Annotated in this window: 51 protein-coding genes and 1 pseudogene (1 of these 52 cut by a window edge); 23 read left to right on the forward strand and 29 right to left on the reverse strand. The window is 72.1% G+C overall.

Features of this window, described 5'->3' with window-relative positions:
- Positions 1–272: 272 nt before the first annotated feature.
- The 10 genes from ACZ7GJ_RS18720 to ACZ7GJ_RS18765 all read left to right on the forward strand — a co-directional run bounded on the left by ACZ7GJ_RS18720 (position 273) and on the right by ACZ7GJ_RS18765 (position 10,964).
- Complete coding sequence (locus ACZ7GJ_RS18720; protein WP_470752995.1) at positions 273–491, forward strand: DUF6243 family protein; 219 nt, start codon at positions 273–275, stop codon at positions 489–491.
- Positions 492–1,076: 585 nt separating this feature from the next.
- Positions 1,077–1,340: a hypothetical protein gene (locus ACZ7GJ_RS18725; protein ID WP_470752996.1), complete on the forward strand. Its 264-nt coding sequence runs from the start codon at positions 1,077–1,079 to the stop codon at positions 1,338–1,340.
- Between the two features lie 183 nt (positions 1,341–1,523).
- Entirely contained in the window at positions 1,524–2,786 is a 1,263-nt protein-coding gene (locus tag ACZ7GJ_RS18730) for an ATP-grasp domain-containing protein (protein ID WP_470753000.1), read from the forward strand.
- Positions 2,787–2,801: 15 nt separating this feature from the next.
- A complete protein-coding gene (locus ACZ7GJ_RS18735) occupies positions 2,802–4,031 on the forward strand; it encodes a lysine N(6)-hydroxylase/L-ornithine N(5)-oxygenase family protein (protein ID WP_470753002.1) in 1,230 nt (409 codons plus the stop codon).
- The gene (locus ACZ7GJ_RS18740; protein ID WP_470753003.1) at positions 4,028–4,405 is read left to right on the forward strand and encodes a cupin domain-containing protein; all 378 of its coding nucleotides are present in this window, start codon (positions 4,028–4,030) and stop codon (positions 4,403–4,405) included. The genes ACZ7GJ_RS18735 and ACZ7GJ_RS18740 overlap by 4 nt, the downstream gene beginning before the upstream one ends.
- Positions 4,398–5,501 carry an NAD(P)/FAD-dependent oxidoreductase gene (locus ACZ7GJ_RS18745; protein ID WP_470753005.1) on the forward strand — a complete coding sequence of 368 codons (1,104 nt, stop codon included), beginning with the start codon at positions 4,398–4,400 and terminating at the stop codon, positions 5,499–5,501. The genes ACZ7GJ_RS18740 and ACZ7GJ_RS18745 overlap by 8 nt, the downstream gene beginning before the upstream one ends.
- Entirely contained in the window at positions 5,498–7,129 is a 1,632-nt protein-coding gene (locus ACZ7GJ_RS18750) for a class I tRNA ligase family protein (RefSeq protein ID WP_470753006.1), read from the forward strand. The genes ACZ7GJ_RS18745 and ACZ7GJ_RS18750 overlap by 4 nt, the downstream gene beginning before the upstream one ends.
- Complete coding sequence (locus ACZ7GJ_RS18755; RefSeq protein ID WP_470753008.1) at positions 7,126–8,400, forward strand: ATP-grasp domain-containing protein; 1,275 nt, start codon at positions 7,126–7,128, stop codon at positions 8,398–8,400. The genes ACZ7GJ_RS18750 and ACZ7GJ_RS18755 overlap by 4 nt, the downstream gene beginning before the upstream one ends.
- The gene (locus ACZ7GJ_RS18760; protein ID WP_470753010.1) at positions 8,393–9,688 is read left to right on the forward strand and encodes an MFS transporter; all 1,296 of its coding nucleotides are present in this window, start codon (positions 8,393–8,395) and stop codon (positions 9,686–9,688) included. The genes ACZ7GJ_RS18755 and ACZ7GJ_RS18760 overlap by 8 nt, the downstream gene beginning before the upstream one ends.
- 76 nt (positions 9,689–9,764) lie before the next feature.
- Positions 9,765–10,964 carry a threonine aldolase family protein gene (locus tag ACZ7GJ_RS18765; protein ID WP_470753012.1) on the forward strand — a complete coding sequence of 400 codons (1,200 nt, stop codon included), beginning with the start codon at positions 9,765–9,767 and terminating at the stop codon, positions 10,962–10,964.
- A 70-nt stretch (positions 10,965–11,034) separates the two neighbouring features.
- Here ACZ7GJ_RS18765 and ACZ7GJ_RS18770 read toward each other — a convergent pair whose 3' ends face one another.
- Positions 11,035–11,556, reverse strand: coding sequence for a peptidylprolyl isomerase (locus ACZ7GJ_RS18770; RefSeq protein WP_470753013.1), 522 nt, complete (start codon positions 11,554–11,556; stop codon positions 11,035–11,037).
- Positions 11,557–12,029: 473 nt separating this feature from the next.
- Here ACZ7GJ_RS18770 and ACZ7GJ_RS18775 point away from each other — a divergent pair, with 473 nt between their 5' ends.
- A complete protein-coding gene (locus ACZ7GJ_RS18775) occupies positions 12,030–12,380 on the forward strand; it encodes a hypothetical protein (RefSeq protein ID WP_470753015.1) in 351 nt (116 codons plus the stop codon).
- A 60-nt stretch (positions 12,381–12,440) separates the two neighbouring features.
- On the opposite strand, the gene ACZ7GJ_RS18780 is transcribed toward ACZ7GJ_RS18775, so the two are convergent.
- The 11 genes from ACZ7GJ_RS18780 to ACZ7GJ_RS18830 all read right to left on the reverse strand — a co-directional run bounded on the left by ACZ7GJ_RS18780 (position 12,441) and on the right by ACZ7GJ_RS18830 (position 25,952).
- The gene (locus ACZ7GJ_RS18780) at positions 12,441–14,249 is read right to left on the reverse strand and encodes an ATP-binding cassette domain-containing protein (protein ID WP_470753017.1); all 1,809 of its coding nucleotides are present in this window, start codon (positions 14,247–14,249) and stop codon (positions 12,441–12,443) included.
- On the reverse strand, positions 14,228–16,009 hold the full coding sequence (locus tag ACZ7GJ_RS18785) for an ABC transporter ATP-binding protein (protein ID WP_470753020.1): 1,782 nt from the start codon (positions 16,007–16,009) through the stop codon (positions 14,228–14,230). The genes ACZ7GJ_RS18780 and ACZ7GJ_RS18785 overlap by 22 nt, the downstream gene beginning before the upstream one ends.
- 104 nt (positions 16,010–16,113) lie before the next feature.
- Positions 16,114–16,239 (reverse strand): ALQxL family class IV lanthipeptide, encoded by a 126-nt coding sequence (locus ACZ7GJ_RS18790; protein ID WP_470753022.1) that lies wholly within the window; start codon positions 16,237–16,239, stop codon positions 16,114–16,116.
- 79 nt (positions 16,240–16,318) lie between these two features.
- Positions 16,319–16,438, reverse strand: a complete 120-nt coding sequence (locus ACZ7GJ_RS18795; RefSeq protein ID WP_470753023.1) for an ALQxL family class IV lanthipeptide — start codon at positions 16,436–16,438, stop codon at positions 16,319–16,321.
- A 22-nt stretch (positions 16,439–16,460) separates the two neighbouring features.
- A complete protein-coding gene (locus tag ACZ7GJ_RS18800) occupies positions 16,461–16,607 on the reverse strand; it encodes an ALQxL family class IV lanthipeptide (protein ID WP_470753024.1) in 147 nt (48 codons plus the stop codon).
- 69 nt (positions 16,608–16,676) lie between these two features.
- Positions 16,677–16,790 (reverse strand): ALQxL family class IV lanthipeptide, encoded by a 114-nt coding sequence (locus ACZ7GJ_RS18805; protein WP_470753025.1) that lies wholly within the window; start codon positions 16,788–16,790, stop codon positions 16,677–16,679.
- Positions 16,791–16,837: 47 nt separating this feature from the next.
- Positions 16,838–16,954 (reverse strand): ALQxL family class IV lanthipeptide, encoded by a 117-nt coding sequence (locus tag ACZ7GJ_RS18810; RefSeq protein WP_470753027.1) that lies wholly within the window; start codon positions 16,952–16,954, stop codon positions 16,838–16,840.
- Positions 16,954–18,798, reverse strand: coding sequence for an alpha/beta hydrolase family protein (locus ACZ7GJ_RS18815; RefSeq protein ID WP_470753028.1), 1,845 nt, complete (start codon positions 18,796–18,798; stop codon positions 16,954–16,956). The genes ACZ7GJ_RS18810 and ACZ7GJ_RS18815 overlap by 1 nt, the downstream gene beginning before the upstream one ends.
- Complete coding sequence (lanL, locus tag ACZ7GJ_RS18820; RefSeq protein WP_470753029.1) at positions 18,795–21,629, reverse strand: class IV lanthionine synthetase LanL; 2,835 nt, start codon at positions 21,627–21,629, stop codon at positions 18,795–18,797. Before lanL ends, ACZ7GJ_RS18815 begins: the two co-directional genes overlap by 4 nt.
- A gap of 366 nt (positions 21,630–21,995) precedes the next feature.
- Positions 21,996–25,172, reverse strand: a complete 3,177-nt coding sequence (locus tag ACZ7GJ_RS18825; RefSeq protein WP_470753030.1) for an AAA family ATPase — start codon at positions 25,170–25,172, stop codon at positions 21,996–21,998.
- A gap of 459 nt (positions 25,173–25,631) precedes the next feature.
- A complete protein-coding gene (locus ACZ7GJ_RS18830; RefSeq protein ID WP_470753031.1) occupies positions 25,632–25,952 on the reverse strand; it encodes a DUF6087 family protein in 321 nt (106 codons plus the stop codon).
- Positions 25,953–26,163: 211 nt separating this feature from the next.
- Between ACZ7GJ_RS18830 and ACZ7GJ_RS18835 the strand changes: the two genes are divergently transcribed.
- Positions 26,164–27,168, forward strand: a complete 1,005-nt coding sequence (locus ACZ7GJ_RS18835) for a hypothetical protein (protein WP_470753033.1) — start codon at positions 26,164–26,166, stop codon at positions 27,166–27,168.
- A gap of 266 nt (positions 27,169–27,434) precedes the next feature.
- Positions 27,435–28,262 carry an SDR family oxidoreductase gene (locus ACZ7GJ_RS18840; RefSeq protein WP_470753034.1) on the forward strand — a complete coding sequence of 276 codons (828 nt, stop codon included), beginning with the start codon at positions 27,435–27,437 and terminating at the stop codon, positions 28,260–28,262.
- A gap of 148 nt (positions 28,263–28,410) precedes the next feature.
- Here ACZ7GJ_RS18840 and ACZ7GJ_RS18845 read toward each other — a convergent pair.
- Positions 28,411–28,572, reverse strand: a pseudogene (locus ACZ7GJ_RS18845) (pirin family protein); the annotation flags it as partial.
- Positions 28,573–28,906: 334 nt separating this feature from the next.
- Positions 28,907–29,626: a TetR/AcrR family transcriptional regulator gene (locus ACZ7GJ_RS18850; protein ID WP_470753036.1), complete on the reverse strand. Its 720-nt coding sequence runs from the start codon at positions 29,624–29,626 to the stop codon at positions 28,907–28,909.
- Positions 29,627–29,740: 114 nt separating this feature from the next.
- Here ACZ7GJ_RS18850 and ACZ7GJ_RS18855 point away from each other — a divergent pair, with 114 nt between their 5' ends.
- A complete protein-coding gene (locus tag ACZ7GJ_RS18855) occupies positions 29,741–30,442 on the forward strand; it encodes an NAD(P)-dependent oxidoreductase (RefSeq protein ID WP_319194394.1) in 702 nt (233 codons plus the stop codon).
- Positions 30,443–30,557: 115 nt separating this feature from the next.
- On the opposite strand, the gene ACZ7GJ_RS18860 is transcribed toward ACZ7GJ_RS18855, so the two are convergent.
- The 7 genes from ACZ7GJ_RS18860 to ACZ7GJ_RS18890 all read right to left on the reverse strand — a co-directional run bounded on the left by ACZ7GJ_RS18860 (position 30,558) and on the right by ACZ7GJ_RS18890 (position 38,053).
- On the reverse strand, positions 30,558–31,154 hold the full coding sequence (locus tag ACZ7GJ_RS18860) for a dihydrofolate reductase family protein (protein ID WP_470753039.1): 597 nt from the start codon (positions 31,152–31,154) through the stop codon (positions 30,558–30,560).
- A gap of 286 nt (positions 31,155–31,440) precedes the next feature.
- A complete protein-coding gene (locus ACZ7GJ_RS18865) occupies positions 31,441–31,650 on the reverse strand; it encodes a DUF4287 domain-containing protein (RefSeq protein WP_453599523.1) in 210 nt (69 codons plus the stop codon).
- Positions 31,651–31,714: 64 nt separating this feature from the next.
- The gene (locus ACZ7GJ_RS18870; protein ID WP_470753040.1) at positions 31,715–32,386 is read right to left on the reverse strand and encodes a DUF998 domain-containing protein; all 672 of its coding nucleotides are present in this window, start codon (positions 32,384–32,386) and stop codon (positions 31,715–31,717) included.
- Between the two features lie 153 nt (positions 32,387–32,539).
- Positions 32,540–34,816: a S9 family peptidase gene (locus tag ACZ7GJ_RS18875; protein WP_470753041.1), complete on the reverse strand. Its 2,277-nt coding sequence runs from the start codon at positions 34,814–34,816 to the stop codon at positions 32,540–32,542.
- 371 nt (positions 34,817–35,187) lie between these two features.
- Complete coding sequence (locus tag ACZ7GJ_RS18880; protein ID WP_470753042.1) at positions 35,188–35,859, reverse strand: DUF4097 family beta strand repeat-containing protein; 672 nt, start codon at positions 35,857–35,859, stop codon at positions 35,188–35,190.
- Positions 35,860–36,089: 230 nt separating this feature from the next.
- Complete coding sequence (locus tag ACZ7GJ_RS18885; RefSeq protein ID WP_470753044.1) at positions 36,090–37,688, reverse strand: MFS transporter; 1,599 nt, start codon at positions 37,686–37,688, stop codon at positions 36,090–36,092.
- Positions 37,652–38,053, reverse strand: a complete 402-nt coding sequence (locus tag ACZ7GJ_RS18890) for a VOC family protein (protein ID WP_470753045.1) — start codon at positions 38,051–38,053, stop codon at positions 37,652–37,654. Before ACZ7GJ_RS18890 ends, ACZ7GJ_RS18885 begins: the two co-directional genes overlap by 37 nt.
- 98 nt (positions 38,054–38,151) lie before the next feature.
- Here ACZ7GJ_RS18890 and ACZ7GJ_RS18895 point away from each other — a divergent pair, with 98 nt between their 5' ends.
- A complete protein-coding gene (locus tag ACZ7GJ_RS18895; RefSeq protein WP_470753046.1) occupies positions 38,152–39,042 on the forward strand; it encodes a LysR family transcriptional regulator in 891 nt (296 codons plus the stop codon).
- Between the two features lie 84 nt (positions 39,043–39,126).
- Complete coding sequence (locus ACZ7GJ_RS18900) at positions 39,127–40,020, forward strand: LysR family transcriptional regulator (protein WP_470753047.1); 894 nt, start codon at positions 39,127–39,129, stop codon at positions 40,018–40,020.
- 185 nt (positions 40,021–40,205) lie between these two features.
- Here ACZ7GJ_RS18900 and ACZ7GJ_RS18905 read toward each other — a convergent pair whose 3' ends face one another.
- Both ACZ7GJ_RS18905 and ACZ7GJ_RS18910 read right to left on the reverse strand, forming a co-directional pair.
- Positions 40,206–40,616, reverse strand: a complete 411-nt coding sequence (locus ACZ7GJ_RS18905) for a VOC family protein (protein ID WP_470753048.1) — start codon at positions 40,614–40,616, stop codon at positions 40,206–40,208.
- A gap of 367 nt (positions 40,617–40,983) precedes the next feature.
- Entirely contained in the window at positions 40,984–41,949 is a 966-nt protein-coding gene (locus ACZ7GJ_RS18910) for a pirin family protein (RefSeq protein WP_470753049.1), read from the reverse strand.
- A 129-nt stretch (positions 41,950–42,078) separates the two neighbouring features.
- Here ACZ7GJ_RS18910 and ACZ7GJ_RS18915 point away from each other — a divergent pair, with 129 nt between their 5' ends.
- The 6 genes from ACZ7GJ_RS18915 (at position 42,079) to ACZ7GJ_RS18940 (ending at position 46,372) form a co-directional block, all read left to right on the forward strand.
- Positions 42,079–42,429 (forward strand): tetratricopeptide repeat protein, encoded by a 351-nt coding sequence (locus ACZ7GJ_RS18915; RefSeq protein ID WP_470753051.1) that lies wholly within the window; start codon positions 42,079–42,081, stop codon positions 42,427–42,429.
- A 105-nt stretch (positions 42,430–42,534) separates the two neighbouring features.
- Positions 42,535–43,731, forward strand: a complete 1,197-nt coding sequence (locus tag ACZ7GJ_RS18920) for a methyltransferase (RefSeq protein ID WP_470753126.1) — start codon at positions 42,535–42,537, stop codon at positions 43,729–43,731.
- 28 nt (positions 43,732–43,759) lie between these two features.
- Positions 43,760–44,503, forward strand: a complete 744-nt coding sequence (locus ACZ7GJ_RS18925; protein WP_470753052.1) for a MerR family transcriptional regulator — start codon at positions 43,760–43,762, stop codon at positions 44,501–44,503.
- Between the two features lie 203 nt (positions 44,504–44,706).
- Complete coding sequence (locus tag ACZ7GJ_RS18930) at positions 44,707–45,264, forward strand: DUF6230 family protein (RefSeq protein ID WP_470753127.1); 558 nt, start codon at positions 44,707–44,709, stop codon at positions 45,262–45,264.
- Positions 45,255–45,725 (forward strand): DUF6114 domain-containing protein, encoded by a 471-nt coding sequence (locus ACZ7GJ_RS18935; protein WP_470753055.1) that lies wholly within the window; start codon positions 45,255–45,257, stop codon positions 45,723–45,725. The genes ACZ7GJ_RS18930 and ACZ7GJ_RS18935 overlap by 10 nt, the downstream gene beginning before the upstream one ends.
- Positions 45,722–46,372 (forward strand): hypothetical protein, encoded by a 651-nt coding sequence (locus tag ACZ7GJ_RS18940; protein WP_470753056.1) that lies wholly within the window; start codon positions 45,722–45,724, stop codon positions 46,370–46,372. The genes ACZ7GJ_RS18935 and ACZ7GJ_RS18940 overlap by 4 nt, the downstream gene beginning before the upstream one ends.
- A gap of 75 nt (positions 46,373–46,447) precedes the next feature.
- Here ACZ7GJ_RS18940 and ACZ7GJ_RS18945 read toward each other — a convergent pair whose 3' ends face one another.
- Positions 46,448–49,204 carry a penicillin acylase family protein gene (locus ACZ7GJ_RS18945; RefSeq protein ID WP_470753057.1) on the reverse strand — a complete coding sequence of 919 codons (2,757 nt, stop codon included), beginning with the start codon at positions 49,202–49,204 and terminating at the stop codon, positions 46,448–46,450.
- Between the two features lie 143 nt (positions 49,205–49,347).
- Here ACZ7GJ_RS18945 and ACZ7GJ_RS18950 point away from each other — a divergent pair, with 143 nt between their 5' ends.
- Entirely contained in the window at positions 49,348–49,695 is a 348-nt protein-coding gene (locus ACZ7GJ_RS18950) for a DUF2087 domain-containing protein (protein WP_470753058.1), read from the forward strand.
- Here ACZ7GJ_RS18950 and ACZ7GJ_RS18955 read toward each other — a convergent pair.
- From ACZ7GJ_RS18955 to ACZ7GJ_RS18975, 5 genes are all read right to left on the reverse strand, one after another.
- Positions 49,668–50,432, reverse strand: a complete 765-nt coding sequence (locus tag ACZ7GJ_RS18955) for a phosphodiesterase (protein WP_470753059.1) — start codon at positions 50,430–50,432, stop codon at positions 49,668–49,670. The genes ACZ7GJ_RS18950 and ACZ7GJ_RS18955 overlap by 28 nt on opposite strands.
- Before the next feature lie 53 nt (positions 50,433–50,485).
- On the reverse strand, positions 50,486–51,712 hold the full coding sequence (locus ACZ7GJ_RS18960) for a hypothetical protein (RefSeq protein ID WP_470753060.1): 1,227 nt from the start codon (positions 51,710–51,712) through the stop codon (positions 50,486–50,488).
- Positions 51,713–51,772: 60 nt separating this feature from the next.
- Entirely contained in the window at positions 51,773–53,236 is a 1,464-nt protein-coding gene (locus ACZ7GJ_RS18965; RefSeq protein ID WP_470753061.1) for an MFS transporter, read from the reverse strand.
- A gap of 254 nt (positions 53,237–53,490) precedes the next feature.
- Positions 53,491–55,554 carry a SpoIIE family protein phosphatase gene (locus ACZ7GJ_RS18970; RefSeq protein ID WP_470753063.1) on the reverse strand — a complete coding sequence of 688 codons (2,064 nt, stop codon included), beginning with the start codon at positions 55,552–55,554 and terminating at the stop codon, positions 53,491–53,493.
- Between the two features lie 530 nt (positions 55,555–56,084).
- Positions 56,085–56,583, reverse strand: partial view of a dihydrolipoyl dehydrogenase family protein gene (locus ACZ7GJ_RS18975; RefSeq protein WP_470753064.1) — the final stretch only. 929 nt of this gene lie beyond the right edge of the window; 499 of the gene's 1,428 nt are visible here — the last part of the coding sequence; its start codon lies off the right edge, out of view; it ends in the stop codon at positions 56,085–56,087.

Raw genomic sequence — 56,583 nt, forward strand, 5'->3', positions numbered from 1 at the left:
CACTCCGTGGTCTACGTGGGTTCGGTGCTGATGTGCCCCCCCCCCCCCTCCCCCCCCCCCCCCCCCCCCCCCCCCCCCCCCCCCCCCCCCCCCCCGGCCCGATGGGGTTGGCGTGCAGGGCCGAGGGAACCAGGTACCGTCTTTGTCATGTTCTTCCTGAGGCCGATCTACGAGTGAGGGCGTGATGGGCCCCTGCGGACGTCCTTCGACGTCGCCGCCCGTCCCCCACCGTTGAATCCGTAGATCACTTCACATCACCACCGGGAGAACCCGTGACCGACAGCAAGAACATCAACAACCCCGTGGGCCAGGGCGGCGGCCAGCGCAAGAAGCTGTCCCGCGCCGAACGGCAGAACAACGGTCCGCACCGCAACCTCGACCGCCGGGGTGCCGCCGACCAGAAGGCGGAGCTGGTGCGCAAGATGCGCGAGAAGACGCGCGCGGCCAAGGGCAGCACCGGCCAGACCGGCGAAGACACGGAACAGAGCTGACGCACCGGCCCCGCACTACGCCGGACAGGTGGCTGACCGGTTCGGACACCGGGCGAGCTGCTGCCGAGCCGGTAGAACTGGCGCCATGACAGCGCACGGCATCGCCGATTCCGCACCGCGGCGCCCGGTTCCCCTCGCGCAGGCTGACGAGCCCGCCATCGGGCCCGAACCCGCCGTCCGCGACCTCCGTGTAGATGCGGCGGAGCACGTCGGGCAGGCGCCGACCCACCTTGCGCTCGACGGCCTCGACCTCGGCCGTGGTGACGGGCGGGAACAGCAGCTCGCGTGGGGCGTCCGCGTAGTAGGCGGCGACCTCCTCGGTCGAGGATTCGAGCTGGACCGTCCCGTCGCTGCCCGTCGACCGCAGATCCGGGTTGGGCCGCTCGAACCAGTCGGCTCCGTAGCGCTGCGAGATCCAGGCGCTCGGCACCGTCGCCGTATCGAAGCGCCGACCCGGATCCCAGGCCCGGGTCCGCAGCTTCTCCATCAACGCGTCGTCGTCCGCCGACTCTCCGGTGATCCCAGGATGCTGGAGCGGTGAAGGGGACTCGGGCGGGGCGGCGGTCATGACCCGGGAGCATAACCGTGGGCGAGGCCGCCGCCGTCTGCAACGCCCGGACCGTCCGCACACAGGAGTGGTCGGCCATGGCCGACGGCCACGGCTCCCCCGCGCCGAGCGTGTGGTCCACCGACTTCCGGCAGACCTTCGAAGACCTGCAGGGCAAGCCGGCCTTCGGCATGCCGATCGCCGCCGACAACGAACGCTCCGCCACCACGCCGCCGCACTCCCCTGCGACGGCAAGGGCAACCGCCGTACCGCGTGACCCGGAGGGCCTCAGGCGGGCGTGACCACGAGAGCCGAACAGGCGCTGACCGGGCTCTCGTTCCGGAAAATATGCCGCGCGGGTTTGCTCTGGCAGACATTTCTCGCGTTGATCCATTGACCGGGGCCGAGGCGCCCGGATAGAAAGATCGCGACCAGGATCGCGATCACGAGTCCGGTCCGAACAGCTCTGCCCGGGGGATTTCGCTTTGCCGCACACAGAAGCACTTCGTCCTGCCCGCGTCCTCGTAGTCGAACCCGCCTCCTCCGGGGGCGCCACCCTGATCGGCGTCGCGGCCGAGATGGGGCTGCGGGTCGTCGTCGCCAGCGCCGACTCCGGCGACCGCCGGCTCTCCGACGCTGTGCGCGCGGCGGCCGACTCGGTGCTGACGGTGGAGACCAACGACCAGGCCGCCCTCGAAGCTGCCGTGCGCGAACTGCACCGGGCCGAGCCGTTCGAGGCGGTGCTGCCGGGCTCCGACATCTATGTGACGGCGACCGCGCGCGTAGCCGCGGCGCTGGACCTGCCCGGCCTGCCCGTGGCGACCGTCGACCGGGTCCGGGACAAGAGCGTGATGCGGGCCGCCGTGGCGGAGGCCGGGCTGCGCACCCCGCGCTTCGCCCAGGCGACCACCGACGCCGAACTGCGCGCCGCGGCCGAACGAGTCGGCTTCCCCTGCGTGCTGAAGCCGGTCGCCTGCTCCGGCAGCATCCACGTCAGCCGCGCCGACGACCTCGACCAGCTCACCGCCGCGTTCCAGCGGCTCGTGACGGACCCGGAGCCCGACATGGGCAAGCTGCACGAGCACCGGGTGCTCGTCGAAGAGTACGTCCAGGGGCCCGAGTTCAGCGCCGACGGCTACGTCCTGGAGGGCGGCGAGGTCATCGTCGTCGCCCTCAGCCGCACGCTGCTCGGCCCCGAGCCCGACTTCGTGGAGCTGGGCCACCTCACCCCGGCCCTCGTCGACGACGCCACGCTGAAGAGCGTCGAGGCGTACGTCGGGGACATCGTCCGTGCCGTCGGCATCACCAGCGGCCCCTTCCACTGTGAACTGCGCCTGGCGGCCGGCGGTCCGGTGCTCATCGAGATCGGCGCCCGGCTGCCGGGTGACCGGATCGTGGAGCTGCTGCGGCTCGTGACCGGCGTCAGCCTGCCCAGGGTGGCCGTCGCCACCGCGCTGGGCGTCGACCTGGAGGCGGCCGGCGCCTTCGCGCAGCCGCAGGCCGAGAGCGCCGGCATCCGCTTCTTCTCCGCCGCGGGCCGCTCCTCGTACCGGGAGCTCACCGGGTGGCCGCAGCTGGAGGCACTGCCGGAAGTCACCGAAACCGCGGTGTACTTCGCGCCGGGCGAGACCATCCCGGGCGTAGAGGACTGCCGCTCGCGCCTCGGCCACGCCCTGTTCACCGCCGACTCGCCGCAGGGCGCCCTCGACCGCTGGCAGGCGCTCGGCGACCTCGTCGTCCCGGCCTGACCGGCGGATCCCACCATGAACGCGCACATACTCGACTACGCGGCCGTCGGCATCGGCCCCGCGAACATGAGCCTCGCCGCGCTCGCGCATCCGGTCGAAGGGCTGCGCGGCGCCCACCTGGAACGCCGTGAGAGCTTCTCCTGGCACCCCGGACTGCTGCTGCCCGAGGCCACCCTCCAGGTCTCGCTGCTCAAGGACCTGGTGACGCTGGTCGATCCGACCAGTCCCTTCTCGTTCCTGTCGTTCCTCGCGAGTGAGGGCCGGCTCTACCGGTTCCTGGCCGCGGACTTCCCGGCCGTCCTGCGCGCCGAGTTCAACCAGTACCTCCAGTGGGTCGCCGGGCGGCTGCCGAGCCTGACGTTCGGGGCGGACGTACACAGCGTGGACTTCCACGACGGCGTCTTCCACCTCCGTACCGGCGAGCGGGAATTGACGGCACGTCACCTCGTCCTCGGCACCGGGCTCACCCCGTCCGTCCCCGAGCCGTTCCGCCCCTTCCTCGGCCCCACCGTCTTCCACTCCGGGGAGTTCCTGCTGCGGGCCCCCGAGGTGACCGGACGGCGGGTCGTCGTGATCGGCGGCGGCCAGAGCGGCGCGGAGATCGTGCGCCACCTGGCGGTCGGCGCGGCCCCCGAGAGCATCACCTGGGTCAGCCGGCGCTCGTCGTTCCTTCCGATGGACGACTCGCCGTTCGCCAACGACCTCTACACGCCCGAGTACGTACGCCGCTTCCACGCGCTGCCCGCCGACCACAAGGCCCGGCTCCTGGAGCGGCAGAAGTACACCAGCGACGGCATCGACCTCCAAGTCCTGCAGGACATCTACCGGTTGAGCTACCGCGACGATTTCATCGAGAACAACCCCGGCAGGCTGCGCTTCCTTGCGGACTGCGCGGTCACGGCGATCGACGGCGGCCCCGACGAATGGAAGCTCGTCGTCGAGTCCTCTGGCCCGGACGCACCCGACGTACTCGCCGCCGACATCGTGATCCTGAGCACCGGATACGCCTACGCACTGCCGGAGTTCATGGCTCCGCTGGACGCACGGCTGCGGCGGGACGGCGGGATGCTCGTCGTCGGCGACGACTTCTCGGTCGCATGGGACGGGCCCGCGGAGAACCGGATCTACCTCCAGAACGGCGCCCGGCACTCCTGGGGCGTCGCCGATCCCAATCTCAGCCTGCTCGCCTGGCGCAGCGCGGTCATCCTCAACAGCATGCTGGGTGAGACGAGGTATCGGGTATGACGAGTCATCAGGTCCCGCAGTTCCAGGCCGAGGCGGTCGGCGCCCTGGTCCCCTTCGGTCCGACCGAGGTGGAATCCGACGGAGTGACCGTCGCCGAGGCGGACTTCGCCCGTTCGGTCTTCCCCCGCGTGCCGTTCAAGGCGGCCCGCTTCATCGTGCCGCCGGGCGGGAGCAGCTCGCCCGACCAGCACGCCGTCCAGGAGATCTGGGTGGTCCACGCCGGATCCGGCACCCTGGAGGTGGACGGCGAACGGTCGCTCGTCGGGCCCGGCTCCGTGGTGGGCTTCGCCTCGCAGGCCGTCCACGAGATCTTCGCCGACCAGGGTGAGGAACTGGTCATCTACTCCTTCTGGTGGTCGGCGCCCGATGAGTGAGCGCACCGCCGGGACCGGTGAGGCGCCCCATTACGACCTCGCGGTCGTCGGCGCGGGCGCGATCGGCGCCCTCGCCGCGTACTACGCCGTGAGCCGGGACCCGGGCCGCCGCGTCGCCGTGATCACGCACGCCGGACGGGGGACGGGCGCGACCCGTCTCTCGGCCGGGTTCGACACTCCCACGGGGCACAACCCGGCCCAGCGCGCCCTGGCCGCCCGCAGCACCGCGCTCTTCGCCGAGCTCACCGCCGGACTCGGCGACGCCGGACGCGCGCCGGTCGACGTCCGCTGGCTGGTGGCGCGTGAGAACACGGCGGCGCTCGACGCGACCATGGCCGACGGCGGCCGCACCCGCCCGGTCAGCGGGGAGCAACGGGCCCTGCTCGACCGGACGTTCCCCGGGCTCGCCCACAGCAGCGACGAAGTCCTGCTGGCCACCGCCCCCATGACGGCAGGTCAGCCCCAATGGCTCACCGACCGGCTCCTCGACGAGGTCCTCGGGCGCCCGGAGAACACCCTCCTGGAGGGCTTCCGGGTCACCGAAGTACGCCGTACGGGTGGGCGCGTCGAACTGGTCGCCGCCGATGGCAGCCGGATCACCGCCGCCAAGGCGGTCCTCGCGCCCGGCCCCTGGGCCCTCGACGGCCCGACGGCGGCAGCCGCCCGCGAGCGCGGGGCCCGGGTCAAGAAGGTGGTGGCGTTCCACATCATGACGCCGCCCCCGCCGGGCGCCCCGGCACTCGTCATGGAGGACGCCGACGCCTTCCTGCTGCCCCACCGGCCCGGCGGCCACTGGATCTTCAGCATCACCTCGCCCGACTGGGACCGCGGCCCCGAAGAACCGCTCGCCATCGACGCCCGCGACCGGGAACTCGCCCGGGCCCTGCTCGCCCGGCACGTACCGGGATTCCTCCCGTACCTGCTCGGCGGCCGGGTCTTCAGTGACTGCTTCACCCCCGGCCATCTGCCGGTCGTGGACACGGTCGGCGGCGACGACGTGGTCATGGCCATCGGCGGCTCCGGCTCCGGCTACCGACTCGCCCCGGCCATCGCCGAGGACGCACTGAACCTGCTCGACGGGAGAACGCAAAGATGAGCCTGCTGACCGGGGACACGCACATCCCCCGGCACTACCTCCTGGTGCCGCCCGAGGCCACGCCCAACGGCCCCCTGCACCTCGGCCACATCGGCGGCCCCTTCCTGTGGTCGGACATGATCGCGCGGCACCTGCGGGTCCGCGGCGACCTGCCGCTGGTGATCACCGGCAGCGATGTGTACGAGTCGTACGTGACGCTCAGGGCGCACGCCGAGGACTCCACGCCCGGCGAGGTCGCCGCCCGCTACGGGCAGCGCATCCAGGACGACTTGGCCGCGCTGCGCATCGGCATCGACGCGTTCATCGTCCCCGATCAGCAGCCCTGGCGGGAGCAGTTCGAGCAGGAGGTCGCCGCCTCGATCGAGCGGCTGACGGCCCGGGGCGCGGTGCTGACGCGCACCGAGCGCGTACCCCACTGCGCGGAGTCGGACCGCTGGGTGGTGGGCGGCTGGCTCCAGGGCCGCTGCCCCGAGTGCGGTGCGGGCATAGCCAGTTACTTCTGCGAGGAGTGCAGTGCGCACTTCCTGCCCGAGTCGGTCGTCGAGCCGCGCCCCCTGCTCGACGAGGGGCCGCTGACCTGGCGGGAGATCTCCAGCCTCTTCCTGCGGCTGCCGGACCGCGATCTCCTCGACACCACGCTCGTGGACCTGGGCATCGCCGACCGCTACCGGGCGACCGTGACGCGCTTCCTGGAGCGCGACGGCCTGACCGTACGGCTGAGTGCCCCGCAGACGTGGGGACTTCCGCTGCCCGCGGCCGAGCCGGACGTACCGCGCGCCCTCTTCCCGTACGCCGGGATCTTCATGTTCGCCCGCCTCGCCGGCGCCGTCCACGGCAGGCTCTCCGGCACCGGCGTGAACGCCTTCGACCCGGACTCCGGGGTCACCACCATCACCACCCTGGGGATCGACAACGTGATCCCCACCCTGGTCTCGATCGTCGGCACCAGCCTGCTGCACGGCGACATGAAGCCGTACGACCGGTGCCTGATCAACCACTTCTACCAACTGGCCGGGCGGAAGTTCTCCACCAGCGCCCGGCACGCCATCTGGGCGGCGGACATCGCCGCGTCGCCCGCCATCGGCGTGGACACCGTCCGGTACTACCTCGCCGGGGCCGACCTGGAGTCCGGGGCCGCGAGCTTCGAGACGGCGGACTTCCTTCGGACCGCGAACGCCACGCTCGCCGACGGCCTCGGCAAGCGGATCGACGCCGCCTGGGGCCGGCTGCCCGAGGGGCCGCCGCAGGCGCCCGCCCCGGCCGCCGCCGACCTCCTGGAATCCCTGCTCGCCGAGCAGTCCGCGGCGCTCGACGGCGTCCGTGTCTCGACGCGGCGCGCGGTCGCGGCGCTCGACCGCTGGTGCGCCGACGACGCGGTCGCCCACGCGGCCGAGGACGGCGCCTACTGGTGGCTCAAGGGCCTGTCCCTGCTGGCTTTCCCGGTGATGCCGGACCTCGCCGAGCTCGTCTGGCAGGGCCTCGGCGGCGCCGGAGAGCCTCGCGCGGCGGCCTTCCTCGCCAGGACCCCGGCCCACCGGGACCGGCCCGCGCCCGGCTTCGGCCGGGTGAGCGCCGCCGATCTGGACGCCTGCCTGCCAGACACCCTGCGACCGGGAGCGGACACGTGACCGACCGGACCCCACCGACCACACCGCTGTACGTCGTCCTCAACCGCTCCGGCGACGAGTTCGGCGAATACCACCGCTTCCTCGACGGCCACCCCTGCCGGATGGTGTACCTCACCACGCCCGGCGGGCTGCCCGCGCTCGACCAGGACGGGGCGACCGAGGTCCATGTGCGCGACAGCCTCGCCCACGACGACCTGCTGCCCCTCGTACGGGAGATCGCGGACCGGCACGGCACGCCCGAGGCCGTCTTCGGCCAGTCCGAGTACGACATCCTGACGGCCGCCCGGCTCTCGGCCGCACTCGGCGTCCCCGGCGGCTACGGTCTCGACCTCGTCGAGCGGTTCAAGGACAAGCCCGCCATGAAGAGCGCGGTGGGCGCGGCCGGACTGCGGGTTCCCCGGTTCCGGCACCTGGACGACGCGCCCTCGGCGGAGGCGGTCGTCGCCGCCCTCGGCGGTCTGCCCCTGGTCCTCAAGCCGCGCGCCGCAGCGGGCTCCCAGGGCGTCACGATCGTCCAGAGCACCGACGAACTGCGCGATGCGCTCAAGGGCGTTGACGCCAAGGCGTACGAGTGCGAGGAGTACGTCGACGGGGACATCTTCCACGTCGACGGCGTCCGCCGCTCCGGCAGGCTCCACTTCGTCACCGCTTCCCAGTACGTCCACACCTGCCTGGACTACGCGCACGGCCGCCCGCTCGGCTCGGTCCTGCTCGACCCGGGCCCCGAGCGCGACGAGCTCACCACGTTCGCCGACCGCTGTCTGCGGGCGCTCGGGCTGCGGGACGGCGCGTTCCACCTGGAGGCGATCCGGCGTCCGGGGGGCGAGCTGGTGTTCCTGGAGGTCGGGCTGCGGCCGGGCGGCGCGCAGGTGCCGTTCCTGCACGTCGACCTCTACGGCATCGACCTGTTCGCCGAGGCCTTCCGGGCGGCCCTGGGCCTGCCCCCGCTGTGGCAGCCGTCCGAACCGGTCGAGCCCCGGGCCGGCGGCTGGCTCATCTACCCCGCTCCGCGCGAGCTGCCCGGACGGGTCGTCGCGCGCACCTCGCCCCGGTCGGCCGTCCCCGAGGTCTACCACGAGGAACTGCCCGCGATCGGCCAGGTCATGACCGGGCCCGGCAGTTACGACGAGGGCTGCGGGATCTTCCGGCTCCGGGGGCGGAGCGCCGCCGGGGTGCGCGCCGCCGTACACACCGCGATGGAGGTGTACGGGCTGCGGACCGAGCGGGCCGACGGGACCGAGCGGGCCGAGGGAGCTGACCCGCGTGGCTGAGGCCCGCCGGTACGGCGACGTGCTGCGCGCCTGGTTCCGGGAGACCCTTCCGGCCGCCGGGAACGCGCGCAGACTCGGCGTCCTCACGCTCATCCAGTCCCTGGGGCTCGGGGTGTTCCTCACCGCCAGCGCCGTGTTCTTCACCCGGACCGTCGGCATCCCCGCCCAGCGCGTGGGCCTGGCCCTGTCGGTCGCCGGGCTCTGCGGTCTGCTCTGCACCGTGCCCATCGGCCGACTCGCGGACCGGCTCGGCGCGGGCCGGGTGCTCACCGTCAACTTCCTGCTCGCGGCCGTCGGCTTCACCGCGTACTGCCTGGTGGACGGCTTCGCCGCGTTCCTCGCGGTCGCCTGCGCCATCGCGGTCCTGGAGACCTCGGCGGGCGCGCTCCAGGCGTCGCTCACCGACGCGCTGGTGGGCGAGGCGGAACGGGTCAGGGTGAGCGCGCAGATGCGCAGCCTGTTCAACCTGGGCTTCCTCGGCGGCGCCGCGCTGGCCGGAGCCGCCATCGCGGCCGGCACCTCGACCGCCCTGTACGCCACGGTCCTCGCCAACGCCGCCCTCCAGTTGGTCTCCGTCGCCGTGCTGCTCGGGATGCGGCTGCCCGCGGGCGCCGGGCCCCGGGACACCGCCGCCGAGGCGCCCGCGGCGCCGGGCGGGGTGCTGCGCAGCGGCGCGCTGCGGGACGTGCGCTACGTGGCGGTCGCACTGGTGTGCGGCGCTCTGGAGCTGTACCACCCGCTGCTGACGGTCGGGCTGCCGCTGTGGATCGTCACCGCCACCGACGCGCCCGCGCTGCTGGTGTCGGGGCTGCTGATCCTGGACACCGTCCTGGTGCTGTTGTTCCAGGTCACGGTCAGCAAGGGCGCGCGTACCCCGGCGGGAGCGGCACGTATGCTGCGCTGGGCGGGGTGGGCGCTGGGGGCGTCCTGCCTGGTCTTCGCGGTGAGCGGGGGGCACGGCGCGCTCCTGGACAGCGCGGCCCTGCTGGGCGGCACGCTGGTGCTCGTCCTCGGCGAGCTGTACCAGGCGTCGGCGAGCTGGGGCCTGGCCTTCGGGCTCGCCCCCGCGGGCCGGCAGGGCGAGTACCAGGCGGTGTTCTCCCTGGGGCGCGGGCTCCAGCAGTTCGCCGGGCCGTGGCTGATGACCTCCCTGGTCGTCGGCGCGGCGGCGACCGGCTGGCTGGTCCTCGCGGCGCTCTTCGCCCTGCTCGGGCTCGCCGCGCCGCCGATGGTGCGCGGCCTGGAGAAGGCCCGCGCGCGAACGGAGCCGGCGTCGGCCCCGGCCTGACCGGACCGGCCGGCGCCCGCCCGGAACACATCTGTCACACCCTTACGACCGCAACAAGTGAGCGAGCACCAGCACCATGACCGTACAGCGACGACACGACCCGGACGAGCGCGGCTTCGCCAGCGACAACTACGCGGGGGCGCACCCCGAGATCCTTGCGGCGATCGCCCTGGCCAACGGCGGCCACCAGGTCAGCTACGGCGCCGACGTCTACACCGAGCGCCTCCAGGAAGTGGTGCGCGGCCACTTCGGCCCCACCGCGCAGGCGTACCCGGTCTTCAACGGCACCGGCGCCAACGTGGTCGCGCTCCAGACCATGCTCGACCGCTGGGAGGCCGTGGTCTGCGCCGAGTCGGCCCACGTCAACGTCGACGAGGGCGGGGCGCCCGAGAAGGTCGCCGGCATCAAGCTCCTGACGGTGCCCACCTGGGACGGCAAGCTCACCCCTGAGCTGATCGACCGTCAGGCATGGGGGTTCGAGGACGAGCACCGGGCCCGGCCCAAGGTCGTCTCGATCGCCCAGTCCACCGAGCTCGGCACCTGCTACACGCCGGACGAGATCCGTGCGATCTGCGACCACGCGCACGACCTCGGCATGCTCGTCTACCTGGACGGCGCCCGGCTCGCCAACGCGGCGGCCACCCTCGGCGTGTCCCTGCGCGAGATGACCACCGACGTCGGCGTGGACGTCCTCTCGCTCGGCGGCACCAAGAACGGGCTGCTCTTCGGCGAGGCGGTGATCGTGCTCAACGAGGACGCGGTGCGCGGCATGGCCCACCTGCGCAAGACGAGCATGCAGCTGGGCTCCAAGATGCGCTTCATGTCGGTGCAGTTCGAGGCGCTGCTCGGCAGCGACCTCTGGCTGCGCTCGGCGGCCCGCTCCAACGCGATGACCCAGCGGCTGTACGAGGCGGTGCGCGAACTTCCGGGCCTGGAGATCCCCCGCCCGGTGCAGGCCAACCAGATATTCGCCGTCCTGCCGCCGGCCGTCACCGAACGTCTCCAGAAGCGCTTCCGCTTCTACACCTGGGACGAGCAGGCCGGCGAGGTCCGCTGGATGACCTCCTTCGACACCACCGAGGACGACGTGGACGCGTTCGCGGCGGCGATCGCGGAGGAACTGGCGGCGGAGCGAGGCGAAGGCCCGGCGGGCGCACTGACCACGACCGAGCGCGAGGAACTGGTGCAACTGCGCCGCAGGGTCCGCGAGATGGAAGAAGCGATCGAAGCCCTGGGCAAGACGCCCACCTCCGCCACGAACCGCAAGCCGAAGTAGCCGGCGCCGAAAGCCTGGGGCCGGGCGATCGCCCGACCCCAGGCTCGGTGCCGCGCCACGTCGTGGTGCGTCAATGCCGGCAGGGCCGGACGCGCAGCAGCTCGGTCCGCAGCAGCGGTGTGCCGTCGACGGGTGCCGGGTCCTCCGCGGTCGGCTCGATGCCTCCGGCGGCGGTTTTGTCGAGTGTCGTCAGGCCGTCGGCGCCGACCGTGCCGAACACCGTGTAGTTCGGTCGCAGCGCGGAGTCGCCGTAAACGACGAAGAACTGTGAACCGTTCGTGTTCGGACCGGCGTTGGCCATCGCCAGCAGGCCCCGCCCGTAGAGGCGGCGCGCGCCGGTCGGGTCGGTCGGTGCCGGCGGCAGGTCCACCGGCAGTTCGTCCTTGTACTTGTACCCGGGCCCGCCCTCACCGGTACCGGTCGGGTCGCCGCACTGCAGGACCTTCAGCGTCGGATACGCCGTCAGACGGTGGCACACCGTACGGTCGTAGAACCCGTGCCGTGCCAGGTGCAGGAAACTCTGGACCGTGCACGGCGCCTTGGCCCGGTCCAAGCGCAGCGGGAGCGGGCCCTGGCTGGTCGCAACAGCCATGTCGACCGTGCCACGGCTGGGGGTGCGCCGCGGGTCGGGCGGCAGCGGAACGGGGCGCGCCGGCGGCTCGTCCGGGGTCTGTGTGTACTGGCAAGGACCGTGCGTGGTCCGCGGCGGACCGCCGTCGGAAGCGCTGGCCACACTCCCCCCGGACACGACTAACGCCACGGCCGCGAATCCACTGATCAGTGCTCGTTTCACCTTGCACGCCCTCCCGATGATCTCCAGGTCTTGGAGCGGTCGCAGTCTAGGGCGCGGTGTGGTCGGCGGGAATGGGGCCCGACTTCGGCACTCCAAGGGCCGGTTGGGGGGCGGGGCGGCAGGCTGCGCGCTGAGGACGCGCTCCGGGCCGCGGGCCGCTGGGCCAGGGCTTGGATCTGGACGCGGTCGGTTGCCTCGATGTCGACGCCGATCGGAGTGCGGGCCAGGCGGGCCGGTAGCACGTCGGAGCGGGGTCAGCCCTCGCCAACTCCATGCGCCAGATCGGCGCATCCATCGGCGTCGCCGTCCTCGGCTCCACCCTCGACACCCGCTACCGCAACGGCGTGGACCCCGACGTTCCCGCCCAACTCCCGGCAGCCGCCCATGACGCGGTCCGCGACAACATCGCGGGAGCGGCCAAGGTCGCCCAGCAACTGCCCGCCCCCCAGGGCGGAACCCTCCTCGAATCCGCACAAGAAGCGTTCGTCTCCGGCATGTCGGCCGTCAGTCTCACCTGCGCCGCCCTCGCCTCCCCTACCACCGTCCTGGTCCTCGCCTTCCTCCCGGCCAGGGAAAAGCAGATGAGCCCCGTCCCTGCCGCCAACTCCAGGTCAGCTGTCTAACCGGCCTGGAGCAAGAACAGCGCGCGGCGCCCGACAACCCGGTCGCCGCGCGCACGCCACCTAGCAGGTGGAAGGTTGAGAGGAGCTCGCCTTTCCCCTCCAGTGGCCGACGAGGTCGGCGTAGTGCGGGCTGTGCGTGAGGAGGTCGGCATGGGTGCCCAGGGCCGTTCGGTCGCCGTCGAGCAGGAGGACCCTGCGGGCCCGGGTGGCGGAGACGAGCCTGTGGGCTATGACGATGAGGGTGCCGGGGCGTTCGGCGAAGGCGGCCTCCGCGCGTTCTTCGGCGACCGGGTCGAGGTGGCAGGTGGCCTCGTCGAGGATCACCACCGGGGCGGTGCCGGCGTGGACCCGGGCCAGGGCGAACAACTGCCGTTCGCCACTGGACAGTTCGGTCGCCGGGGAGCGGAGCCTGGTGTCGAGCCCGCCGAGCCGGTCGATCACCCCGGTAAGGCCGACCGCGTCGGCGGAGCGTTGCAGCCGGGACGGGGCGGCATCGGGTGCGAGGTAGGCCAGGTTGGCGGCGACGGTACCGGGGAAGACGTACGCCTCCTGCGGTACGAGGGCGAACAGCCGGCAGCGCAGCGCCTCGTCGAGGTCCGTCACCGGGCGGCCCCCCAGGGAGACGGTACCGGCGGTCGGAGGGGCGATCCCGGCGAGCAGCGCCGCGAGGGTGGACTTGCCGATGCCGCTCGCACCGACGACGGCGAGGTAGTCGCCGAAGGGGATGTCGAGGGTGAGGCTCCGCAGGACGGGCTCGGCGTGCGGGCCGTACGCGAAGTCGAGTTCCCGGACGGTGATGTCCGCGGTGGCGGTCCGGGCCGGAGCAGGTGCCGGCGCGGACGGCACGGACGGCGCGGACGGCGGCTCCGCGACGGCGGCCGCCTCGGCCAGGCGGTGGAGGACCACGCCCAACCGGCTCCAGTAGCCGGCCACCGCGCCGGCCAGCATCTGCAGGGCCGGCAGGAGGTAGGCCGCCACGTAGGTGGCCGCGCCGACCACGGCGCCGGGGCTGGCCGATCCGCGCGCGACCAGGCCGGGACCGGCCAACAGCAGGAGCAGCAGAGGCAGTTGTCCGCCGAGGAGCACGACGGGTACCCGCAGTGCGGCCGCCAGTCCCACGGCGACCTGCGCCCGGGCCGCCGCGGCCGCCTCGTGTTCCACGATCTCGGCGACGTGCCGCTCGGCCGCCAGCGCGGTGATGTCGCGGGACGCGCCGAGCGCCGCCCCGGCCCGGGCGGCGACCGCCTCCTCGGCGAGGACGAGCAGGCGGCGGCGAGCCGTCAGCCGGCGCATAGACCAGAGGAACACGGCCAGCGCCGGTACCAGCGGCGCCAGCACGAGCCCGGCGAGCAGCGGGTCGAGGGCGGCCAGCCCGATCACGGCGGCGAGCAGCGACACCGCCAGCGGCCTGGCGGTGCGCAGCAGCGTCCCGGTCAGGTCGCGGACGCTGTCCACCTGGCCGTTGAGTTGGGCGACGGCCGCGGAGCCGCCGCCGCGCCCGGTGGCGGCGGCCCGTTGCAGCACACCGTGCACCACGCGGCGCACCAGGGTGTCCCGCAGATGCTCGACCACGTCGGCCAGGGGGGCGAACAGGGCGCGCTCGGCGGTGGCCCGGGCGAGGTACAGCCCGGCCAGCAGGGTGATCCAGGCCAAGCCGATGCGTGGTCGGCCGGCCAGGAACCCCTGGTCGAGGGCGGCCGCCGTCACCCAGCCGGATGCCAGGGCGGGTGCGGCCTCCAGGACCGACCAGCCCGCGATCCGCCGCACCGGGCGGCCGCCGCCTCGCAGGCCGTCGGCGAACAGCCGCGCGGCGGGGGCGCTGAGGCCGAGGCGGGGCCTCTCGCCCGTCACCGGTGTGCGGTGCGGCACCGTTCCTCCTCCTTCTCCACAGCCGCGCCACAGGGGTGTTCCGGCTCGGCGGTCGGCGCGTCCGGCCGGCCGAAGACCGCCCGGTAGTCAGGGTCGGCCCAGAGGCGGGCGTGTGGGCCGAAGGCGCGGATCCGGCCGCCGTCCAGCCACGCGACGAGGTCGCAACGGGCTGCGGTGGCGGCGCGGTGGGCGACCACGAGCCTGGTGCGGCCGCCCAGCAGGTCGGTGACGGAACGGCTGACCTCGGCTTCGGTCACGGTGTCCAGGCCCGAGGTCGCGTCGTCCATGACGTGCACCAGGGCCGGGCGCAGCAGGGCCCGGGCGAGGCCGAGGCGTTGGCGTTCGCCGCCGGACATCGGGGCTTCGTCGAGCGGGGTGTCGTAGCCCGCCGGCAGCCGTCGTACGAACCGGTCGGCCTGCGCGGCGCGGGCGGCGCGGACGACGTCCGCGCGGGTGAGCCCCGGCCGGCCGAACGAGATCGCCTCGTGGACCGTGCGCCCGTACAGCTCGGGCCGCTCGAAGGCGTGGACCACGAGGGTGCGCAGCCGATCCAGGGGCAGGTCGCGTACGGGGACGCCGCCGATCTCGATCTCGCCCTCGTCGGGGTCGGTGAGCCGTCCTAGCAGGCCGGCCAGCACGCTCTTGCCCGCGCCGGTACGTCCGACCAGCGCGACGGCGGCGCCGGCGGGTAGGTCCAGGTCGAGCCGGTCCAGCACGGGTTGGCCGTCGCGGCGGACGGTGACCCCGCGCAGCCGTACGGCGCCGTCGCGCGGGGTGGCGCTCCCCGTGCCGCCGGCGGGCGGTTCGTGGCGCAGCACGTCGGTGAGGCGGAGCGCGCCGGCCCGGGCCTCGGCGATCCCGAGCAGTGCGTCGATCTGGTCGACCATGCCGGAGGCCAGGAACAGGTACCCGGAGACGGCCAGCAGGCCCGCCGCACTCAGCCGGCCGTCCGCCACCGCGAGACCGGCGACGGCCAGGACCAGCACGTCGGTCAGGGGCAGCAGCAGTCCGAGCCGCCACACGACGTCCCGCTGGGTGCGCCACATCGCCCGCCCGGCGGCGGACAGTTCGGGCAGCGGCTCCAGGACGCGGTCGGTCTCGGCGGCGACGGTGCCCGCGGCCCGGATGGTGCGGGCGCCGGCGAGGGCGGCCACCAGGCCGTCCGCGATCCGGGACTGGGCCTTGAGGTAGTCCTCCTGGGCCCGGCCCGCCTCGCTCATGAAGCGCCGGGCGATCAGGACGGTCAACGGCATGGCGAGGGTGAAGGTCAGCCCGGCCTGCCAGTTCGTCCACCAGAGGGCGGCCAGAGCCGCCATCGCGCCCAGCAGCGCCAGGGCGCTCTCGGCAGCCCGGGCGGGCAGGCCGGCCGCCATCGGCGCGGACTGCACCACGTGGGTGACCGACTCGCCGACGGCGTGCGGGGACCGGGGCCCGAGCGCGAGGAGATGACGGACCGTCAGCATGCGCAGTCGGCGGGTGCCGGTGGCCTGGACGGCGGCGGCCATCGGTCCGACGGCGGCTTCGCAGAGCGCGCCGACGGCCAGGACCGCCGCCAGCAGGGCGGCCGGGCCGCGGACGTCGCTGCCGTCGAGCACCGCGCCGACCGCGCCGGCGAGGAGCGCCGGCAGGGCGACGGAGACCGCGATCCCGACCGCGGAGGCGGCGGTCAGGAAGGCGAGCCGCAGCCGTACGGGGGCCAGGGCGGCGAGGACCGGCCCACGGGCCCGGGACGGGCCGGGAGCGTCGGGGGTGATCTCCAAGACGGTTGTCCTCTCGGGAGGTTGACGCGACGAGGAAGGCCCGGCCGGGTCGGCGCCCACGGTGTTCGTGTACGCCGATCCGGGCCGGGCCCTCCCACCGGCGGCTACGCGACGCTCGTGCCGGTCCATTCGCAGGTGCTCGGGCAGGAGGTGCGGCAGGTGACGCCGCAGGGGCCCGCCTGCGCCTCCTCCGCCGGGAGCTGCTGCAGGGAGTCCAGGTCAAGTTCCATGGAGGTGTTCCTCTCTGGGATTCGGTGGTGCCGGTCCCGCCCCGCGGGCGGGACCGGGCGGATCACGGTCGGGTCGCGCTTAGTCGCGGCCGGTGACCTTGCAGGTGCGCGGGCAGGTGCCGCGGCAGGTGTAGCCGCAGATGCCGGCCTGCACCTCTTCGGCGGGGAGCTGCTGCAGGGCGTCCAGGTCGAGTTCCATGACGGTGTTCCTCTCCAAAGGTTCAGAAGACCAGCGGTCCGGGCTGGCCGATCTCGATGCCGGTGGACAGGCAGGTAGCCGTGCAGCTGGTCGAGCAGGAGAACTTGCACATGCTGGTCTGCTCCTCCTCGGCGGGGAGCTGCTGCAGGGCGTTCAGGTCGAGCTCCATGGGTGATCACCTCCTTTCAGGGGTTCGGTGGGTACCGCGGGGGGCGGGGTCCGGCTCACCGGACCGCCGTCAGCTGGGATCCGGCGAGGTGTTCGGGCACGTGATGCGGCAGGTCTTGCCGCAGGGGCCTGCCTGCTCCTCCTCGATGGGAAGCTGCTGCAGGGCGTCCAAGTCGAGCTCCATGGGTGATCACCTCCTTTCGGGGCGGGTTCCGGCTCACGGGACCGTCGTCATCCGGTCTCCGTGATGGTCCGGAGGTTCGAGGTGCAGCAGGTCGCGCGGCACGGGCCGCTGGCCTGCTCCTCCTCGACGGGCAACTGCTGCAGGGCGTCCGGGTCGAGCTCCATCAGTGATCACCTCCCTCCGGGACGGGTGGTGCCGGTACGGACCCGGGCGGGGCGGGGCCCTGCCCGGTGAGGAACCGCACCACCGATGCGACGACCGGATCGGCGGTTCCCGTCCCGAGCACGGCATGGCCGCGGTCGGGAAGCTCCAGGTAGTGGAAGTCGGTGCCGGGGCGGCGGCCGAGGGCCGTCAGCCGCGCCGCCAGCGCTCGTGAGTGGCCGACCGGCACCGAGTCGTCGCGGGCGCCGTGGACCAGCAGCAACGGCCCGTGCAGGGCGGGGGCCAGGCGCTCCACGTCGCGCGGCCCGAGGGGGTCGTCCACGGCGGTCAGTCCGTCCAGCCGCTCGACCATGCTGCGGACCTGCGCCGATCCGTCGGCGTGCAGGCGCGGCCCGGACAGGAACGGCGCCACGGCCGCGCAGGCCGTCCAGCCGTCGGGCTCGGCCGCCGCCGCCAACAGGGCCAGGAAGGCCCCGTAGCTGACCCCGTACAGAGCCGGCCGGTCGCGCCCCGTGCCGCGCTCGCGGGTCAGGAAGCGTCCGATGGCGGTGACGTCCGCCAGGTCCGGGCTGCCCCACGCTCCCTTGACGGCGAGCGTGTGGGCGGCGCCGTAGCCGGTGCTGCCGCGCTGGTTCGGTGCGACCACGGCCAGGCCCGCGGCCGCCAGGGCTTGCAGGAACGGGTCGAAGCCGAGGGTCCAGCGGCTGTTCGGGCCGCCGTGCAGGGCCAGTACGACCTGCCGGGCGGTGCGCCAGTCGGGCCCGTACAGTACGGCCTCGACGGGGCCGTCCGCGCCGGGGAGGGTCTCCAGGCGGGCCGTCCGGTGGCCCGGCCGGGCCGGTTCCGACAGCTCCAGGTTGGCGGCGGCGGGCGGCACCCAGCCGAGGCTGCGCGGCCGGCCCGGGTCGGAGTGGGGCAGCCACAGCCCGTGCCGCGTCCACGCCGCGGTCGGCAGCAGGTCCCCGGGCGGCATGGCGATCTGCCGGGCGGTGCCGGAGACCGGGTCCAGGACGGTGAGGAAGGATCTGGCCCCGGACGTGGTGAGGAGCGCCAGCCGGTCGCCGTCCGGGTCGAGCGCGAGCGGGTGGACGGCGCCGGTGCGGCCCGTGTCGCCGCGGACCGCACGCGGTGGCGCGTCGCCGTCCAGGTCCGCGAGGGCCAGGCCGGTGCCTTCTCCGGTGAGCCGGGCGAGGAGCACCCGTCCCGCGGCCGCGGCCAGCACGTGGGCGGGCCCGCTCTCGGCCCGCAGGCCGCGGAGCGTGCCGTCGCGCAGGTCCAGTACGACCGGCCACGGGACGTCGTCGAGCAGGTGGGTGAACAGGACCCGGTGGCCGAGCACGATCCCGCCGAGCAGCGTGCCCGGCACCCGGACGGTCTCCTCGAACCGGGGCTGCGCCGCGCGCACCGCGAGGACGAGGGTGTCGCGCGCCGCACCGCCGCTCACCCCGAGGGCGAGGAGTCCCGATCCCCCGGGCGCCGGGAGCAGCCGCAACGGCCGCCCGCCGGGCACGGGGATGGTGCTCTGGTGGCCGTCGGCGGTCAGGCGGGCGAGCGACTGGGCGCCGCGCGGCCCGTACGAGGACTTCAGCACGCCCGTCCCGTCAAGGGGCAGGAGCTGGGTCCAGGCGGGGTCGCTGCCCAGGCCGGTGCGCATGTCGAGGCGGGGACCGGACGGGCTCAGGCTCCAGCTTTCGGCGAGGTGGCGCCCGTCGGCATCGGTGGCCACGCAGGCGGCCCGCAGGCCGTCGGCGGAGAAGTGGAAGCTCGTACGGAACGTCACTTCGGCGGCGGACGGCACGGCCTGCCCGACGGCCGGCGGCAACAGGGGCGCGGGGCCGGTGCTCACGGGCGTACCTCCGTACACCCGGCCTGCGGGGCGGCGGCGGCCGCCGGGCCGTCGGCCATCCACGGACGCGGGCCGCCGTGCCGCAGCCGGAGCAGGAAGCCGAGGACGCCGCTCAGGCCGATGTTCCAGTCGGCGGTGACCTCCGTTCCGCTCTCGTCCGCGATCAGGAGGCGGCCCTCGCGGACGGTGTGCCGGGCGTAGAGCGACGCCGCCAGCTCCTGCGCCCAGCCCCGGTACGGCCCGCCGACGGCGTCGGCCATGTCGAGCAGGAACTCGCCGTTGCCGGCCAGGCCGTGGCAGGCCGCGGTCGGCGAGGTCCACCGCGCGCCGCGGACCGCGACCGCGGCCTCCTCGGCGGCCCGCAGGTGGGCGGGGTCCTGGGTGTCCTGCCAGAGGCGGACCAGGAAGGTGCCGACACCGGACGCCCCGCTGCACCAGTGGTACAGCATCCCGCTGCCGGGGGCGTCGTCGCGGCCGGTGCGCCAGCGGGCCCCCCACGGGCCCCGTTCGGCCTCGGCGACGAGGGTGTTGCCCGCGTCGACGGCGGCGTCCAGGTACTTCCGCTCGCCGGTGGCCCGGGCGACGGCCAGCAGGGCGTACCCGACGCCGGCGATTCCGTGGGCGAAGCCGAGGTGCCGGATGCCCGCGAGGACCGAGTCGAAGTCCTTGGGGACCGGCCAGTACACCCGGTCGCCGTCGTACTCGGCGGCGGCGAGCAGGTCGTCGGCCGCCTCGGCCGCCCGCGTGCGGAACTCCTCGCGCCCGGTGGCGTGCCACAGGTGGAGCTGGGCGAGCGCGCTGCCGGCGGCGCCGTGGCAGACGTCCGGGTTGGGCCAGCGGACGGGGAGGGCGAGGGCCAGCTCGACGGCGCGGTCGGCCAGTTCCGGGTCGTCGAGGCGGCGCGCGGCGTCGTACAGCGCCCAGGCGGTGCCGGCCCGGCCGAAGTAGAGCCCGGGCAGGAGCTTGGGCACGTCGGTGCGGCGGTGGTCGAGCCAGCCCGCCACCCGGGCCAGGGCGGCGCGCACCTCGTCGCGGTTGCCGGCGGAGCCGGCGTGGGTGTCGGCGAGGGTCAGCAGGCCGAGCACCCCGGCGGCGCCGTGCTGCACGTTGCAGGCGTCGGAGCTGTTGCCGAATCCGGTACTGGGCCACAGGCGCGCGGTGTCGTCGCCCGGCTCCGCGAGGGTGGCCAGCAGATGGGCCAGGCCGTCGTCGACCAGGAGCTGCTGGAGCCGGGGATCGAGCCGGTCGGCGGGCAGGTGCTCGTCCGCGGAGGCGTCTGCCGAACCGCCGTCCGTACTCGGCGCGGCCCCGAGCGCGTCGAGGACGGGACCGTCCAGGAACTCGCCCAGCCGGGCGAGGGTCCAACGCGCCTCCGGAGCCTCACGGGTCAGCCCGAGCACGGCCGGAGCCATCAGGCGGGCGGCCCGGTTGCTGACCCCGCTCATCGTGAGCATTCCGGTGAGCTGCGGCCGGGTGGAGGACGGCACGGGCTGGTCCGCCGGGAACGTGGGCGCGGTGCCGACGGCCAGGTAGAAGAGGACCGCGCCGAGGGCGTAGAGGTCCGCCTCCTGGCCGGGCATCGGGCCGAACCGCGGCCCGCGGGCCTGCTCGGGCCCGGCGAACCCCGAGGTGAAGCCGCGCGTGGTCCACTGCCCGGGAGGGACGGCCAGCTCCGGGTCGATCAGCCGCAGCTCGCCGTCGGGCAGCACCATGATGTTGTTCGGGGTGAAGTCCCGGTAGACCAGTCCCCGGGCGTGCACCTGCGCCAGCAGCGCGGCCAGCCGGCGGGCCGTCTCCACCACGCGGGCCGGTTCCAGGCCCGCCAGGCGGTCGGTCCGGTCCAGCTCTTCCTGCACCCACCGGGTGAGGGTGCTCCCGGGCAGGAACTCCTGGACGAGGAAGGTGTGGCCGTCGAGGTCGAACAGGTCGACGTGTCGGGGGGCGATCCCTTCGAGCTCCTCCAGCACGGCGGACTCGCGGCCCAGCGCGTCCCTGGCGTCCTCGCCCGTCACCCGGGTGCCAACGTGCGCCCGGGCCTGCTTGACCACCACCTCCGCGCCCGTCCGGTGGTCGAGCGCACGGTAGATGCCGCCCCGGGCGGAGTGCCGGATCGCCTCGCGGACCTCGAACCGGCCGGCGATCAGGACCGGGCCCGGCGTCTTGGGTGCGGACGACTCCCGCGCCTTGGCCGCGGATGCTCCCGGCTCCTCGGGGAAGGGCGACACGGCCCACGCCGGCGGACAGAACCACGGCTTGCGGAGGTCCTCCTGGGTGGTGCCATCCGGTGCCTGGACCCGTATTTCGTGGCTGCCGTCGTTCGTCAGCACCGGCACCCCGCTGTAGGCGCCGTAGCGGTAGTGGACCAGGCTGCCGGGGCGCAGTCGGCGGTCGGAGAGGATGGCCGGACCGGGCAGTCCTGCGGTGGCCTCGTCCAGGGCGGCCGCCAGCGTGCGGAGCTGCTCGTCGTCCGCCGGATAGCAGGTGACGATCTTGCCGCACTGGGCGCGGTCGTAGCGGTCCGAGGTCATCTCCTCGACCACCGCGATGCTCTTGGCGAACTTGAAGCCGCAGCCGGCCGCGACCAGGACGCCCGCCGCGCGGTGCACCACCTCGGGCGCCGACAGCCGGGTCGCGGACAGGTGCAGCTTCCAGCCCTGGATCCGCTGGTCCCGCTCGGGCGGCATCACGCGGCACCAGACGTCGTCCTCGGTGACCGTCCAGTCGTGTGTGCCCTGTTCTGCGAGCACCGCCTGTGCCAGGCCCCGCAGACTGAAACCGTCCGCCGCGCCGGCCGTTGCGTGCTTCTCGCCCGACCCTCCGACCTGCTGCACCTGTTGGCTCCCGTCTGTGTGCCGTACCGGCCGCGCCACCGCCGCCGGCCGGCGAGGCATGCCTCGCCCCGGCGTGTCGACGTGTGGGGGCCGTGTTCCCCGGCGTCTGCCGGGCACAGGAAGGACGCTATTGCGGCGGGTGCGCTCGGCAGGTCGTGGATTCCCGCAGGACGTACCCGTATTGGGCGGACCGCGGCGGGACTGCGGGAAACCACGACACGTCCGTAGGGGGTCCCGGATACGAGTCGGCCCCGGGGCGCTCCCGCAGTGCTGCGGGACCGCTCCGGGGCCGTTGTGGGCGGACCTCGACGCCGTTCTGTGTGCTTCTGGGGGTTCTCCTCGCTCCGCTCGCGCGGCCCGCTCGGGTCAGACGGAGTCCAGTGCCCGGGCGAGCGCCCCGCGCCGGGCGATGCCCAACTTGTTGTAGACGCGCGTCAGGTGCGTCTCCACGGTGCGGACGCTGACGAACAGCCGGGCGGCGATGCCCTGGTTGGTGAGCCCTTCGAGGACCAGTCCCGCGATCTCGCGTTCCCGGGCGGACAAGACGGAGGCCGCGGGCCCGACGGCCCGCGGGGCGGACGGCCCGCCGTCCACGGGCGGCTCCTGCGCGTCGTGCCCGTACGGGTCCTGGCGGCCCGAAGGCGGGGAGGGCAGGGAGCGCGAGGGGGAGGTTGCGTGCGGGTGGGCGCCGCGCAGCTCCGTCGCCGTGGTGCGCAGCGCGTGCGCGCCGGCCCGTTCGAACTGGTCCTCCGCGGCGCGGACCGCCCGGGCGAAGCCCTCGTCGTCCCCGGAGCTCCTGGCGGAGCGTGCCGCCACCAGACGCGCCAGCCCTGCCTTGACGGGCCACCCCGCCGCCGCCAGTCGGTCGGCCGCCCGGTTCGCGAGCTCCACCGCCCGCTCGTGCTCGGCGCGGACGGCCGCCAGCCGGGCCTGGGCGAGCAGCGCGACGGCGCCGCAGACCGGGAGCCCCGGCACCCGGACGCGGGTCGCCTGCTCGACGTGCCGGGCGACGGCCTCGGCGTCTCCCGTACGGGCCCAGAACTCGGCCGCGAGGTCGTGGGCGTGGACGCGCATCGGGTCGGAGCGCTCCCCGTCGGGCGGGACGAGGAACCGGACCGCCTCCGTCGGCGTGAGCGGACGCCCCAGGGCCAGCGCGGCCTCGGCCCGTACGTGCCGGACGAAGCCCGCCCACATCCAGGTCTCGGGTTCCGGGCAGCCTTCGAGCAGGGCCAGCGCCGGCCCGGCGGCCTCGGGACCGGCTCCCCACAGGATGGCCCGCAGCCGCAGCCCCGCGGCCGGTGCGAGCATTTCCGTCGTGCCGAGCGACTTCGCCAGCTCCAGCGCCCTGTCCGCCGCCGCCAGCGCGTCCTCCATGGGCCCGAACCCGGTCAGCAACGACGCGCGGACGGCGTACAGTTCCGGGAGCATGTAGAGGTGCCGGTGGGTCTCCGCGAGGGTGAGGGCCTCCTCCACCCGGCGCGCGCACTGGTTCGGCCGCTCCAGCAGGAGCTCCGCCCAGCACAGGTCGGGCAGACCGCCGAGCAGCCGCAGCCGCTCGCTCCCGGTGAGGGAGTCGGCGCTGCGCTCGGCCGAGTCGAGTGCGTCGATGGCGCCCGGCACATCTCCCCGGACGATCAGGCTGAGGCTTCTGAGGGCTTCGGCGGCCGCGGCGAGCTCCGGGCGGTCCGACGGCAGGTCCAGGGCGTCGATCCTGCTCAGACATCGCTCCCACCGGCCGTTCATCACCTCCCGTCTGGCCAGGCTGATCTCGGCCTCCGCCGAGGAGCAGATCCGGGTTGCGGCCCGGGTCGGCCGGGCGTCGCCGGCCACCCCCTCCGGCAGCCCGTCGGCGGCGGGGACCGCCAGGGGCGCCGCCTCCTTCGACCGTCCGCCCGGGCGGCGGCCGCCGAGCGGGCCCGCAACGGCGTCCGCCCCCTTCGCCCGCGCGGCCGCGACCTCCTGCGGGAGGGGCACGGGGGCGGATCCAGGGGCACCGCCGGAGGCGTCGGCCTCGCGCAGCAACCGGTAGGCGCGTTCGCCGCGGCCGCGCAGCCGCTCGCCCAGCGCGAGCAGATCCGCCGCGGCCCTCGGGCCGTCGCCCGAATCACCTTCGCCCGAATCACCTTCGCCCGCCGCCTCGTCTCCCGTCACGTTCCCGCCGGACGCGCGGAGCAGCGGGCGCAGCACCTCGGCGGCCTCGTCGAACCGGCCGGTAACGGTGAGGGCCCTGCCCAACAGCAGTGCGGCGCTGCGGCGTTGACGACTGTCGGTCCGGTCGGCGAGCACCCGCAGCACGGTGCGCAGGCGACGGATGCTGGTCTCGGGTGCCTGGTGCAGCTCGGCCCGGGCGATGTCCACGAGCCGGGAGAGCTCGTCGCCGGACGCGGTGTGGGCCACGTGCTCGACATGGGCGGCCCAGGCGCCGGGCGCGGCGCCGCGCCGGTCGACGTGGGCGCCGGCCCGCCGGTGCGCCTCGACGCGCCAGGCCGGGCCTGCGTGGCGGTAGCCGACGGAGCCCAGCAGCGGCCTGCTGAACCGGTACCACCCCGCGGTGCCGACGATGCAGCCGTGGCCGGCCAGCTCGTCGAGCGCGTCGCAGACCTGACGCTCCGGCAGGTCGGCGACCTCCGCGACGAGCGCCGCGTCGAACTCCGCTCCGGCGACGGCGGCGGCCTGCAGCACCGCCCGGGCGGAAGCCGACAGGCTGTCGAACTCGCCGAGCAGGTCGGGGTCCGGGTACCAGCCGTCCAGGGAGCCCACGCCCCGGGGGTCCCCGGCCGCCAGCTCCCGGGCCAGCTCGTCGGCCAGGTCGCCGGGCAGGCCGGCCGTCAGGGAATGGAGGGCGCGGAGCTCACGCGGGTTGCCGCGACCCACTCCGACGAGCAGGCGCTCCCGGGCGGGCGGGGCCGCGGGCACCAGCCGGGCGGCGTCCATCGGGGCGAGCGGGCCGAGTACGATCCGCAGCGCGGCGGCGTCCGCGAGGGTCCGCGCCAGCCACGGCGGGCAGCCCCCGGAGCGGTGGGAGAGGACGAAGCCGAGGCGCTCGTCGGAGGGCCCGCGCAGGATGTGTTCGAGCAGGTACAGGGACTCGTCGTCGGCCCACTGGAGGTCGTCCAGGATGAGCACGGCCGGCGTGCGGCGGGCGGAGTCGAGGAGGGCGTCCCGCAGTCGGCGGTTGCGGCGGTGGCGCTGGGCCGCTCCCGCGGCCGGCTGGTCGCTGAACTCCTCCAGCAGCTCCAGCGCCGGGGTGTGGCACACCGCGTGCATCAGGAGCCCGTAGGGCACCGCCGTGTCCGCCGGGGTGGCCACCGCCTGCAGCACCTCGTGCCCCGTCGCCGCGGCCCGTTCGCGCAGTTCCGTCAGCAGCCGGGTCTTGCCGATGCCGGCCGTCCCCTCGACGACCACGGCCCGGCCGGTGCGGGGGCCCGCGGTCAGCACCCGGACGAGCTCGTCCAGCTCGCCGTCCCGCCCGACCAGCGCCCCCGGTGCCGATCCCTCCGCGTGCGCGGCCTTCGTCCCCGCATCCGCCACCGCTCGTAACACCGGCATCTCCCCTGCTGTCGCGGGCACCCTGTCGGTCGGGCGGCCGACGGGACACCCACCACCGGACCCTCACGCCACATTCGTAAGATCATCAGAAGTGGAGCCGATCATCTCCCCCGCCGCTGCTCCTGTCGAGAGCGTCGTTTCGGGCAATGAAATGCGCGAACGCTCCTAGCGCGAGGGGGGTCAGCGGCCCGAGGCCAGGGGCAGCGACTCAGGGGCGAGGCGGCCGCCGTCGCCGGTTGCGGCCACGACGACGAACTCGTGGTGGACGTCGCCCACCTGAGGCCTTGGTCTCTGACTCCCGGAAAACGTAGAGCCGTGATGCCACGGGAGGGCAGCGCCGGTCAGGGCCAGGGACGCCGTGGGAGCGTGCGGGGAAATGCCGAACGCGGTCATCTTCAGGATCGGAGCCGCGGGCTGGGCGGCGGCCGACGTACTCGAATCAGCTGGGGTACTTCACGATCTGGGCTTGCGGTGGCGTCCGGTACCTGGAGCCAGGGGGTTGCGTCCCATGACGGGACCGGTCGCCTCGGCCTGGTCGGCGGGCGAGCTTCCCGGCTGCGGGTTGAGGACGCGGCGGGCCGCTGCGTGGTTTTCCACGGGCATCAGCGGCTGCCAGGCAAAGCCATCCCATTCCAAGATCAGGCGCGGGGCATCCGGGTCGACGTGGGCGGCGCGTTGCGGGCCGGTGCCGAGGGTGACGGCCTTGAGTTCGCCGGGCTTGCGCAGGCGCCCTTGACGGCGGGCGGCCCAGCGTTCGAGGGGTTCGTCGGTCATGCTCGTACCTCCGTGAGGGGCAGCACCCTACGGAAAGAGTCGGCTCCAATTCGGAGTGCCCAACTTTACCGAGTGGTACGGGAGTCACTGGAATGGATGACAGCTGGGAACTAGGGAACGAGGGAACTAGGGTTGTCTGCCGATCGTCTTGCTGGGTCAGTGGCCTCGCGTCCGTCCGTATCCGAGGCTTGATTCCGTGCGGAGGTCAACCTTGCGCAAGCCTGTGGGCAGATACGTCTACTGGTCCGAAAGGCTCGTCGGTGAGGTGATCGACGACAACGGGATTCGACTGGACCATCGCATCAAGCCCGCCTTGAACCTTGGTCTGGCGGGCAGCGGCGTCAATCTTGCCAGCCGGGACCGCGAGAACACCACCTTCGACATTGCCGAGAAGCTGAAGAAGAAGCTCCGCAGGTCCATCGTCACGGACCTCGACGCCCCGACTTCCGGGCAGTACGTCCAGGGAGCGGGCTGGGCCGAGGTGGCAGAGTTCCAGCGGTGGGGGTTTCCCGAGCACCGCCTCCCGGGGCGTACCGCCCTGACCCACATACAGACCGTCACTCAACAGGGCCGCCGTGTCGACCTCTGCCTGTTCGGAAGCCTGAAGAACCTGAAGGGTTACGACGTCCCGGCGGAAGACTCCGCCGGCGGATGGACCTCGTCGAATGCCCCGTTGATCGAGGAGTTCATGGCCCGCATGGGCGCGGAGGCGAGCGCCAGGAGGGGGCCGGCGTGCTTGCTCGACGACGAGGAGGCCGCTCTGGAGATCCTCAAGGTCTCGCTGACGCAGGGCATCTACGGCGACCCGGCTGATCATCAAGGGCGTCCCGAAACCCGCGGCTACACGATTATGGGGTTCGACGCGACTGAGTACGTGGCCGTCATCTACAAGGACGTGACGCTCACGCCGAGCCGCTGGAACCTCCGAGGCGACCCGGAGCTGGAGGGCGTCAGCCGTATCCTGATCGGGGCTCCGTTGTGGATGCGCACGACGCGCCAGGACAGCATCAAGGTGCACTACGGGGAGAACAGGGTGTTGGTCCCCAGCGTTTGGGACAGTCGGAGTGCGCCTGCCCTTGCCCCCGCCCCCGGGTGGACTGCGGGGGATGTCCCGCCGGCCAACCAACGGGACCCCGTGCCCGGCCAGGCCCCGCACCCCGATCTCGACCCGGCAAACGTCACTGGACCTCGGCCTGACGGCTCGACTTCGCTGTGAGCACGTCGATTCGCCGACGGGTTCGTTCTTCCTTCAGTTGGCCACCGTGATCACCGCGGTCCGTAGCCTCATCCGCAGGGCCTGGTACACCCACCGCTGGGACACTCGCCCCGCCGGCCCCCGCATCCGGTATCCCGCAGCTCACCGCCCACTGGCGGACGCTCTTACAGAGCAGGGCCTCGGCCATCGGACGTCCGGCCGTTCGTGGGGGTAAGCATCTCCTGTTCCGCCGCGGACTGCGTACGACTCCACTAGCGTGTCCAGGCATGACGGTGTTGATCATCGGTGGCAGTGGATTCCTGGGCACAGAGCTGCTGCGCCAGGCGACGTCCGCCGGCCGCTCAACGGCCGGGACGTTCAACTCCCGTCCCGGCGTGGCCCCTGGCACCTCGTGGCACCACCTGGACCTACAGGACCACCGGCGTATCGACGAGGTCCTCGACGCGGTGCAGCCCAGCGTGGTGATCAACTCCTCCAGCGGGAACAGCAACTGGGCGGTCACCGCCGACGGCCCTGGCCGGATAGCCCAGAGCGCGGCGAGGCGGGGCATCCGCCTCGTACACGTCTCAAGTGACGCTGTGTTCTCCGGGAACCGCGGCTCCGGCTACAACGAGACGGCGCTCCCCGATCCGATCACGCCCTACGGCGCGGCGAAAGCGGCCGCCGAGACTGCTGTTCACCTCCTGCACCCTGCCACAGCCATCGTGCGGACCTCGCTGATCATCGGGGGTGGGGGGTCTGCCCACGAACGGGTGGTGCACGAACTGGCCGCTGGCACAAGGCCAGGAGCCCTGTTCACGGACGACGTGCGTTGCCCGGTGCATGTCTCCGATCTGGCTGCCGCACTCTTGGAACTCGCCACCTCCCGGGTGGCCGGCATCGCCCATGTCGCGGGCTCCGAGGCCCTCACCCGGTACGAGCTCGGCGTGCTCATCGCGCGGCGCGATGGCCTCGACCCCTCGCTGCTGCCCGCCGGCCGGCGGGCGGATACCGGGCTCCCGGGAGCCCTCCACGTCCGCCTGGACTGCCGGGCCACGCAGCAGCGGCTGAGTACCCGATTCCGTGGAGCCCGCGAGTTCCTCGGGCAGGGCTGAGACCGGTCGGGTCGGCGCCCTTCCACGGCGGGGTCCCGTTCTCGTACCAGTCGCGGATGCGGGCGTAGCCGTCCCATCCGGGGCCGATGCCGTTTGCCGCGTCACGCCGGGCGAACGTCTCCTGCACTGCGGCTGACGTCAGCGCAGTTCAGCACGTACGACCCCTGGGCTTCAGGCGAGTTGGAGGGAGTTCCGGGGCCGGAATCGGAGCGCCGTCGTAGCCCTTGACCTCGCCGTAGCGGGTGCCGTTCATCCAGTCCTCGCGGAAGCCTGCGATATCCTCTTGGGGCCGTCCGATCCAGTTCCAGAACGATTGGATCGCTCGAAGTTTCCGCAGGTCAGAGCGCTACGGGTCCTGCAACGTCAGCAAATGTCAGCATCAGAGCGACCCGGCCAGGGGTGCGATCAGGGGGATCTACTTCTTCCGGAACTGGATCGGACCCGGATCCGCCGCCTCGCGCCGCCTGCCCAGAGTTCCATCGCTGACCAACCTCGCACGCGCAACCGGGCGCTGACCGGGAAGAGCACCGGCGGATACTGCGCGATCCAGTTCCGCGCGCCGTGCGGTGATTCGTGTTACCAGTTCGGGATCCGGCATGCACTGGATCGTAGAAGCCGTTCAGCTGACTGCTCGTGCAGGGCCGTCAGCTCGATGAGGTGATGCCCAAGGACCGGATCAGCTGAGCGAGTTCTTCACGGAAGAGCTTCTCCGGGCTGAGGGTCTGACTCTGCAGGTGGCCGTAAATCTCCAATGACACCAGGCCGTGCAGATGGCTCCAGATGCGCAGGGCAAGGGCCACGCCGGCCGGGGGTAGGTCGGGGAAGGCCGGGCGGACTTTGTCCAGCAGACCGGGGTCGAAGTCGGACCACTCAAAGTCACTGTGTGAGTAGTCGAACTCGGCGTGCGGCCAGGCCGCGGCGGCGAGTGCGGCGATGCCGGTGCAGACACGGTGGGCCGCTTCGGGCGCGGCGCCGCCCTCGGGGGGCAGGTAGCCGGGGACGGGGTCGCCGTAGATGAGGCGGAAACCCTCGGGGTTGGCCAGTGCCCAGTTCCTGAAGGCGCGGGCCCATGCCTGGATCCGGACGGCGGGGTCCTGGGCAGGGGCGGCGCCCCAGGCGGCGTCCACGGTGTCGGCCAGTGAGGTGTAGACGTTGCCGATCAGCGTGGTGACCAGGTCGTCGCGTGTAGCGAAATAGCCGTAGATGGCGTTGGCCGTCATGCCCATCTGGCGAGCGATGGCCCGAAGCGTGATCGCGTCTGGCCCCCCCGAGGCCATCAGCCCCAGTGCGACCTTCTTGATCTCGGCGGTCGTCTCAGCCCTCAGCCGCTCACGGCGCCCCTTGGTGTTTCCCACGATTCCCATGGCCGCCTACTCTACAGCGTCACAATACTGAGCCTCATATCTAAACTTCACGCCGTATAGTCTCTGCATGCCGTGAAGAACAGTCGCGGTGCACACGACTACCCAGGGAGAGCCATGCACATCGGAGTCATCGGGGCCACGGGCGGAATCGGCAGTCGCGTCGTCACCGAGGCCCTCGACCGGGGGCATCACGTCACGGCATTCAGCCGCGACGCCACGCGGATCGACGAGGACCGGAAGAACGTCGCCTGGAACAGCGTCGACGTCCTCGACGCCGACGGCATCGCCGCCGTCATACCCGGCCTCGACGTACTGATCAGCGGATTCCAGCCCGGAAACGCCGCCAGAGACACCGCCGACACCGTGGCCCGCTCGATCGCCGACCCCACGGTGTACGCCACGGCCGCGCGAGCACTCCTAAAGGCGCTGGAGAGTCATCCGCGGATCCGGCTCATCGTCATCGGCGGCGCCGGCAGCCTGGAGATCGCGCCCGGAGTCGTACGGGCCGACTCCGACGCACTCCTACACGAGACCCTCGACGCGATCGGCCTGCCGAGGGAGTACTCCGCCGCGGTGCGCGGCCACCGCGATGCCCTGAACGTCCTGCGCACCTCCAACCGGCTGTGGACCTACTTCAGCCCTGCCGAGGACATCGCACCCGGCGAACGTACGGGCCGGTTCCGGATCGGCGGCGACCAGCCAGTCCGCGACGCGGACGGGCGCAGCCGCATCTCCATGGAGGACGCCGCCGTCGCCCTCGTCGACGAGGCGGAGCTGCCGCGCTTCGTCCAACGCCGCTTCACCATCGGCTACTGACCCAACTGCCGGATGGCCCTGACAGTGCGCCACCGCGCCGGCAGGACCGGATGCCCACGGAGGCGAAGACCCGAACGTCTCCCGCCTGGTCGGCATTGGCCCGTACGCCTGCCGACTACGCCCCGGCCTTCGGCCGGTAGGTGCACACGTGCACTCCGGTGCCGCTGACGACCGTGGAGACCAGTTCGAACGTGCGGAGGTGACCGTCGGCCGGGTAGATCGTCTTACCGCCGCCGACGAGCACTGGCAGGATCATGAGCCGAAGCTCGTCGACCAGCCCCTCGGCCAGCAGGGTTCGGGTGAGGGACGCGCTGCCCATGACCACCAGGTCACGGCCTTCGGCTTCGCGCAGCTTCTTGATCTGGTCCAGTGCTTGGTCGCCGGGGATGCGTGTGGTGTTGTTCCACGTCAGCTCGTCGTCGCCGAGGGTGCTGGACACGACGTACTTGGTGACGCTGTTCATGTGGTCGGCGAACGGGTCGCCGGCCCGGTCCGGCCACGCCGCCGCCATGGTCTGCCAGGTGCGGCGTCCGAACAGCAGGGCCTCGGTGCTGGTCTGCCACTCGGTCAGAGCGCCACCCATCACCTCCGGGTCGAAGAACGGGTGGCTCCAGCCACCGTGGGCGAAACCGCCGTCGGTGTCCTCGTCCGGGTGCCCCGGGGCCTGAACGACGCCGTCCAGGCTGATGAATTCACCAATCGCAATGCGCACGGGGGTGTCTCACTTCCTGATTTGTTGGGTTCAGATGGGATGGACTGCGGCGGCACCGACGGCTTGGAGGCGCATGTCGGGCTCCATACCGCTGGAATCCCTGTCGTCGCGACAGAACAGAAGCTATGTTGCGTTCAGCGATTCAGCAACCGATGGAACCATCAAACCTTGCGTCGATACAGGTCACTTGGCCAATATCATTGCAATGGACTTGTCGCTAAATGCAACATGACCGTCGGCCATTGCAATGACATGAGCGTGAACGCTCAGTGGCGGCCTGTGTGGACTACTTCGCGCTGTCCTCCGCGAGGGTGTGGGCGACCAGGGCGTTGGCGTGGCCGTGACCCAGGCCGTGCTCGGACTTGAGCCACGAGACGAGTTCCATGTGCTTCGTCAGGGGGGAGGTCCGGATCAGGTCCTTCCATTCCGCGATCGGACGGCCGTACTTCTTCTCGATCGAGGGGAAGTACGCGGCACCCTGCAGTGAGTCCGACATGTCGTCCGTGCCTTTCGTTCGTTCCGGTGTGCGTGAGTGTTCGAGTGCGTGAGTGCCGGTACGGCTAGAGGCGCGCCAGCCGGGCTGTCACCGCGGCGAGTCCGGCCAGGCCGAGTGCCGCCCCCGCCGTGAAGGACAGTACGGAGGCACCGGATCCGACGAACCCGGCGAGGACGCCCACCGGGAGCAGGCGGCAGGCGAACGCCCAGCCCGGCTGCCCCTCGGCAGCGAAGCGGCGGGACAGGAGCAGGAAGGCGGCGCACAGCGCGAGGTAGCCGACCATGCCGCCGGCCATGTGGACCGCACCGTGCACGCTCAGCGCGGCGGTCGCGGAGTCCGGCGTACCGGCCGGGAAACCGGCTCCGGGGTCGGCCGAGCACACACCGCTGACCAGGAAGGACGCCCCGAACACCCCGACCAGCCACGGCGCCGCGCGGTGGGCGGGACCCTCGGACACCGATCGCCGCATACCGACCGCACCGGCGATCAGCAGGGCGCCGGCGACGAAGAAGTTGGTGATCTGGATCCACCCCAGGTCGCCGAGGCTCAGCTGGCTGATGGCGTTGCGCGTGAAGTCGAAGCCCTCACGCGTCAGGCCCTGGGCGATCCCCGCACCCAGGAACAGCGGCCCCGCCACCGCTGTGCCCTTCAGCAGCACCCGCGCCGACGAGTCGGACCCCGCAGTGGTGGAAGCAGAGGCGGAGACGGTGGCGGAGGCGCTGATCGTGTCGGTCATGGCATGCCTTCCTCATGTGCCGCACCCACCCGGGGGCCGGGCCTGCGGCGTTGGAATCTCGTTGCATGTAGGACCGTGACGGAGACCCGAACCCATCGACCCCGATCATGTGACCCATGTCACACAAGCAGGGCCGATGTCGCCGACGCAGGCTCAGGCGAACAGCTCGGCAAGCAGCTCGGGGCCGATGGCGATGGGAGCGGGGCGGTAGGCAGGAGGCTGGGCGCCCAGCAGCTCGCGGACCAGGAAGTCCCAGCAGCGTGTACGGACATAGGCCAAGTGGTCGATGAACGTGTGCTCGGCGCCGGGCACGATGAGCAGCTCGAAGTCCTTGCCGGCGGCGATGAGCCGGTCGGCCAGGCGGAGGGTCTGGTCCGGGTGGACCTGGTCGTCCATGTCGCCGTGGATCAGGAGCAGCTTGCCCGCCAGGCGGTCGGCGAGGTCGATGCTGGAAGTGCGGCCCCAGGCCTCGGGGTTGTCCGCGCCGTCGTAGGTCTCCACGAAGCCGGCGTTGAAGTGGCGGGCGTCGTGCGAGCCGGAGAGTGCGGCTCCCACCTTGTATGTCTCGGGGAAGTCCAGCATCGCGCGGGCCGCGGCGAATCCGCCTCCGGAGTGGCCGAACACGCCCACCCGGTCCAGGTCCATCCACGGCCGGGTCTCGGCCAGTTGACGCAGCGCCGCGACGTGGTCGGCCAGGTTGCCCGCGTCGGCCAGGTGGCCGTACGAGGCGTCGTGGAAGGCCTTGTCCCGGCCCGGGGTGCCGCGTCCGTCCAGTGCTACCGCTACGAAGCCCAGTGCCGCGAGGGGTTCCGCGTCGAGGCCCAGTCCGCCGGGGTCGAAGGACGGGGAGACCCGGTTGAGCTGCGGGCCGGGGTAGACGTTGTCGACCACCGGGTAGGAGCGGGCGGGGTCGAACTCCCGCGGCCGGTACAGCACTCCGTAGATGTCCGTCATCCCGTCGGCCGCCTTGACGCAGAAGCGTTCCGGCGGCGTCCAGCCGGTGGCGGTGAGCTTGCCGATGTCCGCGCGCTCCAGCTCGACCAGCACGCGGCCAGTCCAGTCGCGGACCGTCGTCACCGGCGGGGTGTCGACCGCGGACGCGGAGTCGACGAAGTAGTCCTGGTGGTCGGGGAGGGCGGCGATGTGGTCCTGGTCGTCGCGGGTGACCTTGGCGAAGCCGGAGCCGTCCAGGCCGGCCCGGCAGACCGTGCGCCGGTACGGGTCCCCGTCGACCAGCCCCGAGGCGGTGAAGTACACCACCCGCTCGGCCTCGTCGACACGCAGGATCTGCCGTACCGCCCACGGTCCGGAGGTGACCTGCCCAAGCAGCGCGCCGGTGCGCAGGTCGTACCGGTACAGGTGTCCCCAGCCGTCGCGCTGCGAGTACCAGAGCACCTCGTCGGCGAGCACCCGCACGATCGGCGGCTCGTACGCCCACTGGTTGGGCTCGACACGGGTCGCCCCGGTCTCGCTGAGCACCGTGGTGACCTCGCCGGTGGCCGCGTCCAGCCGGTACAGGGTGAGCGTGCGCAGGTCGCGCGGCCGGCCGAGGTAGTACACCGCCGAGCTGTCCGGGGCCCACCAGGCCCACTTGATCGTGATCGGCGACAGTGTCGGCATGAGCAGCGGCTCGGCCTGGGCGCGGACCACCGTGCCCGCGGCGACGTCCAGTACGACCAGTTCGGCCAGCGGTACGTGCTCGTCCCCGGGGTAGGCGAACCGCTGGGTGTGCAGCACCGGGGCTCCGCCGTCGACGGGCCTGGCCTCCAGCAGATGGGTCTCCCGGACCTCGCGCTCGTCGGTCCGGTGCGCCAGCACCTTCGTCGAGTCCGGCGACCAGGCCACCGCAGGCGGCAGGTACGGCAGGCCGATCTTGCGCAGCAGGGTGCTGTTCGCCGTGCACTCCGGGACGGTGCCGTACTGGTGGCCCGGCGCGCCATCGGCGGTCAGTGCCCACTCGCGGCCGTCGGACAGCGAGCGCGCCCACAGGTCGTGGCCCCGCCGGGACACCGCGAACTTCCCGTCGGGTGACGGTACGTCGAGGGGGCTGCCCGGCGGCGTGAACTCGGCCCGCTCGCACACGTAGTCGTCCAGGCGGCACCGCCAGTACTCGCCGAACGCATCGAACTCGACGGTGTTCCGTCCCAGTTCTATCGCCGAGGCCGGCAGGAACTCGGGGTCGACCTGCTGCCCGGAGGCGGCGGCCAGCGCGGCGGCGAGCCGGGAGTGGTCGAAGGCCGGCTCACGGGTTCCGGCCGCAGGATCGACCAGCACGAACCGCTTACCGACACCGTTGCTCACGGCGTACCAGAAGCGGGCCCCTCCGTCGATCCACTGCGGCCGGACCTTGTCGCCGACGACGAGCTCGCCGGGGCGGGCGGGCCGGCGCAGAAGCTGTTCCGCAGCCTGGTAGTCCTGAGTGGTGCTCATTCTTCTCATCCTTCTTCGGTGTCGGTTTGGGCATGGTGATGCCACGGTCGCGCCATCACGGCAGGGGTGATGTGGCTGAGGAGGGCTGAAGCGAGGGCGCCGGCCGTCTCGCGAGCCAGGCTGAGGTGAGGTGGGCTCAGTGTGCGCCGTGTCGGCGTCTGGAATCGCTTCCCGAGCGCGTCCTGCGAGGGGGGCGCGACGGGTTCATCCTGCAGCTACGAGCCTCTGCGTCGCTCTCCAGAGCACCTCGGCCAGGGATATTGCCGCATCGTCCACGTAGTTCAGTGCGGTGGCCGGAGGCGGCGTCGCGAGCTGCACGGAGCTTGCTCGTCATGTTCACCCAAGGGGGTGCCCGTTCGGAGCTACGGGGGTCAGAGGCTGCGGGCGGTGATGTCGCCGTAGGAGGTGGTCGCGTGGATGTTCAGGCCGGAGGCGGCACCGTCGGCGTTGTTGAGCGAGTTGTGGATCCGGCCGTAGCTGGTGCCTGCGTCCAGAGAGGCGGAGACCCCGCGGGCGGCGCCGACCGAGATCTCGCCGTGCTCGGTGCTCAGGGTGACCGTGCCGGTCATGGCCTCCGCGATGTGGATGGCGCCCTTCTGGGTGCTGATCTGGGCCGGACCGCCCAGGCGACCGACCGAGACATCGCCGGCCTGGAGGGTGAGGCGGGTGCTCGCGGTCTCGTCGAGCTTGACCGTGCCCAGCGCGCCCTCGAAGGCGACATCGCCGAGCCGTCCGACGCCCCGGAACTCGGCGCTGGCCGTCTTCGCCTCAATGCGGGAGTCGGCGGGCAGGTGGACGGTCACCTCGACGGATCCGGAGTTGCCGAGGATCTGGTTCTTCGCCTCAGGGGCCGCGATCCGCAGGACGCCGTCGCCGTACTCGACCGTGGTCTCCTTCGCCGCCTGCGCGTCGCGGCCCTTCGAGGCGTCCGCGGGCAGGACCTCGACGGTGGTGTCGGCGCGGGCGGCGGCGATGAACCGGATGCGTCCCGCGGGGATGTCGAGGACGGCGGCGATCGGGGCAGGGGTGTCGAACTTCTGCATTGCTCTGTCCTTGGAGTCGTTGTTTCCTGTGAGGGAAAAGCTACGTTGCGTTCAGAAATCCATCAACGCATCCATTGCGACAAATCACCATCACTGCAGGTGAAAACCGGGAAAATCGTTGCAACGATCTTCAGGGTTAACGCAACGACGGCCGCCCAATCGTTGCAATGAATGAAGGTGAACGCTAATAGCCTCAGCCAGTGATAGCCGGGACGCGCGGCGGCCGTACGTCAGGGTCCGGCGACCGTGGCGAACTGGTCCTGGGTCCGGGCGGCCTCCTTCGCGGCCGCTTCTGTCGCGCGGTTCTGCATGAGGAAGAGCGCCAGCACCGCGGCACCCAGTACCCCGCCGACACCGACCAGGAAGGTGGCGGACATCGCGGCGGTGAAGGCCTCCCGGGCTGCGGCGGCCAGCCCCTCGTCCCCGGTGCGTGCGGCCAGGACGAGCGCCTCGGAAACGGCATGACGCGCGGCCTCGGGCGCGCCGGCCGGCATCTCGGAGGTGTACGTGCTCGACAGGACTGCGCCCAGCACGGCCACACCGAGGGCGGCGCCGGCCTGCTGGATGGTGTCGTTGAGCGCGGACCCGACGCCGGCGCTCTCGGCCGGGACGGCCCCCATCAGGGCGCTGGTGGCCGCGGGCATCACCAGTCCGGCACCCGCTCCGATCAGGATCATCGCGGTGGTCAGCGGTCCCCAACCGTCACCCGAGGAGAGGCCGGTGAGGACACCGGATCCGGCCGCGATCAGCAGCAGGCCGAGGACCACCATGATCCGGGTGCCGGTCTTCGCCAGCAGCACGGCGCCAATGCCGTTGAAGGCGAGGGCGGCGACAGCGAGCGGGGTGAAGGCCAGGCCGGTCTCGGTGGGCGTGTAGCCGCGGACGAACTGCAGGTACTGGGTCAGCACGAGCAGCAGGCCGCCGTTGGCGAAGGTCAGCAGCACCAGCGACAGGCTGGAGCCGGTGAAGACCCGGTTGCGGAACAGCGACACCGGGACCATCGGATGTGCCGTACGGGTCTCCCAGACAGCGAATCCTGCCAGGCTCAGCACCGCCACCGCGAGCGTGACCTGGGTACTCGTACGCTCCAGGCCCTCCTTGGGCAGCTCGGTGATCGTCCACACCAGCGCGGTCATCCCGGCCACGGACAGCACCATGCCCAGCGGATCGGCCTTGCGCCAGGGCCCCTTCGACTCCGGCATCAGGACCAGCGCCGCGAGGATGGCCAGCGCCGCGATCGGGACGTTGATCAGGAAGACCGCACCCCACCAGTACGCGGCGATCAGCCAGCCACCGAGCAGCGGGCCGCCCACCACGCCGAGCATGGACACCGAACCCCAGGCGGCGATCGCCTTGGGACGCTCCTTCTCGTCGAAGACGGTGATCAGGATGGACAGCGTGCTCGGCATGATCAGCGCGCCGCCGACGCCCATCAGCACACGGGCCAGGATCAGCTGGGCGGGACTGTCGGCGATGGTCCCGAGGACCGAGGCCGCGCCGAACAGCGCGAGCCCGATGACCATCACACGGCGCCGGCCGAACCGGTCGGACAGGCTGCCCGAGGTGAGCAGCAGCCCGGCGAAGACCAGGATGTAGGAGTCGATGACCCACTGGATCTCCTGCGCGCTCGCCCCCAGGTCCTCGGCGAGCGGCGGGATGGCCACCGTGAGCACCATGTTGTCGATGACCAGCACCAGCGTGCTGAGGCACAGCACGACCAGGATGAGCCAGCGGCGCGGATCGGGCCGCTGCGACTCTCTTATCTCGTCCACGAAAAACTGAAACCCTTCGACTAGATGCGTTCGGGGGCGCCGACCGGCGGCACCCATTGGGTGAGCCGGACCACGACGCCATTGGGATCGGTGAGCTGGAACAGCCGCTCACCCCACGGCTCTTGGCGGATCGGGCCGGTGACGGGGGCGTCTTCCCGGCGCAGCCGTTCGTACTCGGCCGCGACATCCGTGACGGTCAGGGTCACGGCCAGATCGGCCAGCCCCTGGCCCCGCCACGCCTGCGGCGGCAGCTCGGGGTCGCGCTCGGACAGGGCGATCTCGGCGGAGGTGTCGTCCCGGCGGAGGCAGACGTACCCCTCGGCCGACTCGACCTCACGAAAGCCCAGATGGGTGGTGAAGAACCGGCTGGAAGCGCCTGCGTCCTCCACGGTCAACGACACCTTCGTAGTGACGACGTTCATGCACTGAGCATCCGGCGTGGACAAGTTGATCATCAACGGTCGATCATGCAACGTTGGTTAAGTCAGGGGTTAACGAACAAGCGGGGGGGTGGGGGCGCGTGGAGCTGCGCGACATCGAGATCTTCCTGACGTTGTCGGAGGAGCTGCACTTCGGACGGACGGCCGAGCGACTGCACGTGTCAGCGGCGCGGGTCAGTCAGGCCATCAAGAAGCAGGAACGGTCCATCGGGGCGGAGCTCTTCGAGCGGACCAGCCGCCAGGTCCGGCTCACACCGGTGGGCGAACAGTTGCTCGGTGATCTGCGGCCGGTATTCCAGAGCCTGAAGGCGAGCGTGGCGAGGGCGCGGCTCACAGCCCAGGGCAAGACGGACATCCTGCGGATCGGCCTGATGGTCACCAACGGCCACGAACTGCGGCCCTTCTGGGACGCCTTCCGTTCGCAGCACCCGCAGTGGGGTCTGCGACTGAGCCACAACGGCTACATGGACCCGTTCGCCCCACTGCGCAACGGCGAGATCGACCTGCTGCTGTCATGGCTCCCGGTCGAAGAGCCCGATCTGACCGTGGGGCCAGTGCTCTTCGACGAGCCCAGGGTCGCACTGGTGGCCGCCGACCACCGGCTGGCCGGCCGCTCGTCGGTCACCTTGGAAGCGTTCGCGGACCACGGTGTCGTGGGGCCGGACGGACTCCAGCCCGAGTACTTCGAGAACGCCTTCGTCCCGTTCTCCGCGCCCAGCCGACGTGACATCGAACGGAAGTTCCTGGTCACGACGCTGGACCAGTTGTACACGTACGTTGCCGACGGGGAGGTCATCCACCTCCTTGGCAATCAGGTCACCCGCTTCTATGCCCGCCCCGACGTCACGTACATCCCCGTTCGTGACACGCCCCTCCTGCGGTGGGGCGTGGTCTGGCGCTCGGACAACGACAGCCCGATGGTTCGGGCGTTCGTACGCATCGCCCGGGAACTCGGGACGATGTCGCTGTGAGTGACATGCAAGTTGATGATCAACGGCCGACCGTGTAGAGCCGGTTGAGGCCAGAGTCAGTGAACAGATGGGGCGTGGGGGCGCGTGGAACTGCGCGATATCGAGATCTTCCTGACATTGTCGGAGGAGTTGCACTTCGGGAGGACGGCAGAGCGGCTGCACGTGTCGCCGGCACGGGTCAGTCAGGCCATCAAGAAGCAGGAACGGTCCATCGGGGCGGAGCTCTTCGAGCGGACCAGCCGCCAGGTCCGGCTCACGCTCGTCGGTCAACAGCTGCGCGACGACCTACTCCCCGTCTACCAGGGGTTGAAGGCGAGCATGGACCGGGCGCGGCTCACCGCCCAGGGCAAGACGGACATTCTGCGGATCAACCTGTTGGTCTCCAACGCACACGAACTGCGGCCCTTCTGGGATGCCTTCCGCTCCCTGAATCCGACGTGCGGGATCCGACTCCGCTACAACGGCTTCATCGATCCGTTCGGGCCGCTGCGCAGGGGCGAAGCGGACCTGCTGCTCGCCTGGCTCCCCGTCGAGGAACCGGATCTCACCGTGGGCCCGGTGCTGTTCGAGGAGCCTCGGGTCGCAGCCGTGGCCTCCGACCACCGACTGGCGGTCCAGCCGTCGGTGTCCCTGGAGGTGTTCGCCGACCACGGCGTGATCGGCGGGGAGTCACTGCAGCCCGACTACTGGGAGGACGCGTTCATGCCCTTCTACACCCCCAGCGGCCGGACGATCGAGCGGAACATTTGCGTCGCCACTGATCTGGACTCGCTGTTCATGATCATCTCCTCGGGTGAAGCCGTCCACTCCTTCGCCGCCCAGGTCACCCGCTTCCACGTCCGCCCGGACATTACGTACCTGCACCTGCGCGACGCCCCGATGCTGCGCTGGGGCCTGGTCTGGCGTTCGGACAACGACAACCCGATGGTCCGGTCGTTCGTAGCCGTCGCCCGCGAGCTCGGCACGATGTCCTTGTGAGGGGCTTTCGGCCAGCCTCACGCCCCCCGCGGAGTCGGTGTGCCCTGAGCTGGGGTGCGTCAGGATGCTGAGACACCTGCCTCCACAGTTCTCAGTGAAGGTGGCAGTTCCTGGTTGCCTCGCCGAGGCAGGGCTTGGCCGCAGTCGGAGGAATTTCGTACGCAGTCCGAGGTGATCGCTTCTAATCAGGCGTGCTTGGGCCAGATCGGGCCCTGGTCGGTCCAGATGACGCCCTTGTTGCGGCACAGGCAGAAGGGGTGGCCGATCGGGTCGGTGTAGATCTGCCAGCCGTAGCCGTTGGGGCCGATGAAGTCCTGCCTTAGCGTCGCGCCGAGGTCGAGGACGCGGCGCTGCTCGGACTCGATCTCGTCCACTTCGAAGTCGAGGTGGAACTGCTTGGGGTGCTCGCTGTCGGGCCACTGCGGAGCGCGGTAGTCGTCCACCCGGATGAATGCCAGCTCGATCTCGCCGAACTGGATGCCAGCCCAGTCCTCGGAGCTGCCTTCCTTGATCGGACGGCCCGTCACCTCGGAGTAGAAAGCCGCCAGCTTCATGGTGTCCGGGCAGTCGATAATGAAATCGGTGAGTCGCAGCATCCCGCGATCTTGTCACAAGCTCACACCCGACTTCGAGACAGGCCCTAAGCAGCTCCGCCGAGGTCGGCCGCCCTGCCCCCGCCGCTCCGCGGCTCCCCCTGATCGTCCACACCGAGACGATGCCCACTGGGTTGAGACAAGCCACCTGAACCGAGACAAGAGCCACCCCAAAGCGGGACACCGTCTCACTCAAACCTCTCCTGGCCCCGTGCACGCCAGTCAAACTTCGTTGAGACTCGCCAAACTTCACTGAGACAGGTCACCGGCTTCCAGCCAGGTGGTGACAGCTGCCTCAACACCGCCCTCCGGAAGCGGAGGGGCGGCGAGGCCACTACACCAGGCTCCGCCTTCAGGACATGCGCGCAGTTCAGCGCACTCTTCCCCTAGCCTTCAGGCGGGTCACGGGGAGTTCAGGGGCCGGAATCGGAGGGCCGTCGTAGCCCTTCACTTCGCCGTAGCGGGTGCCGTTCATCCAGCCCTCGCGGAAGCCTTCGATATCCTCTTGGGACCGCCCGATCCAGTTCCAGAACATGACGATCTCCTCCTCGAACGGTTCGCCGCCCAGGAGCATCAGGCCCGCGTCCGAAGTCGCGCGCAGCGGGAGGTCCGTGCGGCCGCAGCCGAGGTAGAGCATCGAGCCCGGGAGGACCGGGACGCCGTCGACGTGGGCCTCGCCCGACATCGACAGGACCGCATACTCGAAGTCCGGGTCGAGCGGGAGGCGGGTCTCGGTGCCCGCCGCGAGGGCGAGGTCCGCGCCGACGATGGGGCTGTAGGCCGTACCGGGCGAGGTGGCCGTGTCCAGGGTGCCCAGGATCACGGTGGCGGTCAGCCCGGGGGCCGTGACGTGCGGGAGCTCGGCGTGGTGCTGGAAGTGCGGCTCCACGTCGCGGTGGGCGTCGGGGAGGGCGACCCATAGCTGGGCGCCGTGCAGGAAGCGGGCGTGCGCGCGCGGGCTCTCCTCGGAGTGGCTGATCCCCCGCCCGGAGGTCATCAGGCCGAGCTCGCGCGGGCGGACCGTCGCCAGGCTGCCCACGCTGTCGCGGTGCAGGACCTCGCCCTCGTGCAGCCAGCTCACCGTCTGGAGGCCGGAGTGCGGATGCGGGGCGACCTGCATGCCGGGCTCTCCGGCGATGTCGTCCGGGCCGTAGTGGTCGACGAAGCACCAGGCGCCCACCATGCGGCGGCCCAGGTTCGGCAGGAGTCGGCGGACCTCGGTGGATTCCCCCAGCTTGACCGTGCGCGGGCTGAGGAGCTCCCGTACGGGTTCGGCCACGACGAAACCGCGGCCGCCGCAGGCGGAGAGAGCGGGCTGGCGATCGAGATTGCTCATAGCGCCCAACTTAGCCCCGCCACCGCCCCCGCGTTCCGTGGAATGTTCAGCCCGACCGGCGTGTTGGAGCGGGCGGACAGCACCGGACGCATCGTCCGGGCGCGCCACCCGAACGGCGGAAGGGACGCGATGAGCACGCCGACGACCTACTTCGAGCACGGGACGGCAGCCGAGCGCTGGGCGCGGGCCCAGCTCTTCTTCGACGCGAAGGAGTACGCGACGGCCGCCCGCATCCTCGACCCGCTGGCCGAGGAGGCCCCAGAGCAGCTCGCGACGCGGCTGCTGCTGGCCCGCGCCTACTACCACTCCGCCCAGCTCGCCCGCGCCGAACGCGAGCTGCGCGCCATCCTGGAGCGCTGGCCGGTGGAGGACTACGCACAGCTGATGCTCGGCCGCACGCTGCAGCGCCAGGGCCGCGCGGCCGAGGCCGGCCCGTACCTGCGGATGGCCGCCGCCATGGCCGGGGAGTTCCAGGACTGAACCGGTGGACGGTATCCGGTCGGCGCCAACCGGTCGGCGGTCCCCGGCCCCGCTCATGCGGGACCGGGGCGCCCGCTCGGTTAGCCTGGGGGCAATATGAACCGTCTGACCACGCCCTTCGGCTCCTACGAGCTCACCCGCTTCCCCCAGGACCCGCGCGACCGGCTCCGCGCCTGGGACGCCGCCGACGAGTACCTGCTGCGCCATCTCGAATCCGGTACGGGAGACCGCGGCCCGGTGGACCTGGCCGGCGCCGGGCAGATCACCGTGGTCGGGGACCGCTGGGGGGCGCTGACGACGGCGTTGTCCGCGTACCGCCCGACGCAGATCACCGACTCCTCGCTGAGCCGCTCCGCCACCGCCGCGAACCTGGACCGTGCCGGGATCGGGACCGCCAAGGACACGGTGACACTGCTCACCACGCAGGACCCGCCGCCCGAGCGGATCGACGTACTCCTCGTCCGGGTGCCCAAGAGCCTGGCGCTGCTGGAGGACCAGCTGTACCGGCTGGCCCCGCACGTGCACGCCGGCACCGTCGTGGTGGGCGCGGGCATGGTCAAGGAGATCCACACCTCCACGCTGCGGCTCTTCGAGAAGATCCTGGGCCCCACCAAGACCTCGCTCGCCGAGAAGAAGGCCCGGCTGATCTTCTGCACGCCCGGGAACCCCGGGGCCGTGCACCCCACGACCCCCGGGCCGTGGCCGGTGACGTACACCGTGGACCAGGAGGCGGGGTCGGGATCCGGTTTGACGGTCGTCAACCACGCCGGGATCTTCTGCGCGGACCGCCTCGACGTCGGCACCCGCTTCTTCCTGCAGAGCATCCCGACCAACACCGACGGCGCCCGGGTCGTGGACCTGGGCTGCGGCAACGGCATCGTCGGCACGGCCGTCGCGGTGGCGGACCCGGAGGCCGAGGTCATCTTCACGGACGAGTCGTACCAGGCGGTGGCCTCGGCCGAGGCCACGTACCGGGCCAACGTCCAAGGGCGCCTGGACCGTGCGGAGTTCCTGGTCGGCGACGGTGTGGCGATGCTCCCGCCGGGTTCGGTGGACCTGATCCTGTGCAACCCGCCGTTCCACTCCCACCAGGCGACCACCGACGCGACGGCGCTGCGCATGTTCGCGCAGTCGCGCAAGGCGCTGCGGCCGGGCGGCGAGCTGTGGGTGGTCGCGAACCGCCACATGGGCTACCACACCCACCTGAGGCGCCTCTACGGCAACAGTGAAGTCGTCGCGAGCGAGCCGAAGTTCGTGGTCCTGCGCGCGGTCAAGCGGCGGGAGCAGCAGCGCCCCATGTGACCTGCCAGTACGTCCTACACTCGGCCGGATGAGCAACAGCACTGACAGTCCTGGTCGCTACCGCCGGGAGGACGTGGCCCGGGCGGCCGGGGTCAAGGTGCGCAACCTGCGCTACTACCAGGAGCGCGGGCTGCTGCCGCCGCCCCGCCGCGAGGGCCGGATCGCCTGGTACTCCGACGACCACCTGGTCCGACTCCGGCTGATCAGCGACCTGTTGGGCCGCGGCTACACCGTCAACGGCATCGCGGAGCTGCTCGCCGCCTGGGAGCAGGGCGGCGGCATCTCCCAACTCCTTGGCCTTGAACGGGAGATGACCCGCGACTGGGAGCAGGAGGAGCCGGTCACGATGACCCGGGCCGAACTGCGCGACCTGTTCGGCCCGACGGTCACCGCCGAGGACACCCGGCGCGCGGCCGAGCTGGGCTACGTAGAGATCGACGGGGACCGGGTCACGCACCGGAGCCGGCAGCTGCTGGAGGCGACGCTCGCGCTGGTACGGGCGGGCGTGCCGCTCGCGGAGATCCTGGACGCGGGGGACTTCGTACAGACTCAGGCGGCCGCGCTCGCGGACCGCTTCGTGGCGCTGTTCCGGCTCCACGTGATCGGCCCGGAGGGGCTGGAGCGACTTTCGGCCGCGCAGCTGGGGCACATCACGGAGGCGGTGGCGGCGCTGCGCCCGGTGGCGGGCCAGGTCGTGGCCGCGGAGTTCGCGCGGGCGATGGCTCGGCGGGTGGACGCGGAGGTCGCCGAACTCCTGCGTACGGAGCAGTAGGAGTCGGCCGAAAAGGCACGCTCGAGCAACCTTGCCAACCCCCATTGGCACTCTTACATTCAACTCGTCGGTAACAACGGTGCACAGCCGATTAAAGGGTTGATCTCGTGACAGATGCCCCGAACCCGAACTTACCCGATTCCTCCGAGCCTTCCGGGCCCCCCGGCGGCACGGGCCGTGTCCGCTGGCGCCGGTTCGCCGTCCTGACCGTGCCCGCCGTCGCCGTGACCGCGGGTCTCGGCATCGCCCTTGCCCAGGGCGCGCTCGCGGCCTCCTTCGCCGTCTCGGGCCAGCAGTTCAAGGTCTCGGCGAAGAGCCTGGAGGGCGAGGGCTTCGCCCAGTACGGCAGCGTCGACGTCAACGCCCGCGAGGAGCTCATCCCCGTGGCCGTCACCGCCATCCGGGAGGCGAAGCTGAACAGCCTCTGCCAGTCGGTGGTCACCACCCTGCCCATCATCGGGGACATCTCGCTCAACCTCACCGCGGGCAACAAGAGCCCCGTCGAGGCGAGCAACCTGTTCGTCGACGCGACGCAGCTCTCCGGCGACGCGGTCTTCACCAACATCGAGATCGGGCGCGACGCCTCCACCCTCGACAAGGGCCCGACGGAAGCCGTGGGCATGCAGGACCTGTTCGCCCAGCAGGCGGACACCGTCAGCATCACCGATCTCCGCCAGACGGCCTGGGCGACCAACGCCGGCACCTTCAAGCTCTCCGGGCTGAGCATGAACATATCCAAGGGCAAGAAGGAATGCTTCTGAGCCGCTGGCGGCGGTGGCGGCGCAGCCGGCCGTTCTGGGGCGGGCTCCTGGCCATCCTCGCCGGGGCCGAGATATGCGCCCTGCCGCTGGCGCCGCTGAAGATCATGCTCCAGCAGGGAGTGGCGGGGATCCCGTCCGTCCTGATGGGGATCGTCATGATCGTGCTCGGGCTCACCGCCTGGTTCTCGCCCCCGCAGCGCAGCCTGGCCGGGGTCCTCACCACGCTCATCGCCACCTCCGCGCTGGTCCTGTCGAACCTCGGCGGGTTCCTGATCGGCACCCTGCTCGGCATCCTCGGCGGCGGCCTGATGTTCGCCTGGCAGCCGTACGCCGCCCCGCGCGCCTCCGCCGAACGGGACCCGGAAGCGCCCCCGACCACCGCACCCGCCCCGCTGTCCGCCACACCCGCGACACCCCCCTCCCCCACCCCGCACCACGATCCCCAAGGAGCACAGCCATGAGCCGTTCGCGCACCGCGCTCGCCCTCGGGATGGCCGCCGCCGGAGCCCTGACGCTGGCCTCGGTCTCCGCCACCGCAGCGCCGTTACCCCTGGCCGGGTCGACCACCGTCACCCCGGCCGGACACTCCTTCAACGCCACCCTCAGCGGGAAGGCCACCCTCAAGGCCGGATCGGTCACGGTGACCTGCTCGGTCTCCGTCGCCACCGGCGCGGTGCCGGCCGCCCCCGGCAACCAGAACGCGGCCGGGCCGGTCTCCTCGCCGATCTCGCCGCCGACATTCAGTTCCTGTACGGCCAGCCTGCCCGGTGTGACCCCCACGGTCACCACCAGCGGCCCCTGGACGGTGTCCATGCAGAACGGCTCGCCCATCGCCGCCACCATGGGCGTGCCGGTCGGCGGGCTCGTACTGAAGACGTCCGGGCTGGCCAGTTGTACCGTCGTCGCCGCGCCCACGGCACCGGCCGGTGTCGGCGGGACCTGGACGAACGGCGCCCCGCCGAGCCTGGCCTTCACCAACGCCTCCGTGCCGGTCAAGGTCACCGGCGGCTTCGGCTGCCCGACGAGCGCGACCTCGTCCACCTTCAACGCCGTGTACAAGGTCACCGACACCACCGACCCGGCGCAGCAGATCACCGTCGGCCCCTGAGGCCCTCCCCCGCACGGCGAGGCTCGCCGGCCCCGGAGCGATCCGGGGCCGGCGGGTCCTTGCGCGCCCGGAGCCTCAGCGGTGCGCCGGGAACTCCACCACCTGCTGGTAGGTGGGCCGGTTCTGCCAGTTGATCTGCGGGTGCTTGAGCCCGCCGACCGGACGCTGGACGATCGCGTCCGCGCACCACTGGTTGCCGGCCGCGCAGGTCCCGTCGGCCGGGTACACGGCCGCAGGGGTGGCGGCCGCCGCCTGCTTCAGCGTGGCGGCCATCGCGTCACGGCACGCGGAGAGCGAGCCGCCTCCGCAGTAGACCTGGGACGGCGGCTCGGCCACCGGCCGGCCCAGCACCATGCGCAGGTCCTCGTCGGCGTAGCTCCACCAGCCGTACTGGAAGGCCGAGCCGGCATGCGAGCCGGTGGGCCCGTGGCCCGCGTTGGGTGCCTCGTCGACGGTCAGCGAGGCGCGCAGGGCGTCGTAGAGCGGGGCTCCGAGACCCTGCTTGAACTCCGCCTCGATCAGCAGCGGCCACCAGGCGTCCATGATCCGGACGGCGTCCGCGTGGGCGTAGGTCTTCGAGCCCTGCGAGGTCTCCTTCCTCTTGGCGCCGGCCGCCTGCCACGCGGCGAGCTTGTCGATCGCGGCGGTCACCGCCGGGTCCCCGCTCGGGGCGCTGCGCAGGACCGCGAGCAGTTCGGGCAGCAGGTTCTCGGCGCGCAGGTCGGTGACGGCCGCTTCCGCCATGGCCCGGGTGAGCGAGGCGCGGGTGACCCCGCCCGCCGCGACGAGGGGCCGCACCCGCTTGTCGAGGAGGTCGCCGCGGTGGACGGCGCCCATCCCGAAGCCGGCCGCGGCGTAGCCCTTGGCCTGCTTGTTGTTCCAACTGATGTAGTAGTCCTGCCCGATGGACTGCGGGTGCTCGGCGGGCGGGGTGTAGGCGGCGGTGTTCGCGGCGGGGTCGAAGCCCTGCCACTCGTACTGCTGCTCCGCCCGCACCGGGAGGGCGGGGTCGACCCCGGCGGGGCGGATCGGGTTCGAACCGCTGTTGTAGTACGCCGCTTCGCGGGAGTCGGCGTAGAACCAGTTGAAGGCGTAGCCGATGTGCTGGGTCGCCTCCTGGAAGGTGCGGGCGTCCTTGACGTACGAGGGGTCGTTCAGCATCTGGAAGCCGATGATCGAGTCGGCTTCGTGGCGGTACGTGGAGCGCAGCGAGGTGTAGGCGACGGGCTTGGCGCCGACGGTTGCGCGGTGTGTGACGATGCCGTAGTTCGTGCGCCAGACCTGCATCCGGTAGGAGCCGTCGGGGGTGGGGTCGGCGACGGAGGACTTCCAGGCGTTGGTGTGCTCCAGCTTCTCCATGGGGGTGCAGGCGCCGCGGTACACGTACGAGGTGCTCGCCTTGGTCGGGGCGCCCCCGCCGGGCTCGCACAGTTGCACCGCGTAGGTGTCGGTGATGTCCTGGCCCGCGGAGGTGGCGCTCCAGGCGTAGTCCTGGCCGCGGCCGAGCTGGACGTACATGCTCACGCCGGCGAAGGAGGCGCCGCGGGCGCTGATGCCGGGGCCCTGGAGCTCCTGGAGCATGAGGAGTTGGGGCGCGAGGTAACCGGTCTGCGGGCCGAACACGGCCACGGGGTGGCCGCTCGCGGTCTTCGCCCCGGAGACGAGCAGGGCGTTGGACATGCTCTGCTTGACCGGCTTCGGCGGATTGGCGGCGGCCGCCGTGGCCGCCGCGCCGGTACGGTCGTACACGAGCGGTTCGGCGGTGACCGATCCGGCGTCGGGCAGCGCCGTGCCCTGCGGGTCGGCGGGCTTCTGGGCGTAGGGGAAGCTCGTGCCGTCGTGGACGGTCAGGACGGCCTCGGAGTCCTCGCGCTGGCGGAAGGACTCCCAGACGCGGGTTCCCTCCTCCACACCGTACTTCTGCTGCGCGGCGAGCAGCGAGAGCGCGGCCTGTACCTCGCCGCCTCCGCCGCCGCCGAACAGGCCGCCGACGACGGAGGCGAGGGCGATCAGGTCGGTGATCTTGAAGGGCTGTATCTCACCGGCGTTGGTGATGGAGTTGATGTGGCCGGTGAGCACGTACTCGCCGGGGAAGTAGCGGCCGTCCTTGGACTGGGTGCGGTAGGTGTTGATGCCGTCGATGTAGGCCTGCGCGTCCTCCATCGCGAGGCGCCCGCGCTCGCCCTCGGTGGTGCGGATCCGGTCCACCTGGGCCTGGAGATCGGCCTCGGTGTACGGGGCCTGCGGCCAGAACTGCTGCTCCAGGCCCTGGTTGGCGAGGGCGCCGCCGGCGAAGGGGGTCAGGTCGCCGCGGCCGACGTGGCGGAAGAGGTCCATCTGCCAGAGCCGGTCCTGGGCGGCGGCGTAGCCCGCGCCGAAGGAAGTGCCGTAGCGGGTGGTGCCCTTGATGTGCGGGACGCCCGTCTTCTTGTCGCGGGTGATGGTCACGTCCGGGCGCGGACTGGTGGTGGACTCGACCTGGTCGGCCGGGACGCCGAAGGAGGCGTCGTTGAAGAAGTCGTTGACCTTGGCGTCGGTGAGGCCGGGATATCCCGCCACCAGGGCGTCGTAGCGGGCGAGTTGGTCGGAGGCGTGGCCGGGCATCGTGCCGAAGGCCTGGTGCAGGAGGATCTGCGCGAGGGTGGCGTTGCCGTTCTGGCCGGGCGGCAGGATGTCGCTGCACCGGTTGCCGCAGTAGTCGGCGACGGGGAGCGGCACCGGGGCGTCGCCCGGGGCGGCGGAAGCGGGCGCGAGGGGGGTGAGCAGGGCGGCGCCGAGGGCAACCAGTGCAGTGGCCAAGGCTGTTGCGAGGCGGGCGGTGGGACGTCTCATACGTGCTCCTCCGTGGGGCAGGAACCGGGTCACGGGGAGGGTACTGGCGCGACTACCACTCAGTAAGGTGAGCGACCGTCACTTTTTCAGGGTCCCGGAAATTCCGTTGCCCCGGGCGAGGCTGCCGGGTGAAGCTCGCAGGCATGTCACAGAGCACCGATCACCAACAGCCGTCCGAACCCGGCGCGCGCGTCACCACGGAACGCGTCACCGCCGAACGTGCCACCACGGCCCGCGGCGTGTCCGACCTCTTCTCCGGCGGCCGCCTCACCGCGATCCCGCGCAAGGCCGCCCGGCGCGAGCAGTTGCTCGCCCACCTCACGGAGACCCTCTTCGCGACCGACCGCGACTACTCGGAGCCCGAGGTGAACGACGCCCTGCGCACGGTGCACGAGGACTGCTCGGCACTGCGCCGCTATCTGATCACCTCGGGCCATCTCACCCGGACCCGGGACGGCAGCAGCTACCGGCGGGCGACCACCACCCGGTAGTGCGTCGTCAACCGCCCGTCCTCGCCCAGTACGTGGAAGGCGACCACCGGCGGCTCGTCGAGGTGCAGGTACTCGCTCGCACCGGTCGCCGCCTCCCAGGGCAGCTTGCACGTGGACACCACACCCGGCGCCACGAGCAGCGGCCGCCCGGCGAAGGTCGTCGCCGCGCCCGTGTGGGCGTGCCCGCACAGGAACGCGGTCAGGTGCGGGTGCCGCTCGGCCAGCGCCGCCAGCCGCTCCTCACCGAACTGCCGGACCTTGTCGACGTACGGGATGTGCAGCGGCACCGGCGGGTGGTGGAAGGCCACCAGGACCGGCACGTCGCGCGGCGTCCCCTCCAGGACCGCGTCCAGCCAGCTCAGCGTGGAGTCCGCCAGGAAGCCCCGGTGCTCGCCGGGGACCGAGGAGTCGCACATCGCGAGCACGAAGCCGTCCCCGCGGAGCACCCGGTCGACCGGGGCCGGGGACGCCTGCCGCTCCCCCAGCAGGCCCCGCCGGAAGGCCGCGCGGTCGTCGTGGTTGCCGGGGCACAGGGCCACGGGATGGCGGGAGTCGAGGATCTTGCGGGCCTCCTCGTACTCCGCGGCGGTCGCGTGGTCGGTTATGTCACCGCTGACCAGCACGGCGTCGAGGTCGTACGGGAGCCCGTCCAGGTACTCCATGACGGCGCGGGCACGCCCGGCGGCCCGGCTGCCGCCGTCGAGATGGGTGTCACTGAGGTGGGCGATCACGATCACGAGTGGTGACTCCGTTCATCGCTGTCGGTGCCTCACTGGCCCTGCCAGTCCGGCTAGTCCTGCCAGTAGAACAGCAGCGAGTGAACGTCCAACGGGTCGCGCCTGCCGAAGTAGTAGACCCCCAGCCCGGTGACGCGGACGGCGCCGAGCTCCGCGTCGATCCAGCGGAAGCCGGCCGACTCCAGGGCGCGGCGGACGGCCGGATTCTCGTCGTGATCGGCGGCGAACCGGCCGAGCGTACTGATCCACACCTCGCCCCCGCCCCCACTCTCGCTCTCCCCGTAGCCGATCACGTCGTACGTCCCGTCCCCCTGACGGTTGGCCGCTCCGCAGGAGACGGGCGCCTTCGGCGCGAGCCCCGCGGCGGTGAGCGCGGCCGTGGCCCGCAGCAGCTGCGCGGCCCGGTCGCAGGCCGGCGGCGGCTCGGTGCACAGGGCCTCCATGCGCCACCGCGGATCGCTCCGCTCCGCGCACTCGGGCCCGTACTCGTGGACGATCGCCGCGCGCAACTCCTCGTCCAGACCGGCCACTTCGGTACGGGGCCGCCCCAGCGCCCCGTACCACCTGCGGGTCTCCGCGGTGTCGCCGGTCAGACCGTGCAGCGCGTACACGGCCCACACCCTCGCCTCCTCCGTCGGCGCCTCGGCGACGCAGCCGCGCAGCCGCTCCGGATCGGTCACGAGCGTGAGGGCGAGGTACGCGACGCCCCGGTCGGGGTCCGCGAGCGCGCCGGTCACGTCCTGGCCGGCGCGGTGGCGCATCCGGACGCCGAAGGCGCGGTCCTCGGGCCGACCGCCGCCGAGTTCGGCCAGCACCGCCTCGACCCCGTACCGGTCGGCCAGTTCGTCCAGCGCGGCCTCGCCGAGCTCCCGCCGGTGGCGCCACGGGCTGAAGGCGAGCGTCGCCAGGGCGCCCGCCGCCGTACGGTCGCCGAGCGCGGCGCGGGTCTTGAGCACCGCCTCGGTCATGCCGTACGCGTTCTCCTGGAGCCGGTCCTCGTGCCTCAGCCAGGGCAGCAGCTCCGGGCGGTCCGCGAGGAGGTCCAGCAGGGCGATGCGCACCGAGCCCGCGTCACCGGTGTCCTGGAGGCAGCCGATGAGCTCGGCGACACGCCGGGGCGGCACCCGGCCGGCCAGCGCCTGCGCACAGGCCTTGCGGCGCCACCACGGCTGCGCCGCGTCGACGGCGCACAGCGCGAGGGCGTCCGCGTCGTACCCGCGCAGGCCCGCGGTGTCGGTCCGCCCGGCTTCGGGGCTCAGCGTCTCGATCGTCTTCGGCATCCCGGGATGCTACTCGGCGGCTACGTGCGGCCTCGGACGAGCTCCCGAGGTGGAGGAGGGTCAGTGCCCGCTGCCGGTGGCCTTGAAGTCGCGCGGCACCATCCACAGCACCAGCGCGGTCACGACCGCGACGATCCCCACGGAGACGTACGAGGTCACGGTCAGGGCGCTGTCGAAGGCGGACCGGGCCGCCTCCATCAGCTGCTCGCCGGCCGCGCCGGGCAGCGCCTCGGCGGCCTCCTTCGCGCCGCCGATCGACTCGTGGGCCAGGGCGGACGTGGAATCGGGCATCCGGCCGGCGTAGACGGCTCCGTGGATCGAGCCGAGCAGCGCGACGCCGAGGCCCACCCCGAGCTCGTACGCGGTCTCGGAGACGGCGCCGGCCTGGCCGGCGCGTTCGGCGGGCACGGCGGAGACCAGTACCGAGGCCGCCGTGGTGATGGCCAGCCCGTCACCCAGTCCCAACGTGACGAGAAAGACGGCGACGTACCCGTACGAGGTCGGCTCGGGGGACATCGCCAGCACCAGGAAACCGGCCAGAAGGCCCGCCAGCCCGGTCCCCATCACCGCGCGCACCCCGATGGTGTGCATCAGCCGCGGCGCGAGGAGGGACCCGACCAGCATGGCGATGGCCACCGGCAGCATGCGCAGGCCCGCCTCGAAGGGCGAGTACCCGTGGACGTACTGGAACCACAGCGACACCAGGAACAGCGCCGCACCGGCGGCCAGCATCGCCATGAGCGTGACCAGAGCGGCAGCGGTGAAGGGCTTGGCCAGGAAGAGCCGCACGTCGAGCAGTGGGTCCGGCAGCCGCAGCTGGCGGCGCGCGAACCAGGCCAGGACGGCCAGGCCCAGTACGAGGATCAGCAGGTCGGTGGGGGCCAGGCTGCCCTTGGCCACGTGCTTGATGCCCCAGGCGAGGGCGACGATGCCGACGACGGACAGCACGGCGCTGAGCCAGTCCAGCCGGTGTGTGCCGGCGGCCTTGAACTCGGGCAGCAGCCAGATGCCGACGGCTACGGTCAGGATGACGACCGGAACGTTGACCCAGAAAGCCGCGGACCAGCCGTACGCCTCGACGAGCAGTCCGCCGACCAGCGGGCCGATGGCGGCTCCGGCCCCGGCGACGGCGGCCCAGATGCCGATGGCGAGGGAGCGTTCTCGCGGGTCCGTGAAGATGTTCCGGATCAGGGAGAGGGTCGACGGCATGACCAGGGCGCCGCCGAGGCCGAGCAGCACCCGGCCGGCGATGAGCTGGGCGGGGGTCGTGGCGGTCGCGGCCAGCACCGAGGCCACGCCGAACAGGACGAAGCCGATCAGGAACAGCCGCTTGCGCCCGAACCGGTCGCCGATGGCGCCGGTCGTGACCAGCAGTCCGCCGAGTACCAGTCCGTAGATGTCGATGATCCACAGCTGTTGCAGGGCGGAGGGGCGCATGTGGTCGATGAGCGACGGCAGCGCGACGTTGAGGATGGTGGCGTCCATCGCCACCAGCAGGAGGCTGGCGCACAGCACAGCGAGCATCGCCCAGCGTCCGGATCCGGACGTGGAGCGGCGTTCCGCGGCGGGGCCTGTGGGAGTCACGGCTCGGGCCACGGGATATCTCATCCCTTCGGGCGGGCCCCGGGAGGCGGGGCCGCGGAATATGGGAGCATGAGCCCGTAATGTACGAGCTTGTCCAGATATAAGACGCGGTTACCGACCTCGCAAGCCGAGGTCCGGCGCGTTCGCGCCGTTCGGGAATGACCGTGCGCAGGCGTGCATGGTGGGGTTGTGCACTACGGGGAGCGGTGGACGCGGGCGAGGACGAGAACCGTGTCGTCGGCGGGCGGGGTGGGCAGCAGGCTCGCCAGGATGCGGTCCGCCATTGCTTCCAACGGCCCCGGGGATCTACCCAGTTCGGCGCGCAGTGCTTCCAGACCGGCCTCGATGTCCCGGCCGCGTGCCTCGATGAGGCCGTCGGTGTACAGGGCGAGGGTCGCGTTCCCGGGGAGTTCGATCTCGGCCGTCCGGAAAGGGAAGCCACCGACGCCGAGGGGAACTCCCAGGACCTCGTCGATGGTCTCCACCGTGCCGTCCGGCCGGAGCATCAGGGGCGGGGGGTGGCCGGCGCTGGCGATGCGGGCGCGGCCGGTGTTGGGGTCGTAGACGATGTACAGGCACGTCGCCAGCTGGATGCCGGCCTCCTGGGCGCACGCGTCGAGCTCGGTGAGCAGGTCGGCAGGCTCGCTGTCGTGCCTGGCCAGGGCCTTGGTGGTGATGCGGAGACGGCCCATGGCGGCGGCAGCCGACACTCCGTGCCCCATCACGTCGCCCACCACGAGAACGACCCGGCCGTCGGGCAGGTTGATCACGTCGTACCAGTCGCCGCCGACCTCGGTGATCCGGCTGCCGGGCACGTACCGGTGGGCCACGTCCACGTACGGACTGGTCGCCAACACGCTGGGCAGCAGGGCCCGTTGCAGTGTGAGGGCGATGTCCTGGACGCGGCTGTACAGACGGGCGTTGTCCAGGCAGATCGCAGCGCGTGAGGCGAGCTCACCGGCAAGGCTGACATCGTCCCGGGTGAAGGCCGGCCGGTCCCGGGACCGGCCGAACATGGCGATTCCCTGGACGGTGCCCCTGGCGATGAGCGGGGCGACGAGGACGCAGGCCAACCCGCTCTCGGCGAAGAGTCGTGCGCGTGATTCGATGAGGACGGTCCGGGCCAGGAACTCCTCGTTCACCGCGGCGGAGATGGCGCGGCCGGTCCTCAGCATGTCGTGGATGACGGAGCCGGGCGGATACCGCACCTGCTCCACTCCGCTGACGAGCTCGGTGGCCGGCGGGGGCAGGATCGTCCCGGAGGCGATCCTGCGGGTGAACAGCGGCCGCGCCGGGTCAAAGACCTCTGCCTCGTCCATCCACTCCACGACTTCGACCACGGCGCCGTCGCAGAAGTCCGGCATCGACGCGTCGACCAGCTCCTGAGCGGTGAGGTTCACGTCCAGCGTGGTCCCGATGCGAGTGGAGGCCCCGTCCAGCAGAGCCAGCCGCCGACGGCTGGCGGTGGCCTCCAGGATGGCCAGTTCCCGGTCCGTCACGTCCACCATCAGCCCACCCACTCCGGGGCGCGAGCCGACCGCCTGGCTCAGGGGGAAGAAGCTCACCGACCGTACTTGGTCGCGGTCCGGATGCCCGCGCGGGCGCATGCCCACCAGCGCCCCCACAACCGGCGCTCCGCCCAGGGCGACGGCCCGGAGCATGCGCTGGTACTCGCCGCCGTCGGACATGATCATGACCTCGTCCATGCGCCGCCCGAGGTGCGCCTCGATCGGAAGGCCGTCCATGTCGGCGAGTGCCTGGTTGAGGTGGACGTACCGCAGGTCCGGGTCGAGCATGACCAGGCCGATGGGGCAGGTCTCGAAGAGGGCGTCGAGGAAGGCGAGGTTGGTCTTGACCCGATCGAGCTCGCGGCTGCGGCTCGCCAGGATCATCACCTCCGAAGACCCTCCGGCTCCGGTCACGGAAAAGACCCGAAAACCGCATTCGAAGAACGTGCCGTCACGATGCCGTGCCGTCAGCCGGCCCCTCCAGTACCCGAGGGTCCGGCCTCGCTCCGTCAGCCGGGCGCAGGATTCGGAGCCGCTCCGAGACCCGTCGGCGAAGAGAACGGCCCCGGGCTTCGACAGGACGTCGGTGGAGTCGTACCCGAAGAGGTCCCGCGCGCCGGGCCCCCAGTAACAGATCGTGTCCCCGTCATCGACACCGAAGACGGCCACGGGCACGTGCTCCAGCAGCGTCCCCGGTTCGGACCAGAACGGGCCGTGAACATTCTCGCCCCCCGGCAGAGCCGATGGCACGAGACGTCCCCTTCCACCCGCCGTTCCATCCATTATGCGGGCACCATCGGCGGCGCGCGGCGGGAAGCGTGCGGTGGCGAAGACGGACCGTCGGCGTCGAGCGGCCTGCCGCGCCGCCTCACGGCGCCGTATGACGAGTTGCCCGGTCAGGTGCGCAAGGTCCGGCTGGACCGGCCCGCCGACGTGCCTGCCTGGGGCCCCGGGAACCGGAAGGGCTTCGCCCGCCCGCCCCGGGGGAAGGGACGCGAACACCGGTGCGACGGGGGCCGCGGCGCGGCGGACGGGGTAACGGGGTGCGGGCGCCGGCGGGGCCGCGGGGCGGATGGCGGCTCCAGGCCCGGGCCCAGCCACGGGCATGCCGGGGCGCCGGGCGGGCTCAGAGCCCGTCGGGTGGCCGCGGGTCGACGGTGAGTGATCGCGGGGCGGCGGAAACCTACGAGGCAGCGCCCACACCCGCCGTAGGCACTCCGGTCACGCCTCCCCCCACACCATGCCGGGAGACCTTCGCCGCTCGTACTTGGCGGCGGTCGCTATCCCCTGTACTCCTCCAGCAGCCTCAGCCAGATCTCGCTGATGGTCGGAAAGGCCGGGACCGCGTGCCAGAGCCGCTCGATCGGCACCTCCCCCGCGACCGCGATGGTGGCCGCGTGCAGGAGTTCGGCGGCGCCCGGACCGACGAAGGTGGCGCCGAGCAGGATCTCGCGGTCGAGGTCCACGACCATGCGCGCCCGGCCGCGGTACCCGTCGGCGTACAGCCCGGCGCCCGAGACCCTGCCGAGGTCGTAGTCCACGGCGCGGACCCGGTGCCCGGCCCGCTCGGCCTCCGCGAGGGTCAGGCCCACGGCCGCGGCCTCGGGGTCGGTGAAGACCGCCTGCGGGAGCGCTTGCGCGTCGGCGGTCGCCGCGTGGGCGCCCCAGGGGGCCGTGTCGAGCGGTGTACCGGCGGCGCGTGCGGCGATGGCGGCGCCCGCGATACGTGCCTGGTACTTGCCCTGGTGGGTGAGCAGTGCCCGGTGGTTGACGTCACCG

Source organism: Streptomyces sp. NPDC037242, from assembly GCF_055604165.1.

Coding starts and splice junctions, on each gene's coding strand:
- ACZ7GJ_RS18735 (WP_470753002.1), top strand. CDS start 2,802: ATGAACGCGCACATACTCGACTACGCGGCCGTCGGCATCGGCCCCGCG.
- ACZ7GJ_RS18740 (WP_470753003.1), top strand. CDS start 4,028: ATGACGAGTCATCAGGTCCCGCAGTTCCAGGCCGAGGCGGTCGGCGCC.
- ACZ7GJ_RS18745 (WP_470753005.1), top strand. CDS start 4,398: ATGAGTGAGCGCACCGCCGGGACCGGTGAGGCGCCCCATTACGACCTC.
- ACZ7GJ_RS18750 (WP_470753006.1), top strand. CDS start 5,498: ATGAGCCTGCTGACCGGGGACACGCACATCCCCCGGCACTACCTCCTG.
- ACZ7GJ_RS18765 (WP_470753012.1), top strand. CDS start 9,765: ATGACCGTACAGCGACGACACGACCCGGACGAGCGCGGCTTCGCCAGC.
- ACZ7GJ_RS18770 (WP_470753013.1), bottom strand. CDS start 11,556: ATGGCTGTTGCGACCAGCCAGGGCCCGCTCCCGCTGCGCTTGGACCGG.
- ACZ7GJ_RS18775 (WP_470753015.1), top strand. CDS start 12,030: ATGCGCCAGATCGGCGCATCCATCGGCGTCGCCGTCCTCGGCTCCACC.
- ACZ7GJ_RS18790 (WP_470753022.1), bottom strand. CDS start 16,239: ATGGAACTTGACCTGGACTCCCTGCAGCAGCTCCCGGCGGAGGAGGCG.
- ACZ7GJ_RS18795 (WP_470753023.1), bottom strand. CDS start 16,438: ATGGAACTCGACCTGGACGCCCTGCAGCAGCTCCCCGCCGAAGAGGTG.
- ACZ7GJ_RS18800 (WP_470753024.1), bottom strand. CDS start 16,607: ATGGAGCTCGACCTGAACGCCCTGCAGCAGCTCCCCGCCGAGGAGGAG.
- ACZ7GJ_RS18805 (WP_470753025.1), bottom strand. CDS start 16,790: ATGGAGCTCGACTTGGACGCCCTGCAGCAGCTTCCCATCGAGGAGGAG.
- ACZ7GJ_RS18810 (WP_470753027.1), bottom strand. CDS start 16,954: ATGGAGCTCGACCCGGACGCCCTGCAGCAGTTGCCCGTCGAGGAGGAG.
- ACZ7GJ_RS18830 (WP_470753031.1), bottom strand. CDS start 25,952: ATGACCGACGAACCCCTCGAACGCTGGGCCGCCCGCCGTCAAGGGCGC.
- ACZ7GJ_RS18840 (WP_470753034.1), top strand. CDS start 27,435: ATGACGGTGTTGATCATCGGTGGCAGTGGATTCCTGGGCACAGAGCTG.
- ACZ7GJ_RS18850 (WP_470753036.1), bottom strand. CDS start 29,626: ATGGGAATCGTGGGAAACACCAAGGGGCGCCGTGAGCGGCTGAGGGCT.
- ACZ7GJ_RS18855 (WP_319194394.1), top strand. CDS start 29,741: ATGCACATCGGAGTCATCGGGGCCACGGGCGGAATCGGCAGTCGCGTC.
- ACZ7GJ_RS18865 (WP_453599523.1), bottom strand. CDS start 31,650: ATGTCGGACTCACTGCAGGGTGCCGCGTACTTCCCCTCGATCGAGAAG.
- ACZ7GJ_RS18870 (WP_470753040.1), bottom strand. CDS start 32,386: ATGACCGACACGATCAGCGCCTCCGCCACCGTCTCCGCCTCTGCTTCC.
- ACZ7GJ_RS18875 (WP_470753041.1), bottom strand. CDS start 34,816: ATGAGCACCACTCAGGACTACCAGGCTGCGGAACAGCTTCTGCGCCGG.
- ACZ7GJ_RS18880 (WP_470753042.1), bottom strand. CDS start 35,859: ATGCAGAAGTTCGACACCCCTGCCCCGATCGCCGCCGTCCTCGACATC.
- ACZ7GJ_RS18885 (WP_470753044.1), bottom strand. CDS start 37,688: ATGGGTGCCGCCGGTCGGCGCCCCCGAACGCATCTAGTCGAAGGGTTT.
- ACZ7GJ_RS18890 (WP_470753045.1), bottom strand. CDS start 38,053: ATGAACGTCGTCACTACGAAGGTGTCGTTGACCGTGGAGGACGCAGGC.
- ACZ7GJ_RS18905 (WP_470753048.1), bottom strand. CDS start 40,616: ATGCTGCGACTCACCGATTTCATTATCGACTGCCCGGACACCATGAAG.
- ACZ7GJ_RS18910 (WP_470753049.1), bottom strand. CDS start 41,949: ATGAGCAATCTCGATCGCCAGCCCGCTCTCTCCGCCTGCGGCGGCCGC.
- ACZ7GJ_RS18915 (WP_470753051.1), top strand. CDS start 42,079: ATGAGCACGCCGACGACCTACTTCGAGCACGGGACGGCAGCCGAGCGC.
- ACZ7GJ_RS18925 (WP_470753052.1), top strand. CDS start 43,760: ATGAGCAACAGCACTGACAGTCCTGGTCGCTACCGCCGGGAGGACGTG.
- ACZ7GJ_RS18935 (WP_470753055.1), top strand. CDS start 45,255: ATGCTTCTGAGCCGCTGGCGGCGGTGGCGGCGCAGCCGGCCGTTCTGG.
- ACZ7GJ_RS18940 (WP_470753056.1), top strand. CDS start 45,722: ATGAGCCGTTCGCGCACCGCGCTCGCCCTCGGGATGGCCGCCGCCGGA.
- ACZ7GJ_RS18945 (WP_470753057.1), bottom strand. CDS start 49,204: ATGAGACGTCCCACCGCCCGCCTCGCAACAGCCTTGGCCACTGCACTG.
- ACZ7GJ_RS18950 (WP_470753058.1), top strand. CDS start 49,348: ATGTCACAGAGCACCGATCACCAACAGCCGTCCGAACCCGGCGCGCGC.
- ACZ7GJ_RS18960 (WP_470753060.1), bottom strand. CDS start 51,712: ATGCCGAAGACGATCGAGACGCTGAGCCCCGAAGCCGGGCGGACCGAC.
- ACZ7GJ_RS18965 (WP_470753061.1), bottom strand. CDS start 53,236: ATGCTCGCTGTGCTGTGCGCCAGCCTCCTGCTGGTGGCGATGGACGCC.